Raw genomic sequence first — 57,671 nt, 5'->3', positions numbered from 1 at the left:
TTGTGGCCAATATTTCTTATCAGTTATTTAACACCTATAAACATCGTATATTGTTTATAGGTAGTAGTTTATTAGCTATTTTACTATTAATTGGTGGTCAGTTCTTAGTAGAACAAGTGTTTAAATGGAACACCACACTTAGCGTTGTTATTGAATTTACTGGCGGTGTGTATTTTGTTGGGAAATTATTAAGAGAAAGAAAGTAGGTGTCTAGAGATGCTTGTTCGTCAATTATCTAAAATGTTTGGAACTAAGCAAGTTGTTAAAGCGGTTGATGTTGAAATTTCTAAAGGGAAATTCACCGCCTTTATCGGTCCTAATGGTGCAGGTAAGAGTACGGTTTTGTCTATGATGAGTCGTTTGATTGAAAAAGATACTGGGGAAGTATTAATCGATCAACAAGAAATTAATGATTGGAACCAAACGGCCCTTGCTAAGAAAATTGCTATTTTAAGACAATCAAATATGATTAATTTGAAGTTGACGGTTAAGGAGTTAGTAGCGTTTGGTCGTTTCCCTTATTCTAAAGGTCGCCTAACAGAGGAAGATCAAGTCTTCATAGATAAAGCTATTGTCCAATTAGGTTTAGAAGATTTAGCTGATCGCTATATCGACACGCTTTCTGGCGGACAATTACAACGAGCGTTTATCGCAATGGTATTTGCACAAGACACAGAATATATTTTGCTAGATGAGCCACTTAATAATTTAGATATGAATTATGCCGTACAGATGATGAAAGTGTTACGTGATTTGGTTGATCATCATGGTAAAACAGTGATTATGGTATTACATGATATCAATTTTGCAGCAAGTTACGCTGATGAGATTATCGCAATGAAGGATGGCCGTATCTATTTGCACGATACAACAGAAAAAGTCATCCAAAAAGAAGTGTTAGATGATCTATACAATATGAATATTAGAGTTTGTGAACTAGAGGGTAAGCGTTTCTGTTTATATTTTAACGAATAATCACTTATTTTAAGGGGAGAATATAGAAAATGAAAAATACAGGAAAAATTTTATTTAGTTTATTAGTATTGGGGTTATTTTTAATTACCGGTTGTGGCAAAACGTCTACGCCAACAGAATCATCAAATAAAGAAGTTTCAACAGTTGTGGTAAAAACTGAGTTTGGTGATGTTGAAATCAATAAAAATCCAGAGAAAGTGGTTGTATTTGATATGGGATCATTAGATACGATCAACGCATTAGGGAAAAGCGATAAAGTAGTAGCTGTTCCAAACCAAAGCTTACCTGAATATTTAAAAGATGATTTTTCAAACGTAGACTCTGCAGGTGGTATTAAAGAGCCAGATATGGAAAAAATCAACGCTATCCAACCTGATTTAATCATCATCTCAGGACGCCAAGAAGATTTTCGTGAAGAATTAGAGAAAATTGCGCCAACGATTTATTTAGGAGTAGATGCTTCTAATATTTGGGAATCAACTAAGAATAATATTAATGCTCTAGCAAATATTTTTGGTGAAGAAGAAAAAGCAGACAAAGAGATAACTGCTTTAGAAACACGTATTAACGAAACAAAAGAAAAAGCCTCTGCATTAAATCAAAAAGCATTGGTAACATTAGTAAACGAAGGCGCTATTTCTGCTTACGGTAAAGGTTCTCGTTTTGGTATTGTACATGATGTGTTTGGCTTTAAAGCAGCTGATGAAAATATTGAAGCATCTACGCATGGACAACAAGTATCCTATGAATATATTTTAGAAACAAACCCGGATATTTTATTCGTTATTGACCGTACTAAAGTCGTGGGTGGAGATGAAACAAATAACAATATCTCTAAAAATGAGTTAGTAGCACAAACGAATGCTGCTAAAAATGACAAAATCATTTCACTAGCTTCTGACGTCTGGTATTTAGCAGGTGGTGGCATTGAATCAACTGGTTTAATGTTAGACGATGTTCAAGCAGCATTTAAATAATCTCACTACATAAATAAAAAACATTCTGTTATCATTAAGAGACAGAATGTTTTTTTATATAAAAGAAACGTAATGAACTAATTGTTAAATGATCGCTAAAGAAAATAGAGGGATGACAATGGAAACAGAATTATTATCAATAATAGAAAGACAACGCTTATACTATCAAGACGGGCGTATACGTTCCTATGAGGCTCGTATAGACGCTTTAAAGAGATTAAAAAAGATGATAAAGGATTTGGAACCGGAAATAATGAATGCCTTAAAACGTGATTTAGGTAAGCATCCAAGCGAGTCGTACTTAACGGAAATTGGGATTACCTATGAGAGTATTCATTACATGTTTAAACACTTACGTAAACTAATGAAACCTAAACGAGTAAAAACGCCTTTAACCCTTTTTCCTGCAACAAGTCACATTATAACCGAACCATTAGGAAATAGTTTGATTATGTCTGCCTTTAACTATCCTATTTTGCTATCGTTTGATCCTATTATTGGTGCTTTAGCAGGTGGAAATACTGCATTAGTAGCATTATCCGAATATACGCCCACGATTAACCAAGTCTTAATAGAAGGTGTCCGTCGTTATTTTGATCCGGGGTTGTTATCTTTTTTTGAAAGTAGTATTGAAGCGAATACGTTTGTTTTAACTCATCATTTTGACAAAATATTTTTTACCGGTAGCCCGAAAGTTGGAAGAATTGTTTATGAAGCTGCTAGTAAGCAATTAACACCTGTTACCTTAGAGTTAGGGGGAAAGAGTCCTGCAATCGTTACTCAGAATGCTAAGTTGTCACATGCAGCACGACGCATTGTCTGGGGGAAATTTATTAATACGGGACAAACCTGTGTCGCACCGGATTATTGTCTAGTCGATCGTCAATGTTTACCTGAGTTTATGGAACATGTAAAGGAAGCAATTCATGTTTTTTATGGAGATACTCCGATGACAAATCCTGATTACGGCAAAATCGTTAATCATTCAGCTTGGCAACGACTAAACAGTCTATTAAAAAATGATCAAGAGGCTATTGTTTATGGCGGACAGGTAGATGAGAATACTTTATCTATTGAACCAACGATTCTTTGTGTAGAGATGATGACATCTTCTAAGAGTATGGAAGAGGAGATTTTCGGCCCGATTTTACCGATTGTGCCGTATGATTCTTTAGATCAAGCTATCAAATTTGTTCAATCCTTTGAACAACCACTGGCTTTTTACCCGTTTACTGAAGACAAAAAAGAACAGCAATTGCTACTTAATACCTTATCTTATGGTGGTGCAACGGTTAATGACACAATTTTACATTTAGCCAATATTCATCTACCTTTTGGCGGAGTGGGAAATTCAGGTATCGGTCATTACCATGGACGTTATTCTTACGAAGCGTTTACGCATCAAAAAGCGGTCCTAAACCGACAAACTTGGCTAACCTTATCCGTAATGAATGCACCTTATTCAGAGATGAAAGATAGAATTATCAGAAAGTTATTAAAATAAACAAAAGCATGATAAGTTTTTCAAGAAAAACGTTTAAAAGCATTAAATCACTATTTAAGACTATAAAATGACGTAGATAACCAACATCTGTTGGTTATCTTTTGTTACTTGGAGCTAAAAAATTAAAATGAACAATAAAATAGATAAACGAATCATTAAAACAAAAGAAAAAATTAGATCCACCTGTTTCATCTTATTAAAAAAATACGACTGGCAGCAACTATCAATTGCTTATATTGCAAAAGAAGCAGGCGTTAATCGTTCAACGTTTTATGCGAATTTTGAAGATAAGCAGACACTTTTAGAGCAAACGTTATCATATGTTTATTTAAATACGCTTGAAAAAAGTGGCGTAGTTCTACCAAAGAGGATGTTGCCTTTTACCAGGAACTAATTGATGATATCGTGAAACTTCATCAGATTATCAAAGAAGAGTTCACCCTATCATATAATCAAATAAACAGTAGTTTGTCGCATTTGCTAATCCAAATAATTGAAACAGCTATTAAATCTAGGTCAAAGAACGGCAATATAACTACTAGTTTCATCAGTTGGGGAATATATGGTCTAGCCATTCAGCTACTACAGACGCCTGCACATTACGAAGACTCAGCGGTTATTAATGGTTTACTAGAACGCCTTTTGCTTATAAACAAAAATAGCAATGTCTAATTTAACTAGACATTGCTATTTTTTATAATGAATTTAATGCGTCCATTGTCGTATCGTTATCGATATGAATGTAAAGTGCGGTTGTTTGTCCGGCTGAAGAGTGACCGAGTTGCTGTGAGGTTAATAATAAATCTTTGGATGATTTAAATAAATTCGTGGCAAGTGTATGGCGTAACTTATGCGGAGAAACTTCCACTCTAAAAGCTTTAGAATACTTGGCTACCATCTTTTCAATAGCGTTACCACTCATTCTTGTGGACTGTCCTTTGTATGTAGTAATAAACAGAGCAGAGGTTTCATTAGTATTTGGATATCGTAAGGTTCTAACGCTAATATAGTTTGCTAAATAATCCATGCCAAAAGAAGCGATTCTTACAGAGTCTTTTTTATTACCTTTTCTTGTGACATAGCAGCGATTTTTTTCAAAGGAAACATCTTCTAAATTCAAATTAACAACTTCAGAAAGTCTCAAACCACTAGCAAGAATTAGTGCATTAATCGCAACATCGCGTTCTTTATCACGCTTAAAAAATTTTAGGGCTTGAGGAGATAGCGTATGCTGATAATCTTCTTCAATAAACGCTAAATAATCATGTGTTTCTTTACCTAAAAACAATTTTTCTTCGATAGCATCTGCACGTGCTTGTAATGTTTGCTGTTCTTTTACATTTTCAACGCCATTCATTGGATTGTGTGACAAATAGGGGCGTTCCTGTGCGTTATCATAACTAGTAGCTAAATAGTGGAACAATACTTTTAAAGCCGTTAAATGTCGCTTAATTGTCGGTTTAGACAACGTTCCTTTATAAGTGTCAGAAGGAGTGCCATATTTTTCTCGAGAAAGTAGGTGAGATTTATACAGATTCATTTTATAAGCGGTTAAACTTTCTAAAGAATCAGGGGATAAATCACTCAATATGTGCTCCGAAAGAGCCCAGTTGAAAAAAAGCCGATAATTTTTTAAGTATTCATTTATCGTGTGAGGAGAGAATTCTTGTGTTAGTTTGTGATGAACGAAATCTTTAAGGTAATCAGGTGCTTGATCAAGTTCGTTTTGCAGCATATTCATAACGTGTTCACGATTCAATTTTATCATTCCTTTCATGTATAGAGTAGGAGATAGTATCATTATATATGGTCTATACCAATTAATCAACCATAATATTCATATTATTTAATTTTTATTCATCTTTATTGAATATTATCATTTTCTGTAAAGATGAAAAGAGCTTTCAAACAGTCCTGTTTAATCATATAGATCATATGTAGTCGGCTGATATTTATGTAATCATATAAAATGATCGATGATTTTAACTTATGGATAATTAGTTATTATTATTCTATAAATAAAAACGATTTGATAAGAAATGCTAATAACTATTAGTTAAATATCACTTAGTTATGCAATTTCATATTAAGTTTTTATGAGGTTAATACGTTAATACTAATGTAATATCAATTGATTGATTTTTGAAAAATAGTTAATTGGTTAGTTACAAAATGGTATTAGATCAGTTAATACTAGCATTTAATTAACAGGATACATTTTTGATTAATTATTCAAAGTTAGTTGATTGAATGATACTGGCAAATAAATCGTTAAATAACTTAAGCCTTCAAACAGCTGCAAAAGTTTAATTTATTTAACGATTATATCAATAGTTAGTATTAACTTAATGATTATAGCTAGCATCTGTCTGTAGGATAACTCATTTTAACTACTTCTTATAATATATATTATGTAAACCTAGATAAAATAATTATTAACTCATCTTTAAAAAGTCTATCCATATACGTCCCCCACTCGTTTAGTCCTATCTATTAAGTATTCATGTAGATAAATGATTTTATATGAATTGTTTATAAAAATTTAAGTTAGCATTTGTTGATACAACGAATACTTATTGATAGTCAAATGAAATGTGATAAGTATGACTCAAAAAAATCATGACACTGATTGATTTTTTGGTTAGTTTTATACTAGTTTACATAATTTATTTATATACTATCTATTTCGTTCCAAAAAACCGCATGTTAGCTATTAACTTACATACGGTTTGATAATTGTTTTCATAAAATAGTCTTATGTGTTTTTTTGACCTTCTGCACACATATAAAGCAATGGACATTCACTACATTTTGGTTTTCTTGCTGTACAGTGATAGCGCCCGAAGAAAATTAATTGATGATGTGTTTTAGACCATCTATCTTTGGGTATTTTCTTCATTAATGTCTCTTCTACTTCATTAACAGTAGCCGATTGTTTCACAATTCTTAAACGTTTGGAGACTCTTTCAACGTGAGTATCCACTGCAATAGCAGGAACGCCAAAAGCTGTACTTACCACAACATTTGCCGTTTTTTTCCCAACGCCTGGTAAACTAACGAGCTCTTTTATAGTCTGTGGTACCTTACCATCAAACTCAGAGACTATTTTTTGACTACAACCTTTAATATGTTTGGCTTTGTTTCGATATAACCCAATTGTTTTAATTGTGTCTTCAATATCTGTTAAATCAGCTGTTGCTAGAGCTTCAGGAGTTGGAAATTTATTAAATAAAGCAGGTGTTACTTTATTAACTGAAACATCTGTTGTTTGTGCGCTAAGAATAACAGCGATTAAAAGTTCAAATGGATTTTTATGAACTAATTCGCATTCGGCATCTGGATACATATCGGCAATAATATCGATGGCTTCCATTGTTTTTGCTTTAGACAGCATAATATCCCCTACTTATCTTCATTTTCTAACCAATTAAATAAAGGTATTTTAGGTTTATTTTTCTCTTGTTCATTAATAAACGCTTGTTTATCTTGACTTCTTAATTGATTTTTTCGATGATTTAGCTCATTTAGTACTTGTGCTTTTGACCTCAGATTTTTTCTTTCCCAGCTTAGTAAAATTCTATCGATATATTTGATGTTATACACTTGGTTTAAGACGGCTTCTTTAAGGGCTAGTTCAATTATTTCTGGACTATAGTGATCATCAAATACCCAGTAGTTAATACTTTCTCTTTCGATACTAGAAAGACTTCGCCCAAATTCTTGTTCGAATACATGAAGTAAATGTCTTGTATCTATCTGTGTTTGTTCAACGAATGATTTTTGTTTTTGTGCATTAAGAATATCTTTTAACGCTTCGTAAACAACGGTCACATCATAATAATCAATCTGTTGTCCAGCCTCATTTTGTTGACTTTCTAGCTTAATAATGTGCTTGTTAATGAGTGTTTGAATCAAACTATACACTTCTTGAATAGAAAGGCCCATTGTTTCACCAATTATCTTCATGTCTGGGAAGGCTTTTCCTTCGTTAGCATTCATTAGTAACTGAAAATAGAGCATAACTTCTTCTTCATTAATACCCAGTGCTCGGTAATTTTTAAGGATTAAATTTGAAATAGTTGTACTACCTGCATTTAAAAACTTTTGTAACTCTAACATTCAATCACCCTTTTCTACGATAACCCTTGAATCATTTTTTGATACCATTTTACCATGTCGGCATAAAAGAAATTACCGCCATTTTTATATAAATAGCCACCATTATAAACAATGGCATGTGGCATCTTATAGGAGTAAGTTTCTAATTTATTATTTCCTAGTGTTGGTGCTAAGACTTCTTTTGAATAAGTTTCTGCTAATTCTAGAGAGTTTTTTCCACCATTTTCACTAACATAATAGATATAATTCAATCCAAAATTGTAGGCTTGAACACTTGTCCAAATATCGACGTGTTGTTCTTTACCTAGTTCAATTGCTTGCGCAAGAAAATTAATCCCTGCTTCAAGACTTTCTTGTTCACTTGAGATATTTCCTACTTTACCATATCTACTTTCGCTACTTTGCATTAAATCAGTTTTATTTCCTTTTGATTCCATTAATATAATGGCTTCTATTAACAATTGATAATCTTGGATGTTATTATTAGTGCTTATTCTTTCGACATCTTCTGACCATGTTAAAACTCGATCTACATGATGTTTCGCTTTTATTCCTAAAAATAGGCCACATGAAAGGATACTTAAAAGGAATAGTGTCATTATTTTTTTGCCCAAATGACGACGACGTTTCTTATTTTTTGTCATATGCCTCATTCCTTTTTATTGTTTGAACATTCATCATACTATAAATTGTTTCACTATGACAATTATTTTGAAGGACAGACAATAGACAAAAGGATGCGACATATGGTCACATCCTTTTGTGTCTATTAAAAGTCCATTAATGTTAAAATATCGTAACCTTTGATTTTTTCTCTTCCGTTTAAATCAGTTAATTCAACCAAGAATGCACATCCAGCTACAACGCCACCAAGTTTTTCAATTAACTCTATTGTTGCAGCGATGGTACCACCTGTTGCAAGTAGATCATCACAAATTAAGACGCGTTGCCCTGGTTTAATCGCATCTTTATGCAATGTTAAAGTTGCTTCACCGTATTCTAAACCATAATCCACTTCGATCGTTTCGCGAGGTAATTTCCCTTTTTTACGAGCAGGTGCAAAGCCAACGCCTAATTCATAGGCAACTGGACAACCAATAATAAAGCCACGAGCTTCTGGTCCAACAATCATGTCGATTTCTTTTTCTTTAGCATAATCAACAATTTGTTTTGTTGCTTCGCGATAAGCCTCTCCATCTCCCATAAGTGGTGAAATATCTCTAAAAATTACACCCTCTTTTGGATAATCAGGGATACTTGCGATATAATCTTTTAAATTCATTGTTTACATTTCCTCCTATTGAAACAGCCATTTCTCTAATTCTGCAATATTACTATAAAGTAAAAATTTCTCTGTCTTCATTTTTCGTTCACGACGTTGAAACACGTTACTTGCTGACAGTGGGGTAAAGTTCGTTTGTGTAACTTTACTCATCACTCCGTTCTCTATTGTAACAAATTTCAGGTCAAAAAGCACATTAATCATAAAAATTATTGTATGAAATTCTACATTTAAGAATTTTGCTAGATCGTGTAATTTATAACGAACATCAATTTCTTGCTTTGTCTGAACTAACTTAAATAATTTCCCAAAAGCTTCTCGTGATGGCATGCCATTTAAGTAGCACTGTTCTTTACTATATAAAAGCAAATAAACTCTTTCAACTTGAAGCGCTTGGACAACTTCAAGTAACTGTTGTTCTTCATCGGGGCAATCTAAAAATACGACTGATTGTGCTATGCCTGCGTAAGAAGATAACGATACTTGATTTGAAATCATCAGTAAATGTTCTTTAGGAATGTCTTTAAATTGATTTAAGTTTTTTCCATCGAACAAAACGTAAAACGTATTAGGTAATGTTAATAATTCTGGTAGAAGATGTAGTTTCTCTCTGTAATCAAAAACTTGTGTTTCATTAATACCATAATCTTTCAGCATTAATTGTACTTTTTTATTGCCATTCCATTCGTTAACTGCCAATTCACCCACAATGGCTAGTTCATTAGCACTTTCGACCTCCATTAATTGAGGTCCATATCCAAATCCAATCACATCTAATGTCGTAGTAGGTGTCTGGTATTGGAATTTCAAATGCTTTTGGTCAGTACCGATGGCTTTAGCACCTATAGATTTACCGTTTTCAAATAAGAAAATAGGAGAAGGATTATCTGTTCCAAAAGGTCCTAGCGCCTGAATCGTCTCAACAAAGGCCACATCAAGTTGATCAAGAGAAAGATAGTCTTCCACTTCTAGAGGTTGTCCTTTTGAAAAATCAATGTCTAGTTCAAGTATGCGTTGACGTAACTGTTCTTGAATAGAAGTTAACTTGTCTTGCTCAATCGTCATTCCTGCTGCCATATGATGGCCCCCAAATTTGACTAAATCATCATTAACTTCTGATAATAACTCATATAGATTGATTTGTTCAATACTTCGGCCAGAACCTTTCGCCATACCAGTTGCAGGGTTAATTGAAAGGATGATAGAAGGTTTATTAGTTTTTTGAACGACTTGACTAGCCACAATTCCTAGTACACCTTCGTTCCAACCTTCTTTTGCAATTAAATAAATCGGTTGTTCGCCCATCTGATCGACGATTGCTAATGCTTCTTGACTAATGCTTGCAACGATAGCTTGTCGTTCTTCGTTTTTCTTTTGAATAAAACTAGCTAGCTCTATTGCTTCTTCCTCATCAAATGTACTCATCAAGGCAACACCTGGCGTGGCATCTCCAATTCTTCCAATCGCATTTAAGCGTGGCCCTATGCCAAATCCAACTGATTCTGAGGTTAGGGATGACTTATCGATCTTTGCAATGTCCATTAAGGCGTTTAAGCCTATACGATCTGTTTGTTTCATAAGAGATAGGCCATGCTTTACAAGCGTACGATTTTCACCAGTCAACGAGACTAAATCTGCAATCGTACCAATGGCCACTAAGTCTAGCAATTCAACGGGTACTTCTTCAAGAAGAGCGGTTGCTACTTTAAAGGCAACGCCTACACCGGCTAGATCACCGAATGGATAGCTTCCCTTTGGATGTTTTGGATGAATTAAAGCGTACGGTTCGGGTAGCTCTTGTGGTAGTTCATGGTGATCGGTGACAATAACGTCTACGCCTCTAGACTTAGCATATTCAATTGCTTCATGACCCGTTACGCCATTATCAACCGTTACAATTAATTCAGCCCCTTCATTAATTAGCGTTTCATACACGGCAATGTTTGGTCCATAACCATGATCAAAACGATTAGGAAGAAAATAAGAGACATCTCCTCCAACTAATTCGATGGCTTCTTTCATTACTGTGGTACTCGTAATACCATCTGCATCATAATCACCATATATAACTATTTTTTGACCAGCTTCGATGGCTTCGTATAAACGACTCACTGCCTTATCCATGTCATACAATTTATAAGGATCATGCAACGAATCGAGCGTTGGATAAAAATACTCGGTTAATCCTTCTGCGCTTGTTATCTTTCGATTAGCTAATAATGGCGCTAGTTGTTCTGATAAACCATGCGCTTTTAGCCAATTAATTAATTCTTCTTGAATTGGTTCGTTTGAACGAATCCAATTAAATTTTGATTGCTTCACTTCAATCACTCCCAACTCAGTTATTATAGCAAATTAAGACGTAGAACGGAAAAATAATACAAAAAAACTGATACGCATTTATTCCGTATCAGTTTAATCCACTATCATTTATTGTATATCATTCAACTCATCAGAAACAGGCGTTACTTCATCGACAAGCGGTGATGTTAAACTTGCTACTTCTGCTTGCAGTTGTTGAATTTGTTTATTTTTTTCATTACTATCTGCAGCAAATTCTTTTTTTAATGCTACTAGTTCTTGTTCTTTTTCAGATAATTGTGCGTCGTACTCGATTCTTGATGCACTGACTTCTGTTGCAACACGATCATCAAGTGACGATTGAAGTTCATCTAAATCTTTTTGTAAAGCCTTGATATTATGGCGATGTTCAAAATTACTTGTTAACCACAGTAACATCGTCACTAAACCTCCTAAAATAAATGCCCCAAGAACAATATAAATTAGTGGTAGATGTAGCGATTTAAACCAAAAATCTAAACGAACATATCGTGTGTTCATAACTGAAAAAATGACAACCAATAAAATAACAATTGCAGCTACAATCCATTTCCACATTTTTTTCATGGTGATTTCCTCCCCAACTATTTCTTATTAAATAACGATACAGTTAGTATATCACTTAGCTTTGGAAATAGGCTAGACATTCTACTTGCAACTTCCATAATTTTAGGAGTGTTAAGTTCTCGTTTGTTTTTACCTATAAGATTTACAATTTTTTTACTTAATACTGATGGATCAATCGCCAGTTTGCCAATTGAATCAAGATAATTACCTGTTTCATCTGCAATATCAAAAAAATTCGTTTTTATAGGCCCTGGATTTATGGTTGTAACAATGACGCCTTTAGGTTTTAGCTCTAAACGAAGAGCATTAGAAAACCCAATGACTGCAAACTTAGTCGCTGAATAGACACTACTCTTAGGCGAGGCGATTTTACCTCCTTGTGAACCGATGTTAATAATATGACCTTGTTCTTGGGTCACCATATGATTGGCAATTTTTTTGGTTAAGTGCATTAACCCTAAGACATTAACTTGAAACATTTTTTCAGCAGTTTCCATCTCAAATGATAAAAATTCTCTAAATAAACCAAAACCAGCATTGTTAATTAGCACATCTATTTTTGTAAAACGTCTTATCATTCTATCTAATACTAACTCTGTCATTTCATAATCCGTAATATCCATCAAATAATACGTTGCTTCTTTACCAGATAGTTGTGTACATTGTTGTGTAATGGTAACTAACTTATCTTCACGACGAGCGCATAAAATAAGGATAGCCCCTTCTTTTGCTGCAGAATAAGCTAACTGTTCTCCTAAACCTGATGATGCTCCGGTAATTAGTACGGTTTTGCCTTCTAAGCGTCTAGCCATTTTGACGTTCCTCTTTGTCAAAAGGTATATCAATAATATCAAAGTCTTTTACAATCTTAGTATTTGGGAAGATAGCTCTAGCTTCTCTTTCCATATCATATACAGCTTTACCTAAATAGCGTGAACTAATATGGGTTAATAATAGTCGACCTACTCCTTGTTCCTTAGCAACAGTTGCCGCTTGAGTTGAGGTTGAATGATAATAGGCTCGAGCTTTTTGTGCTTCGGCATGGTTAAAGGTACTCTCGTGAACCAAGACATCCGCATTTTTTGCCAATTTTGCAACGTTAGGATGTGCTCTAGTATCACCTAATATAGTCACAATACGTCCTTTTTGATCGGGTCCAACAAACTCTTCTCCATTAATCTCACGCCCGTCCGGTAAGCTAACGATTTGACGATTTTTGATTTTCCCATAAATAGGGCCAGATGGAATATTTAATGCTTGTAATTTATCTACTAGTAATTCACCTTGATGATCGGCTTCTGTTACACGATAACCATAGCTCGAAATCTTGTGATCTAATGGTAGGCATTCCACAATAAATTGTTTATCTTTAAAGACAATGCCACCTTCTTCAATTTCGATGAACGCTAAAGGATAGGATAAGCGAGATTCGGATACTTTTAAACTTATTTCAACAAACGCTTTGATACCTTTAGGACCAACAATTGTCAGTGTTGTATCTCCTCCTTGAAACGAGCGACTGCTTAGTAATCCCGGCAACCCAAAAATATGGTCACCGTGTAAATGCGTAATAAATATCATTTCTATTTTTCCAGGTCGGATACTTGTGTTTAAAATTTGTTGCTGGGTTCCTTCACCACAATCAAACAACCAGACAGCATTACGTTCGTCAAATAACTTTAGTGCGATACCTGTTACATTGCGTTGTTTTGATGGAACACCTGCACCAGTTCCTAAAAATTCTAATTTCATTGTTAACTCCTATTCTTTAATTTGCCATAAAAAAGAGGTGAGGCAACGTGTGCCATCACCTCTAGATACTTATTTTTAATATCTTTATACGCGCCTAATTACTAGTCAACGAATTCAAAGACAAAGTCCATGATTCTAACTGAGTCGCCATCTTGGGCTCCTCGTTCACGTAACTCTTCATCAACACCCATACCACGCATTTGACGGGCAAAACGCATTGTACTTTCGTCACGTTCTAAGTTTGTCATTAAGAATAAACGTTCTAATTTCTCGCCAGAAAGTACCCACGTACCGTCTGGATCACGATCAACATCGAATTCTCGATGAGTCGCTGCGAATGAATAAACCACGTTTTCTTCTTGAATATCCTCTTCATCATATAATGGGAATTCCGGTGTAATTTCAATCATATCGGCAGTCTTAACTAATAAATCGTCGACCCCTTGTTTTGAAATACCAGAAATTGGGAAAACTAAAGGTAAGTCACCTTCAATATTTTCAGCTAATTTCTTTTTGAATTCTTCAAGATTTTCTTCAGAATCCGGCATGTCCATTTTATTGGCCACAATAATTTGTGGACGTTCTAACAGTCTTAAGTTATGTGATTCTAATTCATTATTAATTGTCACGTAATCTTCATATGGATCGCGACCTTCCATACCACTCATATCAATGACATGTAATAATACACGCGTACGTTCGATATGACGTAGGAATTGTGTTCCTAGTCCGATACCTTGTGAAGCACCTTCGATTAATCCTGGCAAGTCCGCCATAGCAAAACTACGACCGTCTTTTGTTGGGACCATCCCAATATTAGGCGCTAAGGTTGTAAAATGATAGCTTCCGATTTTTGGTTTAGCTTTAGAGACAATCGATAATAGCGTTGATTTACCAACAGATGGGAATCCTACTAACCCAACGTCTGCTAAAATTTTCAATTCTAAGTCTAAACGTAATTCTTCTCCTGGTTCACCATTTTCAGCAATTTCCGGAGCAGGATTTGAAGGTGTCGCAAAACGCATATTACCTCGTCCACCGCGACCACCTTTAGCTACGACGATACTATCACCGTGTTCTGTTAAATCTCCTAAAATTTTTCCAGTTTCTTGACTTCTAATAGTCGTACCTGGTGGGATTTTTACGATTAAGTCATCAGAACCGCGACCGTGCATCCCTTTACGCATGCCTTTTTCACCATTTTGCGCTCGGAAATGTTTGTTGAAACGAAAATCCATTAACGTACGTAAGCCTTCGTCAACAATAAATACGACATTTCCACCGCGACCGCCATCTCCACCATGTGGACCGCCATCGGGTACATATTTTTCTCTTCTAAAAGCAACCATTCCATCGCCACCGTCACCGGCTTTAACGTCGATCGTTACTTGATCTAAAAACATGGACATATATTTTGTCCTCCTACTCTTATTCAATCTTTGTCTATTCTATAGGTAAAAAGCTTTCTTGTCTATTTTTTTATTAATCTATTATGTAAAAAAACTATATAGTAAGACTTCTTCTTTATCATAACATTTTTAAGTCACTATTCTCAACTTAAACCACACAAAAAAACTTAGAAGTCTAAAGGACCTCTAAGTTTAGTCGTTATTTAGCTTCAATTAGTTTGAAACTTGACCAAGGTTTTAAAAATTCTAATAGGAATAATTCATCTTCAGAAATTTTACCAACCACATTGACACGGCCATCGTTTTTCATTTCTTTAAGCGCTATTTGAGTTTCACCTTTGTACTGTCCATACCCGACATTATCAATTAAGACATCACCACGAACCATGTCAACGGTATTATGGGCTGGAAATTCCTTGTCTTTGTAAATAACACGAGTCATTGTCGAACGCAACATGTAAGATGAGCGATCTCCTCGGTAGCTGTGAACATTGTCAAATAAACAAATACGTTCATTTTCGGTTATATCTTCTGCAGGCACTACTTTAATTGATGGGAATTCTGCATTGAATGCTTCTGCCATTGCTTTTAATTCTTCTTCTGAAGCATAGGCATTTCCAATCGTAATATCATCAATTAAACCTGTTAAGACTAAATGTTTCACTTGCGTTGCAATTTCTAAATCACGATGATCTTCTAGCGAACATAAACCATCTTGCGTTGGCCATGGACCAAATGTGGCAGCGTGCGAATTAACAAATGCCATAGTGTTAAGGTTATACTGTCTAAATTGTTCCGAACAATTAACAAAATGTTGATAATCTAAACCAGAATAGCGATGAGGATAAAAGTTATGTGACCCTAATAAATTAGATGTATTAGGTGAATAGCTCATAATATTATCAACATAGCTAGTACCACCACTCATATTAATTTCAATTTTAATGCCGTATGGGTTACGTGTCATACGGGCTTCTTCCGCACCTGTCATTCCAATATCTAGACGGACACCATCTGCGCCCATTTCATGGAAGAATGACAAATCGTCATATGAAATGCCTAATTGTTCAAACAAACCAGGGTTAATATCAACCATCACTTCAAAATCAAGTGAATTAGCATAATCTACGACTTTTTTAAAGTCTGCTAATACTTGATCTTTGTCACCGGTTATTTGTAATAGACTGGTGAACACACGTTTAAATCCATATTTATGTGCTAAATCTAAATAGTCTTTGTCTTTTTCAAATGTTGATCGTTCTGGATAAATTGAAATACCTAATTTTCCCATTGTAATATCCCCCTAGCTATTTTTGAATACGCTTTTATTATAGCAAGTTGTCTAGACCACGTCCACTAATTATAGGTAAAATAGGACTTTTTTTATTTTATTTCTCACTTGTGTCATAATTAGGTATAATCTTATTTATAATCTTTATCATCTTATTGAAAGTGAGTGAACTAATGTAATGAAAAAATTATTAATGCCCCTACTATTATCTTCCTCTTTATTATTATTGGGTGGATGTAGCTCGTCAAAAGAAAATACCGTTGAAAGTATTACAAATTCTACTGAAGTAACGATTGATTCATCAAATACTGAAGAATCAGTAGATTTCAGTAAAATGAGCTTCCCCCAATTATCTGAAGACGTTCAAGCCAATGAATATTTGGTGCAAATGAATACGTCTGAGGGAGCAATAAAAATTAGATTATTCCCTGAAGTTGTACCAAAAACAGTTGAAAATTTTGTGACACATGCGAAAAAAGGCTATTATGATGGTGTAACCTTCCACCGTGTGATCAACAACTTTATGATACAAGGTGGAGACCCTGAAGGAACCGGTGCTGGTGGTGAAAGTATTTGGGGAGAACCGTTTGAAGATGAATCAAATCGAGAATTATTCAATATTCGTGGCGCACTATCAATGGCAAATGCCGGTCCTGATACAAATGGCAGTCAATTTTTCATTGTCCAAAATAGTGACAATATGTCTGATGGATTATTAACGGATGAATATCCTCAACAAATAATTGATAAATATAAATCTGGTGGAACCCCTTATCTGGATTACACTTTCGAAGGATCTACTAGCAACCACACAGTCTTTGGTCAAGTGACTGAAGGTATGGATGTGGTAGACAAGATTGCTTCAGTTAAAACAGGTGCAAATGATAAACCAGAAAAAGATGTTGTTATCAAATCTATAGATATTTTACAAGAGCCTAAATAGTCCTTAAAAAGAGCTGTGACAAATTTTTGTCACAGCTCTTTTTAGTCAGTATTTTCTAATTGTTGCTTTAGCCATTTTCTAGCTTTTTCAACTTCGTTTTGTAGTAATTGATGGCCCGTTGTCCAAAACTGGGTGACGTTTGCCCCCTGATCTGCGAATAACGCTATGACTTGCTCGCTTTGGGTTACTGATACGATAGGATCTTTTACACCTAAAGAGGCAAAAATTGATACATCAGCTAAATTTGCTGTTCTTGTTTCCGTTGTTGGATACATTGGATGGAATAAAATAGCGCGATTTAACCGGTTACCGTGTTCCTTTAATAACAAATTAATCGCCATGTTAGCGCCATTTGAATAGCCAACTAATATAACGTCACTTAATTTGAATTGATACATACTAGCGGCTTCCTTTAAAAAATCAAGTAACTGCTCACCACGTTTTTCCAAATCACACCAATCAAAACTAGCATCTGGAAACCGTTTAAAAAAACGACGCATTCCGTTTTCTAATACCTCTCCTTGTAAACTTAATATTGACGCGTCAGAATTCAAATGCTCTGCTACTGGTATTAAATCTTCCATACTACCACCTGTTCCATGTAGCAATACAAAGACCGGTTGATGTTCTTCTCCTTGAATAAATCGATGTTCCATTTACAGACACCTCCTCACTTATTAATCAGGTCGTTTCAAACGAAAGACCTCAGCAACTTGTCCATAGTAATCACCTGCTAAGCGACTGACGGGAGACAATTGCTCTAAATTTATTTTTCCTTCTTCATAAATACGCTCATCAATTTGATAAGCTTGGACTTTTAATAAAAACAAATCCGCCGTTGGTATGCCATCGTTTTCAATGGGAATACAATCTAGTAAGGTTGTTTCAAAACGCATGTTGGCTTGTGAAATACTCGGCGTTTGAATCGTATGAGAGGCTACTGTAGTAAAGTTAGTCAAAGATAACTCACTCTCATTAGGCCCTAAATTAGCTGCTGTTTGATTGGCTTCTGCTACAATTTCTGTACCAACCAGATGAACCACTGCTTCTTTTTGAGCTAAAAGGTTCCTAGCCGTATCTTTTAACTGACCGTTTTTACGTTGAACCGAAACAGAGACAATCGGAGGATTAGCCGTTACAATATTAAAATAGCTAAAGGGTGCAATATTTAGCTCTTGTTGTTCATTAAGTGTACTAATTAGCGCAATAGGCCGTGGTACAATTGAACCAATCAGTAACTTATAATTATCACGTTCATTTAATTCACTAGGTGTTAATAATAATTTTTTAGTCATACCTTCAACTCCGGTAATTGTGCCATAATTTGCTCACGCAAGGATTCAAATTGACTAGGTAACATTAATGTCTCTCCTAAATGCTCAAGCGATTCATCAATTGTAAAACCTGGCGTTTCCGTTGCTAGTTCAAAAATAATATTACCAAATTCTTTCAAGTATATAGCTTTGAAATAACGCCGATCTTTAATTTCTGTTACGCCGTATTGAAGGGCCATTAATTTATCTTGCCAAAGCATTTGTTTGATATCATTTGGAACTGACCACGCGATATGATGGACTGTTCCCACACCAAAACGCCCTATGTTAAAGTTTGTTTTAGGTAACACAATTTCTTGCACGCTTTCTCCTCTAATGAATATTCGCGAAACGTCAGCTTCTTCATACGCATCACTCATTCCTAGATGTTTGGTTAGACTAGTCAATGTTTGCTGATAATCAGTTGAAAGTAATTCTACGCCATGAATATCCGTAATGGCTTCATTATCTGACGCTTCAGTGCTTTCTACCAAGCTTAAGCTTAAACCGTGAGGATCTGAAAAATGAAGTTGTGCACCAGAAAAAACAGGCTCGCGTGTAAAAGGAATTTGTAACTGTTTAAAGTTATCTTCCCAGCTTGTTAGACTGCCTTTAGGAATGCTAAAAGCGATCTTTCCAACTTGTCCACCACCTACACGACCAGCATAGGCATTTTGCCATGGAAAAAAGGTGATTACAGTGCCCATTTTTTCGTTGTCATTAGCAAAGTATAAATGATACGTTGATGGATCATCAAAATTGACGGTTTGTTTAATCAAACGTAAACCCAAAATATCTCGGTAAAAGTTTAAGTTTTCTTGGACATCTCCCACTATGGCAGATATATGATGAATTTTGTTAATACCTAGCATATTTAGTCCTCCCTTTTGGTATTGAATGGTCGAATTTCACTTTCAATATACGCACGTTGATTTTCTAAAAATGGTGGTAAAGAGAGATGTTCGCCTAATGTTTCATATGGTTCATCTCCCATGAAACCAGGTCCATCAGTTGATAATTCGATTAAAATATGTCCAATTCGTGCATATAACGCTTCAAAATAATAACGATCAACATGTCCTGAATTTGGAATCCCTAAACGTTGATACTTATCCAACCAAGCATACAACACCTCTTGGTCAGCTACTCGGAATGCGACATGATGGACTTCTCCATATCCTTGACGAGCTATTGGTGATTGTGTGTCGTGACGTAAAATCATCTGTGCACCATTACCACCTTCCCCGACTTCTAGTAAGACAACATCTTGTTCGTCAGTGACAATCGTAAAACCATATACACTCGTCATTATTTCTTTGAAACGCTCGAAATAAGCAACTGTTATCTCGATAGGTCCTAGTCCATAAATAGCATGCTTTAATGGAACAGGCCCTTTTTTCCAAGGTGTACCACCTATCACGCCTTGATTGTCCTCATCTGAAATCAATTGATAACGTTGTTGATCGTCATCTTCAAACGGTAAAACTTTTTTACCAAACAAATCACTAATACCTTCATGTCTCACGTTTAATGTATCAAAACGTTTGACCCAATAGTCTAACGATTCGTTTGTTGGCACACGGAAACTAGTTCTTGTAATGGCATTGGTTCCTCGAACACCGGGTGGGTTATTTGGAAAATCAAAAAACGTCATATCTGTTCCAGGTGATCCTTGATCGTCTGCATAAAAAGTATGGTAGGTGTAAATATCATCTTGATTGACAGTTTTTTTTACTAAACGCATCCCTAAAACTTCCGTAAAAAATTGATAGTTTTTAACGGCATCGCTTGTCATCGCAGTCACGTGATGAATTCCTTTTAATGATGTTTGTTTTGTCATAATCGTTCCTTCTTTCTTAATCTATGTTCGATTGATCAATTGTCTTATGTTGTCTGATTAACTTTAAGTAAAATACGTTGTAGTTGTTTCATTTCTTCTTCATTTAACGTTGAAAAAATTTGCTCGATAGTCTTCGCATGTTTAGGGAAGATATCCTGCATTAACCTTTCGCCTTCCTGTGTCAAATTAGCCAAATAAACTCGTCGATCATTAGAAGAAACACAGCGCTCGACTAAATGTTTGGCAACTAATTTATCTACCACATAGGTTGTAGAACTACTTGCGATAAGAATTTTGTCCCCTATTTTTTGAATAGGTTGTTCTCCTTTACTGTAAAGTAATTCTAATACCGCAAATTCGGTTAGATTTAAGCCATACTGTTTAACGTCTTGTCTTACAACATTCTCAATAGAATCTTTTGTTCTCATGATGGCAATAAAATTATGTAGTGCTCGCTCTGTTTGATTCATCTCATTCACCTCTATTATCTCTAATTCGAGATAATTATATCTCGTATAGTTATTAGTGACAATTTATATGCTTACAAAAAATAAGTTTTAATTCTTATTTGCTAACTTAATTTATTAAAATTAACGATAAATAGACACTAAATTTATTAAAATAATTTAAATAATCGTAAGAGTATTCACGTTTTCAGCATTTTTATGCTACACTTCAAATGATAGATTTTCCAAATAAGGAGAGAATACATATGAACACTAAAAAAATAGGTATTGATAAAATAAATTTCTTCACCCCTACGCTATATGTCGATATGATCGATCTGGCTCACGCTCGTGACACAGACCCTAATAAATATACAATTGGCATTGGTCAAGAAAAAATGGGAATTAACCCGATCACACAAGATGCGGTGTCTATGGGAGCTAATGCAGCCCTACCTATTATTTCTAAAGAAGATGCGTTACTAATTGATATGGTGATTTTTGCCACAGAATCAGGAACAGATTATTCTAAGTCTGGTGCGGTGTCTATTCACAAATTATTAGGTATTAATCCTTTTGCCCGTTGTATTGAGATGAAGCAAGCTTGCTACAGTGCAACAGCTGGTATAATGATGGCCAAGGACTATGTAACCTTACATCCTGGACGTAAGGTATTAGTAATTGGTTCAGACATTGCCCGTTATGGCTTAAATACACCTGGGGAAGTCACTCAAGGTGCTGGAGCAGTAGCGATGTTAATTGCCGAAGACCCTAGAATTTTTTCAATCAGAGATGAAACCGTTATGTATACGAGTGATATTTTTGACTTCTGGCGTCCTACTTATTCTGAGAATGCCATGGTAGATGGTAAATTTTCAAATGAAGCTTATATTAACTTTTTTGAAACAGTCCTTAAAGAATATCAATCACGTTATTCTCTTGATGTGGCATCTCTAGAAGCCTTATGTTTTCATTTGCCTTATTCAAAAATGGGAAAAAAAGCAATGGCTAATTTATTAGAAAATGTTTCAGAGACAACAAAAGAACGTTTTTTGACACATTACGAAGAAAGTATTATTTACACAAAAAACATTGGAAATATCTATACTGGCTCTTTATATTTAGGCTTAAATTCATTACTAGATAACGCGCCAAGCTTAAAAGCAGGACATACGATTGGGTGCTTTAGCTATGGCTCTGGGGCGGTTGGCGAATTCTTCTTACTTGATCTAGTTGATGGTTTTGATGAACATTTATTGACAGCCGAACATACTGGTTTACTTGCTGCACGTCAATTATTAACTGTTGCAGAATATGAAGAGGTGTTCTCTGAAAAATTACCGACGGATGGCTCAACAGCTAGCTTATCTAGTCGCTTTGATCATGCGCCAATTCAATTAGTCGAAGTAACTAATCATCAGCGTCATTATGACTTTGTTGGAGAATCAAAGGAGTAACATATATTATGGAAAAAGCATCCAGTATTTCTAAATTTTACCAAAAAAGTCGTGAAGAACGATTGGCTCTATTAACGGAAAGAGCCTTTTTATCTGAAGAAACAGCTAAGCTATTATTTAACGCTAAAGGTTTATCTGAAGAAGTAGCTAATCACTTAATTGAGAATCAAATTAGTCAATTCACCCTACCAATGGGAGTTGCGTTGAATTTCATTGTAGATGGCGAAGAATGTTTGATTCCAATGGTTACAGAAGAGCCATCTGTTATTGCAGCTTGTAGTAATGCAGCACGATTTACACGTGCCACTGGAGGATTTAAAACCTCTTTTCCTGAGCGTCTACAAACAGGACAAATGATTTTTTATAACTTAGAGGACTTTTCAGAGGGGAAACGATTAATTGAACAACGCATTGATGAAATCAAACAATTAGCGCAACTTGCTCACCCTTCCATTGTGGCTCGTGGAGGAGGATTAGTCGATCTTAAGGCTCATATTATTTATAACGAAAAAGATCAAGCTGAATATCTAACGGTGTACTTATTTGTAGATGTAAAAGAAGCCATGGGTGCCAATATCGTGAATACCATTTTAGAAGGTGTGACACCTGTTATACAAGAATGGCTACGCGCGGAGAAATTAATGAGTATTTTGAGCAATTATAATGACCGTGCATTAGTTAGTTCATCGTGTTCTATTCCTTTTAATCAGTTAGCCACTAAAGAATTGTCTGGTGACGTGGTTGCCGAAAAAATTGTAAAAGCGTCACATTATGCAAAATTAGATCCTTATCGCGCTGTTACGCATAATAAAGGGATGATGAATGGTATTGATGCTGTTGTTATGGCAACAGGCAACGATACAAGAGCCATAGAAGCAGGTATTCACGCCTATGCAGCAAAGGATGGTCGTTATCAAGGTTTGACGAATTGGTACATTGATTCTAAATCTAATTGTTTAATTGGTGAGTTAACCCTTCCTTTATTACTTGGTTCTTTAGGAGGCGCTATTAATGCTTTACCTCTAGCCAAAGCTTCGCAAGAATTATTGCAAACCCATGATGCTGAAATATTAGGCCGTATCATTTGCTCTGTCGGGTTAGCACAAAATTTTGCAGCAATTCGTGCATTGGTAACAGAAGGTATTCAAAAAGGCCATATGTCGTTACACGCTAGTGCGCTAGCTATTCATGCTGGAGCTGTAGGAGATGAAATTGAAGCTATCGCATCACAACTTCGTCTTTTAGAACGCATGAATCTTAAAACGGCTAGTGACTTATTAACTGTATATAGACAACAAAACTCGTAGTGATTTCACTATGAGTTTTTAAATATTCCTTAATAATACATCCTATTTGTTTATTTTCCTCAAAAATCACGTATGATAATCATGAATATAACGAAATTATCATGAAAATATCGTTGTAAACATTGAGAAAATAGCAGTTTTAAGCTAAAATATAAAGGTTGACTATGTAAATGGAGGAATAATATGAGCATTGGAATTGGAAATTCTCACGGAAAAATCATTTTGATGGGTGAACATTCAGTTGTATATGGAAAACCTGCTATTGCAATCCCCTTCCCTAGCGTGGGCATTATTGCGACAGTTACCCCTCACCCAGAAGAACTAATGATTTCTTGTGAATTTTATCAAGGCTTGGTTTCAGAAATGCCTGAATTACTTGAAAGCCTTCGTCATGTTATTACGATCTCTTTAGATTATTTAAATAAAAATGAAACATTATCCATTGGTATTCAAAGTACTATTCCTGCCGAGAGAGGTATGGGATCTAGTGCTGCTGTTGCCGTTGCAACCGTTCGTGGGATATTCGATTATTTTGAAGTCTCTCTAACAAATGAATTGTTACTAAGTATTGTCGGAGAATCTGAAAAAATTGCTCACGGTAACCCTAGCGGATTAGATGCGCTAATGACAAGTAGCACCACACCTTATTTTTTTGCGAAAAATCAATTTATGACACCTTTTTCTTTGAATCTAGACGCTTGCTTAATTGTAGCTGATACCGGTATTACTGGACAGACAAAAGCAGCCGTTGCCGAAATAGCGTCAAAACAACACCAGAAGGAAGTTAGTGAGATGATTAGCCGTCTTGGAGAACTCGCTGAAGCGTCAAAAATTTATATTACAAATAATCAGCCACTAGACCTAGGGAAAGCGATGATAGCCTCTCATCAGCTACTAGCGAAACTTAATGTTTCTAATGATTGCCTTGATCAACTTGTAAAAGTGGCGCTAAATAATGGTGCAATTGGGGCTAAATTAACTGGTGGTGGTCGAGGTGGTTGTATGATTGCCTTAGCAACTTCTAAACAAGAAGCTCAGCACATCCAAAAGGCACTAACTTCACATGGTGCAAAAAATACTTGGCTTTATCAGATGGGAGACTAATTTATATGAAACATTCACGCGTCACAGCACGCGCACATACAAATATTGCCTTAATTAAATATTGGGGAAAACGTGATACGACATTATTTTTACCAATGAATAGTTCGTTGTCACTTACATTAGATGAATTTTATACTGATACCACAGTCTCTTTTATTGACGGAGACCAGGATGTTTTTTTCTTAAATGGTGTAGAACAACCTCTAGAAGAATGTGTTAAAATTTCGAAGTTTATAGAATTATTCCGTACACAATCGTCTATTAAGTCTGCTGTTTTGGTAGAAAGTCATAATCATGTACCGACCGCAGCAGGGTTAGCATCATCAGCTTCAGCATTTGCTGCCCTGGGAACCGCCTTAAACGAATTATTTGTGTTAAGAATGGATAAACAAACACTTTCCACCTTTGTTCGTCAAGGTTCTGGTAGTGCGACTCGAAGTATATACGGTGGCTTTGTAGAGTGGCAAATGGGCATTGAAACTGATGGAAGTGATAGTTATGCTATCAAAGTAGATGATGCCGATTGGAATATTGCCATGCTAACTATTCCAGTTAATACACGCAAAAAAGAAATTTCCAGCCGTGAAGGAATGAAATTGACTGTTGAGACGTCTCCTTTTTATCCAGCATGGGTAGAACAAGCCGGACAAGATATTAAAGCAATCAAACAAGCTATTAATAATCAAGACTTTATTGCTTTAGGAGAACTTACAGAAGCTAACGGTATGAAGATGCATGGGACAATGCTGGGTGCAAATCCTCCATTTAGCTATTGGGAACCTCTAACCGTTAAAGTTTTACAAAGAATTCGTGAGATACGTGGACAAGGAATCCCTTGTTACTATACAATGGATGCTGGACCAAACGTTAAAGTTATCTGTCAAGCGGATAAAGCTGACGAAATAAAGAAACTATTAGATCAATCATTTCCCGATAACACAACCATTATTTCTGGTGTAGGTAAAGACGCTTACCTCTTGTCGGTCGAATAAGAAAGGAAGAATCACATGATAAAAGCTAGCGCACCTGGCAAACTATATATTGCCGGTGAATATGCCGTACTAGAACCTGGTCATCCCGCTATTTTAGTCGCGCTTAATCAATATATCACTGTAAAATTAACGCAAACGAATAATTTGGGGACGATTCGTTCAAGCTTAACGAATGGGTTCCCTATCCCTTGGACGCGTAAACAAGGAAAATTTTTCATGGACCAACGTGAAAATCCGTTTGCCTATGTCGTTGAAGCTGTAACGACAACAGAAAAATATTTATCTGAATTGAATAAACCACTACACTTCTTTAATTTAGAAATAGAAAGTGATTTAGATAACCACGATGGACGTAAATATGGTTTAGGCTCAAGTGGAGCGGTAACCGTTGCAACAATCAAGGCGTTATTAAAATTTTATCATGTGCCCTTCACTTCTGAAACCTTATATAAACTAGCAGCTATTACGCACTTAGCAATCAATAGTAACGGTTCATTTGGAGATTTAGCTGCAAGTTCTTTTGGCGGATGGATTGCTTACTCATGCTTTGACCGAGAATGGCTAATGAATAAGATTAGCGAGCACAGTTTATCCGAACTTTTAGAAATGGACTGGCCTTTATTAAATATCGAACCCTTACAAGTGCCTAATAACCTAGAATTATTAATTGGTTGGACGGGTACACCTGCTTCTACGACTCATTTGGTTGACTTAATTAACGATGAGAAAGCTGAAATTCGAGAGTGTTACACGCACTTTTTAGCAGAAAGCAAAACGGTTGTTGAAAAGATGTTAGAAGGATTTAAAGAGCAAGAGATTAAAACAATCCAAACCGGTATCAAACAAAATCGCCAATTACTACAACAACTAGGAAAAAGTAGTGGTATTCAGATTGAAACATCAACTCTTTTTGAAATGTGCGAAATTGCTGAAGAATACGGTGGCGCTGCAAAATCATCCGGTGCTGGTGGTGGCGATTGTGGCATTGTCATTATTGAAAAACGACCAACTTATACACCATTATTTACTGAATGGTTAGGAAAAAATATCACACCACTTCCGCTTTTGGTACATTATGATTACGTAAAACAAGTTTAATCAGAAAGGATGATTACCATGACACAACACACTAATCGTAAAGATGAACATGTAGAATTAGCAGAAGCTTTCTATCACGAACGTCGAGCTGATCATTTTGATGCGATTAAATTTGTTCATCATTCATTTCCAACAGTCAATAAGGAAAATGTTAGTCTAGCCACTCGGTTTGCTGATATGGATTTCCCTTTTCCTTTCTTTATTAATGGTATGACTGGTGGTAGCGATAAAACATATAAAATTAATCAAGATTTAGCAACTGTCGCTAGAGAAACAGGGCTTGCAATAGCTTCTGGATCGGTTAGTGCAGGCATTAAGCATCCTGAAACAGCTCCTAGTTTTGAAATTATTCGTCAAACAAATCCTAATGGTAAAATCTTTGCCAACTTAGGACCAGAACATCCGATTGAAAATTATCAAAGAGCCGTCGACATCCTGAAAGCTGACGCATTACAAATTCACGTTAATGCGCCACAAGAATTAGTAATGCCTGAAGGAGAACGTATATTTGACACATGGTTAAATAATATTGAAAAGACTGTTCAAACAATCGGCGTTCCTGTTATTGTAAAAGAAGTTGGCTTTGGTATGAGTAAAGAGACCATTCAACGTCTATCCCAAGCAGGCGTTAAAACAATTGATGTCAGTGGTAACGGTGGTACTAATTTCTTAAAAATAGAGAATGCACGACGTGAACACCAAGAGTTCGCATTTGCTGAAGATTGGGGACAGTCTACAGCTATTTCATTACTAGAAGGTTACGCTATTCATCAAGATATTAACCTCATTGCATCAGGGGTATCAGAAATCCTTATGATATTGTTAAATCTTTAGCCTTAGGTGCTAAAGCGGTTGGATTATCTGGCCACTTCTTACATTTGGTTTTAAATGAAGGGGTTGATGAGACGATTGCAGAGGTTGAACGTTGGAAAAATACCATTCAAACGTTAATGACACTTTTAAGTGCTGATACTGTTACAAGCTTAACTTCTTCAGACATCGTACTCATGGATCCACTAAAAACATGGTGTGAAGCTAGACAAATTGATTGGCAATCATTTGCTAATCGTTATCACTAAAAAACATGACATCCACTATGGATGTCATGTTTTTTAGTGGGTTAATAACCACTCATTTAATAACTTCTGATACTTTTTCGTTTCATCAGAAAATGGCATATGACGACTATGAGCGAATAACTCCCACTTAGCATCTGAGAGGTGATCATACATTGTTTTGTTAATCAAAGGCGTTGATAAGTCATCTACTCCACTTGTGATTAAGACCGGAACAGTAATCAACTTTAATTTCTCTGTATAATCAAAATCCTTTAAATTACCTTTTGGTGAAAATTCATTAGGTCCCCATGCTGTGATATACGCTTCTTTCCCTGAATGTTTGGGCCTTCTTAATGGCTCAGGTGATGTGTCATTGATGGGACCTGAAGCATGTGTTAACATGTATAAGTCTTCCGCTTTTTGATAAGCTTTTAATGTCTTAGGATCTGTTGGTTTCTCATTTAGTAAATACATTTGGTTCTCTTCCGTCATTAAGCGAATCATTCTTTCTTGCTCTTGTTTCCATAGATTGGCTGAAGACAAAGTGCTTGAAAAAATTGCACTTCTAACGCCTTCTGGTTTTTCATCAATAAGATATGCAATTACCAACATACCACCCCAAGATTGACCTAACAGATGAACATCATCAAGTTTCAAGTGTTGACGTAATGCAATAAGTTCTTCTTTCCATGTTGAAAGATTAAATAAATCTACTCGTCCCTTAGCAGGTGATTGGCCACAACCTATTTGGTCATACATAATTAATTGATGCCCCTCTTCAGCTAGTGAATCGAGTAATTCAAAATAATTATGGCTTGAACCTGGTCCCCCATGAATCAATATTAGCGGTGCTTTTCCTTCTCTTTTTTCTCCAATTATTCTGTAGTATGTTTTAAGACCTTTAAATGGCATAAACCCTTCTACAACTTTCATCTAATCCCTCCTACATGACATCTAGTACTGTATAGCTCTTTTTATCATAACGATTTCTACTTCTAGAAAACTCGATTGGACGTGAATTTTTTAAGTAAACAACTTGTTCTACTTCCAATACGGGATCTGTGATGGCACACTCTAAATATTGGTGGTCCAATTCATTAGATTTATCTGCATGGATATTACGATGGGCCCCAGCAAATTCTATCCCAATCTGCTCTAAATAAGAATAGATTGAGTGCGAAGCAATCTCTTTCGTTAACCCTGGTACTAGATCAACCGGCATCAAGGTATGTTCTAAAGCATAAGGCTCTTCATCAACGATTCTTAATCGAATAATTTCATAAACCGGATGATGTGATGAGATTTTTAACTTTTCCTGGGTCAGTTCATTAGGAAATGTCACATCAAATTTAATGACATTACTCTGTATTTCTTTTCCTTCTAATCCTTTTGTTAAACCAGAATAATCAGTTGCCAATGTGGCACTTCTTTCAGGTAACTGATTGTTTAAAACAGTTGTTCCTAAGCCTCGTTGACTATAGACAAGTCCTTCCATCATTAAGATATTAATGGCTTTTTTGATTGTCATACGACTAACGTTAAATTCTTCTACTAATTCAATTTGATTAGGAATTAAGGTGTTTTCAGGATATTCACCAGATAAAATACGTTTTCGGATAACATCAGCAATATATTCATATTTTGTCATTCTACTTCTCCCCCATTTTCATTCTCATGTATTATATCATAAACTAATTAAGTAAGCCTTTTCTTTCTCAATATAATTATAGCATCTTTTTGATTAATGTATAGTCATTTGTATTATATTGTGTTATCATTAAAACATAATAATTTTAGGAGGCGTTTTCATGGTGAAATATCAATTTCCCGATAATTTTTGGTGGGGTTCTGCTGCTAGTGGCCCACAAACAGAAGGTAAATTCGAAGGTGATGGTAAAGGACAAAACGTTATGGACTACTGGTATGACATTGAACCAGAAAAATTCTTTAACAATGTCGGTCCCGATAATGCGTCACGTTTTTATCAAACGTATAAAGAAGATATTCAATTAATGAAAGAAACCGGGCATAACTCGTACCGCCACTCTATCCAATGGAGTCGTTTGATTCCAAATGGGGTTGGTGAAGTCAATCAAGCCGCAGTTGACTATTACAATGATTTAATTAATGAAATGATAGCTAATGGCATTGAACCGTTTATGAACTTATATCATTTTGATATGCCGATGCCCTTCCAAGAAAAAGGTGGCTGGTTAAATCGTGAAACAGTTGAGGCGTATGTTGTTTACGCTCAGACTTGTTTTGAACTATTTGGAGACCGTGTAAAAAAATGGTTTACGCATAATGAGCCGATTGTTCCGGTTGAAGCAGGTTATCTTTACCAGTTCCATTATCCAAACGAAATCAACTTAAAACATGCCATTCAAGTAGGTTATCATGAAATGCTAGCGAGTGCGATGGCAGTTAAAGTTTATCATGAACTAAAATTAGACGGTCAAATCGGGATTATTTTGAATTTGACACCAAGTTATCCACGAGATGAGAATAATCCTGAAGATGTGAAGGCTTCTATCATTGCCGATGCCATGTTCAATCGTTCATTCTTAGACCCTTCTGTTAAAGGGACATTCCCTACCGAACTAGTCGACATCGTCAAAGAACTTGACATGATGCCTGAGATTAAAGAGGGTGATTTGGAGATTATTCAACACAACACCATCGACTTACTAGGGATTAATTATTATCAACCACGTCGTGTCAAAGCAAAAGAAACACCTATTAACCATGAACATGGTCCAATGCCTGAAGACTACTTTGATAATTACGAAATGCCTGGACGTAAAATGAACCCACACCGAGGTTGGGAAATTTATGAAAAAGGGATTTATGATATTTTAACAAATGTCAGAGAAAACTATGGTAATATTCCATGTTTTATTTCAGAAAATGGAATGGGTGTTGAGGGCGAAGAAAAATTCCGTAATGCTGAGGGTATCATTGAAGATGATTATAGAATTGAATTTGTTTCAGAACACTTGAAATACGTTCATCAAGCTATTGAAGAAGGTACTAACTGTTTAGGCTATCATATGTGGACTTGTATGGATAATTGGTCATGGACTAATGCTTATAAGAACAGATATGGTTTTATCTCTGTTAATTTAGATAAAAACTGGGAACGCTCAATTAAAAACAGCGGTCGTTGGTTTAAACAAGTCTCTGATAATAATGGATTCTAAAAAAATAAGAGGTGCACTTGAATGTGCTCCTCTTATTTTTTATTAAAAGTTAAGTTCAAATCCCCAAACAAATTTTAAAAAGTAACCCAGTAAGATAGCACATGAAAAACTGACTAAATTACCTAATAAATAGTAATCGCCATATGATTTATCTTCGAATTGTTTAAAGCGTGCTAACATTTTAAAACAAGCAAAAATAGCTACTGCAATCAAATTATTGGCAAAACAACACATCATAATAATACTTCGTTCAAATCCACCAATCCATAAACCTGACTTTGTAGGAAATTCTTCAACTGTAAACACTCGATTTGTCGTCACTCGTTCAACTTCAGAAATATTTCCTAATGAACGAGTTTCTTCAATCTCAACTTTTTCCACTATTTCTCTATCAGGTTCAAAATAACCTAAAATTAATTTATTTAAATTCCCAATAACAAAAATACTTAATAATACAACGATAATCGTTAATAATACTTGAGAACTAAATTCTAATGATAAAATACCACTTAACAGCATGTCCAATTGTTGGAAAATATGGAAATTTTCTTTAAAGACAAAACTTATAGCACCTACAATAATCGTCATATGCGTAAGTTGATCCAATAAGAAAATACATACTTGATAGATCATTTCTAAATGAAGATCTTCTTCTTTTTCATCAATCAAATCAATCACATGTTCTTTCCCTATATCGACTATCCAATGAACAAAACAAATCAACAAGATAACATAGACTAATTTTAAAACAATGTCTGATGTAACTTCTGGTAAATATAATAAATAAGCCACCCCTAAAACAATATAAACACAAAAATGGATAAAAATATGCCCTGCCATCTGTTTATTTGTTAATTTCAGTTGGTTTTTTTGAAACGGAAAATCTGCTAATAAATGACCAATTATAAATGCTAATACAAGATTACCCATGACTTCTCCCCCATCATTATTCAACCATATACTTAATATAGTTAACATAATAATATTATGTTAACTATATTAAGCATTACATGAATAGATATATAACACTTTATATATATATCAAATTATACAACATTACTAAAAACAGTGTCTATTTTTTGAATTTAATCATAACCACCCGTCAAACGGGTGGTTTGCACTGAGGCTATAAGCCTCTACTACTAGCCAGCGTCTCAAGGCGCTGGCTTTTCACTTTGTTCAAGCCACATTGGTTTTGCCACTTTCGCCACCTCTTCAGAGGTGTGTGTATCACTTTCTAACCCTTAAAAGGGTCATTATATTCTCGGGTTGTCAATTTATCTATCACCATATCGTGTTTTTCTTGCTCTTGAATATATTTTTTTATGGTGGCTTCATTTAAACCTACTGTACTTACATAATATCCTTCTGACCAAAAGTGTCGATTTCCAAATTTATATTTTAAATTTGCGTGCTTATCAAACATCATTAAGGCACTTTTCCCTTTTAAATATCCCATAAATTGTGACACGCTAAGTTTTGGTGGAATACTTACCAAGATATGAACATGATCTGGCATCAAATGTCCTTCAATTATTTCTACTCCTTTATAGCTGCATAATCTCCGAAAGATTTCAATTAAGCTTTCTCGATATTGATTATAAATGATTTTTCTTCTATACTTTGGAGTAAAGACAATATGATATTTACACATCCATTTTGTGTGAGATAAACTATTTGTTTTATTTGCCAATCTAATCTCTTCCTTTCATTTTCAATATGGCCTGAACACCTATATTGTAATGTAAAAGAAGAGATTTTTTGTATAACCGTTTGCCATTCCACCCGCATAGCAGGTGGTTTTTTGTTTCGCACGCTACGCGAGCTCAACTGGGTCTAAAGACATAAAAAAACAGACCTGATAGTTCAGATCTGTTAATCATCCATTATTTATTATTTTTTGGGACTTTTATAAATGCTAATAATATTAAAGCAATAATAGTTAATACAAAGGTCACTGTATAGGCTGTATGAATACCGAATAATAGTGATGTTTGCTGTGTCACATCAATGTGATTGCTTGCATATGTTGCACTCGCATTTGACATAATCGTAATTAAGACTGCTGTCCCAATCGAACCGGCTACTTGTCGAATGGTATTATACATGGCATTCCCATGACTTAATAAGTTTTCTGGTAGTGAGTTCATTGCTTCTGTTTGAATAGGCATGGATACCATCGCTATCCCAATGTTTCTAATCATTTGACATATTGCAATCACTACAAGACTTGCATCTGGTTTGAAAAACATAAACGGTAACGTTCCAATTGCTAAGACACTCAACCCAATATTACTCAATAATTTATATCCGTATTTATCAAATAGATTACCTGTAATTGGCGATAAAATGGCCATTGATAAAGCTCCAGGTAATAAGACCATTCCAGATTTTAGAGGCATAACCCCTTTAACATTTTGTAAGAATAAAGGTAACAATAGCATACCACCATATAATCCCATAATGATGAAGAAGTTGGCAATCGTTGATAGTCTAAACATTTTTTGTTTAAAGACATTTAAATTCAACACAGGTTCTTTAATTTTTAATTGCATTCTTACAAATAAAATTAAAATAATAACACCAGCTAAAATATAACCTGCAACATTTAAACTTAACCAAGAGTTACCACCAGCATTACTAAATCCTAATAGTAATGAACCCAATCCTAATGAAGATAAAATAATACTTGGCTTATGAAGGCTAATATTTTTTTGCTCACCAACATTAGGTAAAAAGACTGCTGCTAATAGAATATTTAAAATAACTAATGGGAATATTAAATAGAATAAATATCTCCATGAAAATGATTGGACAATCCAACCTGATAGCGTAGGCCCAATAGCTGGAGCGAAGTTCATGGCTAATCCAATGAATCCCATGGCAGTCCCACGGTGCTCCATTGGATATATACGCATCACAATGACCGTTAATAAGGGACCAACAATTCCTCCCCCACTAGCTTGTAACATTCTTCCAATAATTAACATCGTAAAATTATCAGAAATTCCACAGATTAACGTCCCTAAGGCAAATATCGTCATAATGGTTAAATATAGATTTCTTGTTTTAAAACGATCAATTAAATAAGCTGTCGTTGGAACCATGATCCCGTTAATTAATAAATAGCCATTTGTTAACCATTGACCTTGAGTGGCATCAATCCCAAAGTCGTTCATAATGCTTGGTAACGCAACATTCATTAATGTTTGATTTAAAAATGCAATAAACGTACCAAACAACAAGACCGTCAACGTTAAGGATGTTGATTTTTTCTTCATATACTTCTTCCCTTCTATTCGAATCAATTATACTAATAAACAAATTAATTCGGTACCTAACTATCATATCATAAGAAAAGGGTATTTTTCAAAAAAAAAATCTTAGCAGGAAAATCTGCCAAGATTTTTTTATTTAATACTTATTTGTGTTGTTTTAGCGAATTCTTCATAGGCTAACTCATTATCTTTAATAACAATATTATACAAAATATGTAAGATAAAAATAAGTGCATATCCAGCAATAATAAAGACCGTATATAACGCAATATCTAATTGCTCATCCGGAACTGTGCCAGTTGCTTCTAGAGCGTTTCCTAATAAAATGATAATAATATAGCAGTTAACACCAAATAACGCTTGTCTAATCATTAATGACCTGCGAGTGATTCTACTACCATCTTCATTCACCATTTTTATCCACGTAATTTTTTTGGCAATTGTTTGGCCGTCAAAAATATAGGCGGGCACAATATAATAGTAAAGGATAAAGACTAGAATACCTGAAAAGTAACTAGAATGACCTTTAAAAAATAACATTTCAACTATTGATAGAAGCACACTAAATAATATCCAGTCAGTTATAAATGTCACTGTACGTTTCACATAGGTCACTTTTTTTGCGTTGGTTTTGATTTTATTTTGCAACGTATCGTGACGTGGGAATAATCTGCTGATTAATGGGGTTAAATAATACCCTATTATGCCTCCTAATGTGTTCAAAAACAAATCATCTACATCGAATAATCGATAACTCCTTGGGTAATAACCATATAACCCCGTCAATTGTGTCAATTCAAAAAATAAAGAAAAGCAGAACGATAATAATACAGTTGTTTTTAAACTTTTCTTAAATATATAGCGCATGTAAGTACCAAATGGAATCGTCAAAAATATATTAAAGACTGGTTGAATAACAACAGATTCTTTTAATGCTGGTAAGTAAGTTGACGGATTTTTGATATCAAGACTTGTGTGTTTGATAAATTCCATTACTACTTGAAATGGTTTAATATTGTATCTTGGTATGGTCAACTTTGCGACTTCATCACGATCTGGTAATGGTAAAATCACTAGAAAATACGCTGTGATCATATATAAAATAAAACTATAGATGACTAATGCATTCCATCTTAAAAAAGTGCCATTTCTATAGTACTGAAATAAAAAAATCGGCAAACTTAATACAATGGCTATAATCGGAAATGCCAAAATAGCCATTTTAATTGGCTCCAAATAACTTCCCATAATAATCCCCCTAATAATAAAAATAAAAACATCCCCTTACTACGTTACCTAATTTTTTGCTTGGATGCAATAACAAACTAAAAAATAATTTTATTACCTTTCACTTTTAATAGATATATGCCAAACAGATAGAAATTATCCCAGAATAAATAACATCCCTTAATCAAGAGAAATTTCCAAATGTAAGCCCTCTTTTTGGCTATTTTATTTGCTTAATGATATAAATAAAGTATAAAAAGATGAGGGAGTGTCATAAAAATGAATATTGAAGATTTATTAAAAACAGTGTTTAACTTAATGAATGAAGGAAAAGCTGAGGAAGCCCAAACACAGGTCGAAGAAAACCGCTCTGAATTTGGTGATATTTTCGGACAACTAACTGACTTATTTGCTCAAAAAAATGAAACAGCTGATCACGATATTTTTGGTAATTTAACAGACCTATTTAGTGAAAAAGCTGATGTTACACAATCTAATGTCTCAACAGATAGTTCAGTAGATATTTTTGGCTCATTAAAAGACTTATTGGGTGGTGGCGCTGCGTCAGCTCAGAATAGCGATTTACCAGAAATGCCTGAAATTCCATCAAGTTTACAAAATAGTGGTGAAGAAGCTAGTGGTTCAGGTGACTTCTTATCAGAAATATTGAAAAAAATGTTAACAAAATAATGCCAACTAAACAGCGAATTTTCGCTGTTTTTTATATACAAAAAAAGAGAAAGCCAAGCTTTCTCTTAATCTAAAATATTTAAACGAATCTTTTTAGGGCCATTGGTTCTTACTGAATAAACAATCGTACGAATTGCTTTTGCAACACGACCTTGTTTGCCGATAATTCGACCGATATCATCTGAATGTACCTTCAAATTATATTCCATAAACTCATCTGACTCTTCAATCGTTAATGAGATATCTTCAGGATGACTGACTAACGGACGAATGATGGTTAATACCAACTCTTTCACATCTGTCATAATTTACGCCACCTTATTTTTTCTCGAATTTAGCTTCGTGATGTTTTTTCATAACGCCTTCTTTAGAAAGGATGTTACGAACTGTATCTGAAGGTTGTGCACCTTTTGATAACCAATCTAAAACTAAGTCTTCTTTGATTGTTACTTCAGCAGGGTTTTTAGTTGGAGCGTAAGTTCCTACTACCTCGATGAAACGTCCATCACGTGGAGAACGAGAATCTGCTACTACAATACGATAAAATGGGTTTCTTTTAGAACCCATACGTTTTAAACGAATTTTAACTGCCATTATTATGTCACCTCCATCAATTTATTACATTGGATAGTTTAGCACTAAAAAAAGAGCTTGTAAAGTGTTTTTTCTTTACAGGCTCTTTTTTTTGTCTTAGTGTTTATCTTTTAAAACGATATTTTTATATAAAACAACCGTAAAGAGATAATAGATAACATAAACTACTGCAAATAATACAAACGGTAACCATAAATTTGCATAGGGATCTGTTAATAAATCTTTAAACATTTGTAAACCAAATAACACATGCGCCGTTCCAAGTAAACCAGGGACGATGAAAAGAACGCCAATTTCTTGTACCATGGATTTAATTAACAAACTCTTACGTACCCCCATTTTATTTAACATTTCATATCTCACTTTATCAGCGTGTGCGCCAGATAAAATTTTGAACATCAAGCAGCTTGCAAGCATTGCTAAGAAGGCAACACCTAAGAAGGCACCCATAAACATGAAGCCACTCATCATGCCGCTCATCATACTATAAAGGTTATATTTACTAGAAGTATTAAATGATTCTACGTCTGAACGTTCTACCTCTAAATTGTTAATAGCTTTTAATTGTGAAAGTCCGTCTTTAAAACTAGATAGACGAACGACATGTTTATCTAATACCGGGGCATCTACTTGATCAAAATCTGCCTGAGATAAGACATGATAAACAGGATTAACCGTGAAACTCTTATAAGGATTATCTAAATTTTCAAAAGCATTCATCAACAGATTATCACTTACGTTATCATAAGTGTATACACCACCCTGTTCAATATTCGTGTAGGGCACCCATGTGACAGCAGAAGAATCATTCAACTGAATGGTATGATTATCGACTTTACTTTCGTCAACTAACATTGGATGTGCTTTTAATTCGTCATATAAGTAATAGGTATTATCTCCAACTTCCTTAATATGGTAAATCACTTTTTCATCTACACCCGGTAGACTATTAATCTCTTTTATTAATTCTGGCGTTGGATTATTACTTACTACATCATAAGGATAAAAATTAACCGAGGATTCCTTTTCATTATTGAAACCAAATCCAACCGTAATAGCACCTAAAGATAAAGCCAGCATCATAGTAATCATTGCTAATACTCGACTGATACTATTCGCCTTAAAACTTAATTGCGATAGAGTAAAAATACGTAATTTTTTCTGTGCAACATTTGAATTTTTTAACAAGTTAACTGCTAATGGGAAAAGAGCTTGATAAAAGGCAAACGTTCCAAAAGTGATTGTTAACATTGCAATCACTAATCCCATTTGACCTATTTTCGCAAGGTTCATAATTACCCAATAACCAATGCCCAATAAGATCACGGATAATAACGTTAACCCAATAATTTTAAATTTATTAGGGCGATATTTTTCGCTTGTCCCTTCTTCATTTAACAATTGCAATAATTTGGTCTTAGAGAATTTAGAATTATTTACAATAGCTGTAAAGATAAACAAAATAGTAAAGAATACAATTGTTAGTAAAATAGCTTTAATAGAAAAAGCTGAATAGGCGTTCGTTTTTAATTCAAGCATTTTCATTAATACACGACTCATAATGGCAGCAAAACCTGCACCTACAAAAATACCAATTAGTAACGCTAAACCACCTATTGATAGTGTTTCAATCGTCATCATTTGTTTGATTTTGCTCTTTTTAGCACCAAACATCATGTACATACCGTATTCTTTTTTACGCATCGATAATAAAAATGAATTGGCATAAAAAATATAGACAATCGTCAATAATCCCAACATAACAGAACCGATTTGGAAAATAAACCCTACAATAGATACAGTTGGAATCGCTTCTTGTAGAAATGTTGTATTCAACGATAATGTTTGAAACATATAAAATATGGCAACTGAAACAACTAGTCCCATCATTAAGACCGCATAATCTTGCCATCTTTTCTTCACATTAATCAGTGCTAATTTCCATGTCATGATACCTACACCTGACTTTCTGCTGAAAAGTCAACGTGTGATAAAATAGATAAAATATCTTCATAAAACGCTTGTTGACTTCCTTGTTTCTCAATTTCTTTAAAAATTTCACCATCTCTGATGAATAAGATTCGTTTACAATAACTTGCACTCATCGGATCATGCGTTACCATTAAGATGGTCGTCTTATCTTGTTCGTTTAAATCACGAAGTGCTTCTAAAAGGTTTTTCGCATTTTTTGAATCTAAGGCACCTGTAGGCTCGTCTCCAAGAAGAAGTTCTGGTTGATGAATTAATGCTCTAGCAGCAGCTACTCGTTGTTTTTGACCACCGGAAACTTCAGTTGGATAATTATCTAATATGTGTCCAATGTTTAAACGATCTGCAATTTTTTCCACTTGTGTTTGAATTTTTTTAGCGGATAAACCTTGTAAAGATAATGGTAGACCAATATTTTGTCTCATCGTTAAATTTTCTAGCAAATTGAAATCTTGGAAAATAAACCCAATTTTTTCTGCACGGAAATCTGTTAATTGATTTTCGTTTAATTTCACAATGTTTTGCCCAGCTATATTAATCGTACCGTTAGTGGGCGTATCTAAAGCTGAAATCATGTTTAATAAGGTTGTTTTACCTGATCCGGATGGGCCCATAATTCCTACAAATTCCCCTTCGTGCACATCAAATGATATATCAGCCAACGCTTGATATTGCTTCTCATTAGCCTTCCCGTATATTTTTTGTAAGTGATTAATTTCTACGACTTTATTTGTCATCGTTTTTCCCCCTGCTATTTTTCTGATAACCTAATCATACCGCTAGTTTTTTGCTCTGCCATCAGTCTTAAGCCCCACATTTTTCTCGGCTTATAGTTCTAAAAAGTGTTTATTTGTTGTTTTCTTATCGGAGATTGATAATAATCTTGTTCTTTTCTATCGTTTTTAGCCATCTGATAAATTTGACCCGCTCTTATATCTAAACGAAGAAGGGATTCATTTTTTTTATTTATATTGGTGATGATTGGTATTTCACAAGATTTTTTACGTTCTTTAATTAGTTGTTGCCCTACGTCGTTAAAACCAAGAATTCTGACATAAGGCTGTTTTCTTGCTTCTGTTATTTCCTCTTCATTGACATTAAGTAATAGATAGGTACATAGTCGTTGAATTCTTGTCCAAGTAAAACGTTTAGTTTTCACTTGGGAAACAAACTCAGCAAAGCTTGTTGCCTGACGTACTGCTTCTTTTAGTCGATACTCTATTCCTTGGGTTACCTGGTACAGTCTCGCTAGTTGATCAGTTGATAGAACAGTTAATTGATATTTTAATAACGGCCATAAATTTTCCCATGATACTAATGTTTCTGTACGCAATATGTCATAAGTATTATTGGGTAACACATGCTTAATTCCACTCAACTCTCCGTCTAATGTTAGCTTACGAATAGCTGTCCCACTAGCAAATGATTGTTCGTTAATGGATGTATCATTATGACTGGATTGATATCTAGTAATAGGTATAAGTGTCATTGGCTTAGTATACTTAATATTTTCTTTGGCATAAGACATTCCTAATATATGATTAGGCGATGAAAAATCTAAACACATCTCTGGGAAAAGTTGTCGATAGACGTCCGTCATTTGCTGCGGATAGCTCATCCCATTATTTTGAATTGCTTTAAAGGCTCGGTTAATGGCAGACTCATTTTCCAATTGAAATTGAGCGAATGCATGATAGTCCATCAATCCTTCATAATCTGTACCGAAAGATAACGCCTCGACCCCTAACGCATGCAATAATTTAATCCCACCTTCAGCAAAATAATCCGCTGCTTGAACCGCATATGCAAAGGGCAACTCGACAACTAAATCTGCCCCATATTCAAGAGCTAGTGCCGCTCGTTGCCATTTATCAATAATGGCTGGTTCTCCTCTTTGCAAAAAATTCCCACTCATTACGACAATAATTGCCTCAGCCTTCGAGTATTGTCTTGCTTGTTTAATTTGATATTCATGACCGTTATGAAACGGATTATATTCTGCAATAATGCCACAACTCTTCATAATAACCTCTCTTTATTTCTTAATAGTCTAAGTTTACCATATCTTGATACAAACAAAAAAAGGATAAACTAAGTTATCCTTTTCAAATGATCATCTTAATCATTTAATGATTCAATGTACTTATAAACTTCTTGACCGGCAATACTACCATCGCCAACTGCTGTGGTGATCTGACGTAAGACTGTTTTTCTAACGTCACCAATTGCATAAATACCTGGCATTGTTGTTTCCATTTTTTCGTTAGTTATAACCCAACCTTCTTCATCTGTAATGCCTAGATTACTAAAATGTTCAGTGATTGGTACTAACCCTACATAAATAAAGACACCATCAACTTCTAATGTCGACGTTTCACCCGTTTGTGTATCAACTAATTGTAAGGCATTTACTTTATTATCATCACCTTGAATTGTCTCTACTGTTTTATTCCAGATAAAGTCCATTTTTTCATTTTTAAATGCACGATCTTGCAAAATCTTTTGAGCGCGCAATTCGTCACGTCGATGAATAACGGTTACTTTAGACGCCATCTGTGTTAAATAAGCTCCTTCTTCAACCGCTGAGTCACCACCACCGATAACTGCTAAGTGTTGGTTACGGAAAAATGCACCATCACATACGGCACAATACGACACACCGCGTCCAGCAAACTCATCTTCACCAGGTGTTCCTAATTTTCTATGTTCAGCACCTGTCGCAATAATAACTGTTTTCGTTTCATAACGATTATCGTCCGTTACCACCGTTTTATGTGTATCATTTACTTCAATTCCTGTAACATAACCATACGCGTGTTCCGCTCCAAAGTTATTCGAATCTTGATACATTTTTTCTGATAATTCTGGACCACTAATCATGCCCATACCAGGATAATTTTCAACCTCTGCAGTGTTTTGCATTTGACCACCATAAATACCTCGTTCTAATACTAAAACCTTTAAATCAGCTCTAGATGCATAAAGAGCTGCGGTCATACCGCCAGGGCCTGAGCCAATAATAACTACATCATACATATTGTCTTCCACTTCCTTCTCATTTTTCCTCCCTTTACTTTACTCATTTGCATACATTTTGTCCACCCTTTTGTTTTTCATAAAAAAACAAATTCTTAATTGACTTTAACAAGCGGTAGTCTAAAATAAAAGTAATGAATAAAAAGGAGGTCTGTATGTTAGGTTATCTATCGCCGACTCATAGTGATAAAAAATTACTATTATTAAGTTGGCCTATTCTTGTAGAATTATTTTTACGTGTTATTATTGGAAACATCAATGTGTTCATGATTTCAGGTTATTCTGAACCGGCAGTCGCGGCCGTCAGTTCATCGAATCAGTTAATCAATTTAACTGTTTTTATTTATGGCTTTGTTACAGTTGGGACACAAATCATCATTGCGCAATTAATTGGAGCAAAAGAGCATCATAAAATTAATAAAGTCATTCAAACAGGATTGTTTGGTGCATTTATTATGGGGATCTTAATTAGTTTAACTTTTATTTTCTTTTCTAAACAGTTATTATCCTTTATGAATTTACCTACTGACATTGTCGAAATTGGGCAAGGTTACTTACAATTTTTTGGAGGTAGTTTGATTGTATCAGCATTGACTGCTGTGGTTATTGCTGTTCTTAGAAGTCATGGACAGACAAAACCAGCCTTAATTATCCCACTTGTTTCCACTATTTTAGCAGTAATAGGTAACTACCTAGCATTGTTTAGTCCTTTTGGTTTTCCTCATCTTGGAGTTAATGGCCTTGGCCTATCAAGTGCGATTGCTAATACTATAGGGTTAATTATTTCATTTTATTTATTGAATTCATGCATTGGTTATAATGTGGCAAAACATAATCCGTTTAATATTTCAAAGAAATATTTAGGAACTATATTTAAATTAGGCTTACCCTCTTCAGGCGAATCTCTATCTTATCAAGCTTCCCAAATTGTGGTAACCATTATAGTAGCTACTTTAGGTCCTACCTATTTAATTGCCAAATCCTATGTACAAACAATTACTCAATTTGTCTACATTACAGCTAACGCGATTGCTCAAGGAAACCAAATCATGGTTGGACGATTTGTGGGTGCTAAAGAATACGAGCATGCTTTTAATCGTGCGAAACGTAGCGCGGTACTTGGAACGCTTATTACGATTTTATTATCCTTTATAGTCTACCTATTTGCAGAACCTTTTATGAGTATCTTTACTAGTAATCAAGAGATTATTGAAATCTCTAAGGTCATATTATTAATTGATATCGCATTAGAAACAGGGCGTTCTGTTAATATGATATTAGTTAGTGCCTTAAATGCCGCAGGAGATGTTAAATTCCCACTTATTTGTAGTCTAATTGCGCTATGGGTAATTAGTTTACCTTTTTCGTATCTTTTAGCCATTGTCGTTAAATGGGGCTTAGTCGGCGTCTGGTTAGCCTATACAATAGATGAAGGATTACGATCTATCGCAATGATCAAAAGGTGGCATTCAGGACATTGGCGGAATAAAAATGTCGTATCATAATAAAAAAACGAAGAGAGATTTTTCTCCCTTCGTTTTTTTTATTTTTTACGATATTTTGTCAAATCAATTGCAACCGCTACTGCAATAATGATCCCTTTAATAACTTGTTGCCACATTGGACTAACGGCAATAAATTGTAAACCGTACTGAATAACAGTGAAGATTAACACCCCACTCACAATACCGCCAACTTTACCAACACCACCATTAAGCGATACGCCACCAACCACACAAGCAGCAATTGCATCTAACTCATAACCATTACCATAGTTGTTTGTCGCACCAGCTGTACGTGCAGCTTCTAAAACACCACCTACTCCGTAAAGAACAGATGCTAGCATAAAAATACCCATGATTGTTTTAAAGACGTTAACTCCAGAGACAATCGCCGCTTCACGATTTCCACCAATGGCATAAACATTTTTTCCGAAAACTGTCTTATTTAAAATAAACCAAATCAATAGAATAAATCCAATGGCTATTGGGACTAAGATTGAAATCCCTGGGAAACCACCAATTTGAAGAATTTTTGTTTGACCTAGTGCAACAAAATCTTCACGAATACCACCAATGGGCTGAGATTTATTAGGCTCCATGTCAAAATATAAAGACGTAATTCCATAAACAATTACTTGTGTCGCTAATGTCGCAATAAATGGATGCATTTCAAATTTAGCGACTAAAAACCCATTTAAAACCCCAAATATTCCGCAGGCTATAATAGCTAAAATAATTGGTAAAACAATCGGTAAGACTGGTAAATCTGGGAAAAATTTATTGGTGTAATCCGGATTTTGTAGCATTGAAGTAGACACTACGGCAGCTAATCCGACCATTCTCCCTGCTGAAAGGTCTGTTCCTGCAATTAAAAGCGTAAAACAAATACCTAAAGCTACAATAACTTTTGTCGAAGACATCGTCAATATATCAAGTAATACACCTAACTGCATAAATCTTGGTTGAATAGCCATAATAACGAGTACCAAAATTAATAGAGCTAGTAAAATAGCATTATTTAAGATAAACGTTCTTATTGTTTCTTGAGAAATAATTACTGGTTTATCTTTACTTTTTCTAGATAGTAATTGTTTAATCCCATAAATAAGTGCCCCAACACCGACCAATCCAATATATAATGCCATATCATAAAAAATTGCCGGATCTAATGTATACCATAAAATTACCGACAAAATGGTAATAACAGCACCAACTAAGATAAATGATTTTGCAAATTTAGCACGCGAAATCACTTTTTCTCGGTCTTGCTTAGTTAAAATCTGATTTTCCATTCTAATTCGTCCTCTCTGTCACTACTTAATCTTCAAATTTAGTTGCTAAATTCATAACAGCTACTGAATCGGCCTCTTCTGCATTTAAAATACCTTTCACGCGACCTTCAGCCATTACCATTACTCTATCCGACATTCCTAATAATTCAGGCATCTCAGAAGAAATCATAATGATAGATTTTCCTTGTTCAACCAATTTTTGCATAATTGTATAAATTTCATATTTCGCCCCAACATCTATCCCACGAGTAGGTTCGTCAAGAATCAAGACATCTGGTTCAGTTAATAACCATCTAGCCAACAATACTTTCTGCTGATTCCCTCCAGATAAATTTTGAATCAACTCATCCAGATTTGGCGTTTTTGTTCGTAATTCCTCATTTGTTTTACTCGCTGCATTGAATCGTTTAGATTCATTTAATACACCGTTATTTGCGTATTTTTTTTGATCAACAATCACTGTATTATCTAGAACTGATAAGATACCAAAAATACCGGTTGCTCGACGTTCTTCGGTTAGCAAAGCAAATTTATGTTTGATAGCATCTCGTGGCGTTGAAATATTGATTTCCTTACCATCTTTAACTATGATTCCACTTTCAATTGAACGTAGTCCAAATATTGCTTCCACTAACTCCGTCCGTTGTGCCCCAACGAGTCCACCTATTCCTAAAATTTCTCCACGTTTTAATTCAAAATTGATATCTTTAAATGATTTTTTATCACTTGCAGTAAAATCTTTCACTTCAATAATATTTTCAGATTGTGGGATGGAATGTCTTTCAGGAAATAGATTCGTCATATCTCTTCCCACCATTTTATTAATGATTAAATCTGTAGTTAACTCTTTAGCATCCCAAGTTCCTATTTTGTTGCCATCTCTCATAATGGTTACTTCATCTGATATCTTCAAAATCTCTTCCATTTTATGAGAAATATAAATGATAGCACATCCTTTTGCTTGTAAACGTTTGATAATTTCAAATAAATGCTTGGTTTCATTCTCTGTTAGCGACGACGTTGGTTCGTCCATAATAATGATTTTTGAATTGTAACTAACCGCTTTAGCAATTTCAACTAGTTGTAAACTAGACGGTGATAAATCTCCTGCTAACGTTTCCGGATGGATATTTAGATCAACATCTTTAAATAATTCTTCCGTTCTTCTTGCCATTTCTTTATGATCGATAGCGATTCCTTTTTTAGGAAAACGCCCTAACCAAATGTTTTCCATTACAGGTCTGAAACGAATAGGATGCAATTCTTGATGAATCATTGAAATACCTAAATCAAGGGCTTGCTTTGAAGACATAATCTTTTGTGTCTTGCCTTCTATTTTGATTTCACCCGCATCCTCATGATAAATACCAAACAAGCATTTCATCAAGGTGGATTTACCTGCACCATTTTCTCCCATAAGTGCATGCACACTACCAGCTTTAACTTTTAGTGTCACATTGTCTAATGCCTTAACTCCTGGGAATTCTTTTGTAATCTGATTCATTTCTAACAAATATTCAGACATTTTTACACCTCACCATAATAAAGCAAAGAAGAGGAAAGCCCTCTTCTTTGACTCTTATTTCATATATTCTTCGTAATTATCAACTGTTACTTTAACGTAATCAATCCAAACATATTTATCATCTGTAACAGGATAGCCAATTGCTTCTTCATTTACTTCTTTACCCTCAACTGCAGCTTTTGCTACGTTAATTGTTGCTTTACCTTGATTTTCAGCATCATTTAATACAGTCCCTAATAACGAACCATCTTTCATTGCTTGTAACGCTGGTGCGGTTGCATCAACCCCTACTACTGGAATGTATTTTGAAGCATCGCCTTTATTGTAACCTTCAGCTTTTAGTGCTTCTACAGCGCCTAACGCCATATCATCATTATTGGCAATGATTGCTTCAATTTTGTCTAAACCTTGACCAGTAATGAAAGATTTCATTAAGTCAGTTGCTTTTGCTTTATCCCACATTGCGGTATCTGCTGCTAATTTTTCTGCTTCATATCCTGCATCTTCAATTGCTTTGATAGAATATTCACTTCTCAATGTTGCATCTTGATGGCCTGGCTCACCTTGTAACATAACATATTGGATTTTACCATCGCCATTTTTATCAGCCTCTTTATGCTCATTGAAGTAGTCAACAATAATTTCTCCTGACAGAGTTCCTGATTGTTCAGCTTTTGCTCCTACATACCATACTTTGTCATAAGAATTCATGATATCTTCTTCCGGTTCACGATTTAAAAACACAATTGGTAACTCTTTAGCTTTAGCTTTTTCTACGATGGGACCTGCTGCTGTTCTATCTACAGCATTAATAGCTAATGCGTTTACCCCTTTTGTAATGAAAGTATCGACTTGTTCATTTTGTGTTGGTTGTTTATTTTGTGAGTCCACTAATTCTAATGTAACACCTTGATTTTCTGCTTCTGCAGACATTGCAGTTCTAACACCTGTCATAAAGGTATCGTCAAACTTATAGATTGCCGATCCAACCATGATTTCAGAGCCTTTGCCAGCATCTCCACTCTCTGAGCTACTACTTTCTCTGGCTCCACATCCTACAAGACCTCCTAAAACTCCTGTTACGATTAACGCACTAGTTAGCATTTTGTGTTGTTTCATTTCATAACCTCCATCCTTTTGATAGTTATATTATAGTATGAAAACGTATACATTTATAACGGAATAAATTCACTAAATTCTTGAATTTTATTAAGAAAAAAACTCTGAACTTAAAAAATTCAGAGTTTTTTCTTTGTATTTTTATATGGCACTAAGTAATACCTATCTTTTTTATGATTAATAATAGTATCTGATGCAAGTCGACGTGCTAATGAAATGATTTTTTTTGACTGAGATATTTGATCATTAATGATTGTATCATACAAGATTGATTCATTACTAAGTTGTAAGGCTTCTTCTATTCCATCAATTCCGACTATGTAAGGTAGATCTTCTTCTACATAATAACTATCCACTAGTGCTTTTCTTGCACCCAGTGCCATGGCATCATTATTAGATATAATCAGTTCAATATTAAGGCGTTTTCTTGCTACTTCTAACATTTTTATATAAGAACTATTATATGACCAATCAGCCATTTCTCGTGTGATATTTTCTAACGATAACTCCTTAGATATAGTTTGTAGCGCATACTTCGTTCGTAAAATAGCGTCTTGATGAAGCACTTCTCCTTCTAAAAGGCAATATTGGATAATCCCATCGTGATTTTTATCAAGACGTGACGGATAATGATGATTAAAGTTAAGTACCAATTCTCCTTGCATCATGCCTGCTTTCTTTGGATCTGAACCTACATAGTAAAGTTTATCCCATCTCGTAAGATCTTCATTCACTGGCTCTCTATTAAAAAAAACTATTGGAATATCCGCTGATTTCGCCCGATCAATAATTAGGGAGGCAGCTGTCCTGTCTACTAAATTAATACATAAAGCATCGTATTTATCTGAAATTAATGAATCGATTATATCATTTTGATACAATTGGCTATTTTTAGAATCAAAAAATTGAAAATCATACGTAACGTCAGAGTCCTCTTCCATCAATTTATCAATCTCTTCTTCCATTGATTGTCTCATACTACTAATAAAATTATCATCCTGCCTATATAATAATATCCCGATTTTTAATGTTTTGTTACGGTTCTTTGCTTCATTTGATAAGTGATATAACCATCCAGCAAGTACTATAAAAATAATAAATATGGCTAGGAAATAACCAAGTAATTTTTTTTTCATTTCAATCCTCTCTTATAATTTGATTGTTAGCACGGACTATTTAATGTCTGGCTCATTAATGGAGTATTTATATTGATTGGCTTCTTCTTTCCAATTCTTCAACAGAATATATTGGCATGTTAATAGTAATAGTAGTTCCTTCTTCTAGTTCGCTTTCAATAGTAACCTCTACTTCTTCGCCATAACAAAGCTTCAATCTTTCATAAACATTACGAAATCCAACACTGGATCCCTTACTTGATATAGGTAGCTTACCATTCAACAAATTATCTACTTGCTCTTCACTCATTCCAACACCATCATCCTTTATGAGTACGGAGAGTTTATTATCTTTTTTTGTCACACTAATCGTAATAACACATTCCTCAAATGCTGGTTCAATCCCATGATAGATAGCATTTTCCACTAAAGGTTGCATAATTAACTTAATACAAGCAGCTTCCGTTACATTAGACTCAATATTAATATCATAACGAAACATGTCTTTATAACGAATCGACTGAATTTTTAGATAATTCTCAACGTGAGATATTTCTTGAGCTAGTGTAATGATATCTTTCCCTTTATTTAAGCTAATTCTAAATAGCTTAGCCAACGATGTAATCATGGTGATGGCCTCACTATATTTATTTGATTCTATCATCCAAACAATAGAATCTAATGTGTTATATAAAAAATGAGGATTGATTTGTGCTTGTAAAACAGCCATTTCGGACTGTCGTTTCTTCTTTTCGTTCTCAACAGATTCTTCCATCAAACGTTGTAGGTTGACTGTCATTGAATTCAAAGCTGTTGACAAGTGCCGAATCTCACTCGTACCATTTAATTCAAAATCAATCTCCCCGCTATTATTTTCAATTTTTTCGACCGATTGTTCTAATTGTTCAATTGGCTTTGTCACTAATTTAGATAATATATAATTAATTAAGAATAACAATAAAATACTCACACCACAAAACAACCAAATAAATTGATTTTTATAAAAGGGAAGTTGTGTTGGTAGTTGAGAAATCCCTATTAATTGCCAACCAGTATAACCTAATTTTTTCTTAATAACGACCCGTTCATCATCATTTATTGTTTCTGTTTGTGTTCCTTCTGGATAATGAATAATTGTTTCTAAATTTTCATGATAACGTGCATCACTAATTAATTTTTCTTTAGGATGATAAATGATTTCACTCTTATCATCCATGAGAAATAAATAGCCAGAATTACCTAAATCAACATTTTTACAAATCTGTTCGATACGTGATAAATCCATATTAATTAGCAATATACCTTGTTTCGTTAAATGGTTGTCTCTGTAAATAACCGCTTGACTTAAAGAAAATACCCAAGGAAATTCAGCTTCTTGATTATCAAACAGGTTTTCGACATAAGGTCTGGTGAAGTGACTATTTTCAACACTCGTAATCGCTTTATAAAACCACGGTTGACTAACGACGTCATAATTGGCATTTATTTTATTACCATTTGTAGACATCACTAATTCACCCTTAGAATCAAAGAGCGAAATAGACGTAATATAGTCTTGATTCAACAATTTTTGCTTATTAAACTCCGCTTTAATTCTGTCATAATCCGAAGTTACATCCCATTTATTAATTGTTTCTCCATATAAAGTGTTCGTAATATTCATCGTACTATGAAAATAACTATCTAAATGTTTACCCACTTGACTTACCACCTGAAGCTGTGTGTAGGCAAGTGATTTTTCACTTTCTTTATTCATTCTATTTTGATAAAAAATAGCAAGAAATAACACAAAAATAACCGCTACACTTGTAAAACAAATAGAAATAATGACTTGTAAGGTGCTTTTTTCATAGAATTTATTTAACATTTTTTTCATTAGTTAGCATCATCCTGTTAGTTGTCAAAGTTTGTCGATATTGTTTAGGTGATATACCATATTTTTTCTTGAAAACATAACCAAAATAATTTGGGTCGGAGTAGCCAATCTTTTCAGCAATTATGTAGTTCTTGTCGTTCGTTTTTTCCAAATAGTAACGTGCCTTTGATAAACGTATTTCCGTCAAATAGGAAATAAAACTTTGTCCCATCTCTCTTTTAAATAATGTTGAAAAATACGTAGAACTTAAATATAATTTTTTACTAATTAATTCGACCGTTAAATCAGGATTGTCAAATTCTCTATTAATATAGTCTAATGAATCGTCTATAATATTTTTACGTGTTTTTTCATTGTTGTGAAGAATCATTTCATTTATGTTTTTACACAAACCAATGAGCCATGATTCAATGATATGTTTAGGGTGTTTACTTAATATCTCCGTAATATTGGGAACTGTATCACCAAATAACTCATCATTTTTTATCTTATATAGATTAGCTGTTTTTATTATAGAATTAAAAATATCGATAATATATAGGTGGTACGATTTAATACTGAATTTCTTTTCTTCAATTTCGTTAAAAATATCATGTATAATTGTTTCTATTTCGATAGCCGTGCCTTTTTTTATTAAAGTTATTAATTTAGAATCTTCTTCAATCGACAAATAGCTAATATCCAATCGATCCTTAACATCTCCCATAAACGTAACGAAATTATTTTCTAAATCCAACATCGTACTATATTGAACAGCTGTAATAGCTTGGTGAGTAGCTTGCGACAGCTTGCTTAAGCGATTGGTTAAAAAACTTACGCCACCAAAGACATACGCGTCAGATAGCTTTGTAGACTGTTTACATAATGCATTTAAATCAATCATTAATTGATTGATTTCTTGTTCATCCTCTATCTCTATGATATAAAATAAATCTTTACCAATTAATAGAGAATGAATACTATAACGCTGAATCAGCCATTCATCAAAAATATTTTTAATAGCATACACCAGCAAATCCTGATGATTACTCTTTATTTCAGTCTTAGATAACAAGTGATTGGATTTATCCACACGCAAAGAAAAAACACAATAGGATTGCTCTTGATTAAAACCAATCAATTTTGAAAAAGTTGCCATTTGGTTTTCTTCAATAGCCCCTTGCATACAAGAAATTAGAAAATTATCGTAAATAATAGATTCACTAGAAGCTAGTTGATTTTTTAATGATAGACTTTCTTTTTTCTCTTTCCATTCACTGTCCATTTTCTGTTTAAGATTGACAAGAACATTTACAAATTCATTAGAAGAAATTGGCTTTAATACATATGAAAAAACACTCAATGAAATAGCTTGTTGAGCATATTCAAAATCATCAAATCCTGAACATACAATAAACTTTGTTAATGGGGAAATTTGACTGGCTTTATTAATAAACTCTAGCCCAGACATAAACGGCATTTTTATATCTGTTATAATGACGTCTGGTTTTAAACGTTCAACTAATTCTAATGCTTCCAATCCATTTTCTGCTGTTGTTAACAATTCAAAACCACACTGATTCCAGGGGATTTGTCGAGACATTCCATCACGAATTTCTTGTTCATCATCTACTAATAATATGGAATATTTATAAGACATGTGCTTCTCTCCTTTTCTTCCTCTCACTACTATAAAGCGTTTTCAAACATATTTCAACAAAAAAAGGAAATCAACTATTGTCAATTTCCTTTTTAGTAAATAATAAATCAAAGCTTATAAAGAGCTATCTCAAGACTATTCACCCTTTTGTTGCAGCTGATACATGTCAAAATATAAACCACCATGAGCAATCAACTCATCATGCGTCCCTTGCTCAACAATACGTCCTTTATCCAAGACTAAGATCAAATTTGCATCTTTAATTGTTGATAGACGATGGGCAATGGCAATCGTTGTACGTCCTTTTCGCATGCGTTTTAAACCTTCTTGAATCAAGCCTTCTGTTTCTGTATCAATATTGGCTGTCGCTTCATCAAGTACTAATATTTTAGGATCCGCCACGATTGTTCTTGCAAAAGAAAGTAACTGACGTTGACCACTTGAATAGCTTGCACCACGTTCAATAACTTTTGAATCATAACCATCTGGTAGTGATTCAATAAATTTATCTGCCTGAACAAATTTAGCTGCTTCGATAATTTCTTCATCTGTAATGGATTGATCTAGTAATCGAATATTACTTTTAATATCCCCATAAAACATAAAGGCTTCTTGTAAAACTAAGCCCAATTTATCACGTAATTCTTCCATAGGGAAATCACGAATATCACGATCATCAATTAATATTTCTCCATCATAGAATTCATAAAATCGCATTAAAACGTTAATGATAGAACTTTTCCCACTCCCAGTATGACCAACTAGCGCGACTGTTTCACCAGGGTTTGCGACAAAACTAATGTTTTTCAGCACTTGATGCTCGCCATCATATGCAAAACTAACATTACGAAATTCAACTTTCCCTTCAACAATTTTCGCATCGGCCTGTTCGTTTTGTTGAGGTGCCACTTCATCATGATCCATAATTTTCAAAATACGACTACTTGCTACTATCCCGTCTTGAAAAACACTCAAATAGTCCATCATGTTAATCATCGGTTGGAAAAATGTTTGAACATATGTAATAAACGCATAAATCATTCCAATATCTATTAAACGATTTAACGATAAATTACCAAAATAATACAGAACTAGAGCAGTCGAAGTAGCGACTAATAAATTGATAACTGGTGCTAGTAAGAGCGAATTAGTGCGTATCATTGACGTTTTTGTTTGTAAATAATCATCGTTAATCGCTTCAAACTCTTCTTCTAAACGTTTTTCTTGCCTAAATTGCTGGATAATAGACATGCCGGAAATCGATTCATTTAATTTTGTATTTAATTGGCTAAGCTTTTCACGCATTTGACGATAGACACGTGAACTAAATTTTTGGTAATACCAGACAATAATTAATAATAATGGAATAAACCAAATGATTTTAAGTGTTAAAGCAGGACTTAATAACCACATTGCAATTACACCGGTAATCATGCCAAAGACACCCGTTAAAACACTCTGAAAAACAAACCAGAAATCTACTAACGTTTCTGTATCATTTGTTACTCGTGAGACAATTGAGCCTGCAGGTGTTTGATCAAAATAACGCATACCTAGTGATTGAACTTTATTATAGAGTGCCAAACGAATACTTTGCGATGTTTTAACCGAACCTTTTAAGTATAAACTATATTGGAAAAACCAAATAATTGCCTTTACTATAACTGTGGCAAAATAAAGCATAGCAAAAAAGAAAAAGATATTTAACGAAGTATTTCCTAACTCTAAATAATTGTCGATAAATTGTTGGATAATTCTTGGTAAAACCATATTAACTGCCGCTAAAACTAACGACAAAATAATAGAAGGAATAAACAAATGCCAATATGGCTTAGTATAGCCAATCATACGTTTAACTACATGGATTTGTTCCTTTGTTGACATGGATTTTGTCCACTCTGATTGATGTTCAGACATTAAGCAACCCCTCCTTCTATTTTTGCTTCTAATTGTTGACGTTCATACATATCCTCATACCAACCATTTAGTGCTTCTAATTGTTCATGGTTGCCTCGCTCGCTAATAGTTCCTTCATCAATGACTAATATTTCCTGAGCATGCATCACGCTACTTAATCGATGTGCTGCAATGATCGTCGTTTTATTTTGGCGAGTCGTTTTCAGATTAGACAAAATACTTTCTTCAGTCTTCGCATCAACGGCTGACAATGAATCATCTAAAATCAATAATTCTGGATTTAATAGTAATGCTCGAGCAATTGATATTCTTTGTTTTTGACCACCAGACAGTGACACGCCACGTTCGCCTACCATTGTGTCGTAACCATCCGGAAATCCTAATATATCTTCATGGATAGCAGTCAACCTTGCAACTTCTTCTACCTCTTCTTGGGTAGCTTCTGGTTTTGCAAACCTAATATTATCACGAACCGTCATCGAAAATAAAAAATTATCTTGGGGTACATAACCAATTGATGATAATAACGCATCTAAAGAATAATCTTCTAATCGGTGATTACCCCAATTAATGACACCATCAAAATGATCAAATTCACGTAATAACAACTTGAGAATCGTCGTTTTACCAGCACCTGTTTTTCCAACTAAGCCTAACGTTTGGCCTTCTTTTAATAAGAAATGCACATTATGAAGACTTTGCTTTTCATCCCCTTCGTAGGTGAATGATGTTAAATCAAATGCCAAGTCTCCAGCAGCCGGCGTATTAATAGCATGTGTTTGTTCAGCTATTTGAGACGTTTCTTGCAATAGTTCCTGAATACGATCGTAGCTTGCACTTCCTCTTTCAAGGACATTGAACAAACGACCGATCGCAAACATTGGCCAAACTAACATGGAAATATAAGCAAACATTGAGACCATGTCACCGACTTTAATTATCCCTTTAGAAACAAAATAACCCCCAACAGATAATGTTAAGACGTAAGATAATCCAATTATAATAGTAATTAATGGATCAAATAACGAATCAATGAAGTTTACACGATTTTGTTTTGTGATCGCATGGTCAATTTTTTCTGAAAATTCTTGTATATCTTCAGACTCCTGTCCAAATGTTTTGATTACTTTGACACCAGTAATACTTTCTTGTGTTTTGTCATTGATAATAGAGAACGCTTCTTGTGATTCTTTAAAAGCATCATGCATTTTGGAACCCAACACACGTGACATCACACCTAATAATGGTAACGGAATTAAGACAATTAAGGTTAATCGCCAATCAATAAATAAACACATGGCAATAATGGTAATACCACCATTCAATAATGAATCAACTAAGGTTAATACACCTGCACCTGCAACATTTTGAATCGCGTTTAAGTCATTAGTTGCATGAGCCATTAAGTCACCTGTGCGATATTTTTGGAAAAAGACTTGGTCCATCGATGTAAAATGATGAAACAGGCGTTTTCTTAGTGTTTTTTCCAACCTAGCAGCACTCCCCCAAATGTTAGTACGCCAGATAAAACGTAAAATATACTGACAAATACCTCCAACAAACACAATTCCTACATACAGCCATAACTTTTCTTTCGTTAAGGTCTTTGCATTGACTTCGTTTACAACTAATCCAATAATTCTTGGGGTTAAAATTTGTAATAATGCCACAATAATTAATGATAAAACACCCCAAAAATAAGCTTTTTTCTCTTGTTTAAAGAACCAGCCTAACTTTTTAAAAATTTGCATCTTGCACCTCCTGATAATGCCATTCGTAATCGATGATTGGAATGGCTGATAATAAACATAAAAAGCGAGCACTTCTTCACAAGCGCTCGCTTTTTCGCATACGAATTGATTCTATCAAATCCTATTTTTTCTTCTGATTTTGATTTTTCATTGAAGCCATCATTTGACGGATTTTCTTTTCAGAAGGTTTTTGCCCCATTTGTGCCATTAAAGAGCGTAATAACTCTTCGTTGACGGGTGGATTTTTTTGTAAGTAATCTTCCATATATTTCTTTGCGATGAAGAAGCCGCCGACTAAACCAGCTAATAACGCTATAATAGCAATTAAAATTACCCATCCTGTACCCATTTAAATCGCCCCTTTCATCTATAATTTTTTCTTTCTCTCAACTATCAATTCTACTAAAAGAAAGACGTTTTGAAAAGGTTATTTTACTTTTTTAGTAAAATTTTGTTATTTTTGGATATCTTCCAATAAATTTGGGTTAAATTTTTGTTCTTTAAACATCTCAATTTCATGTTTATAAGGAGCTTTTGCTGTTTTTTTATCTTCTCCAACATAAGGCGTTTCTAATATTTTAGGTAAATCTTTTAATGCCTCATGATGCACAATACGATTAAGTGCTTCAAATCCAATTTCTCCAAATCCAATATTAGCATGGCGGTCTTTACCGGCCCCTCTAATATTTTTTGAATCATTGACATGAATGACTTTTAATCGATCTAATCCGATGATTTTATCAAATTCTGTTAACACAGCATCGAAGTCTGTCACATCATAGCCAGCATCATGTATGTGACACGTATCTAATGTTACTGATAACTTTTCATTTAATTCGACCCCTTCAATAATGCGAGCAAGTTCTTCAAAAGATCGACCAATTTCTGTTCCTTTACCGGCCATTGTTTCTAATGCAATTTGTGGTACTTGTTCTTTTGTCAGTACTTCGTTTAACCCTTTGATGATTTGGTTAATCCCTGCATCCACTCCAGCTCCGACATGAGCTCCGGGGTGCATAGTGATTTGAGTGCCTCCCAATGCTTGAGCACGCATGATTTCATCTTTTAAAAATTGAACAGCAAATGGAAAGTTTTCAGGCTTGGTTGTGTTGCCTAAATTAATAATATAGGGTGCATGTACCACCATATGGCTTAATCCAGCCTCTTTCATCATTAATTGTCCTTTTTCAATATTCATTTCTTCAACTGCTTTACGACGCGTATTTTGGGGTGCCCCAGTATATATCATAAATGTACTTGCGTTATAACTTGCTGCCTCTTGTGCAGCGCCTAATAGCATTGCTTTACCGCTCATACTTACGTGTGATCCTATTAACATTCGTTTCATTCCTCCTAAACTTATCTTCTTATTTATTGTATGTTTTTTCTAGTCAGATAACAATCTAATTGCTTAATATTCTTTTTTTGATACAAGGGCTAACAACTGAATCAAAAATTTTCCGATAAAGAAATTAATTGCCGCAGTGATTAAAATGGTGACGACTAACATGGGTAGTCCCATTTTAAAAATGATAAGTAACTCTGGCAACTGAAACATTTCGCCTATGATATAAACACTCAACACATACACACCCCCACTGACTAGCGTGCTAACAAAAAAGAGTAAGCCCTTATTAAACCTATTATTACTTGCCAATCCTTGACTAATTAATTGATAGATAGCTAAGCAAACAAATGCTGACACTAAACGATCTGCAAACGATGGCAATAAGAACAAGGGATTTCCTCCCGCTAGTAACGACATAGCCATCGTCAAAATGCTTGCCACCACTACTTGCTTGCTCGTTGGATGGATGATCACACATAGAAAAAGGAATACTAACGCAAAGTCAGGGCGAATAACGCCTAACAAATTTGGTGTTACCAAGGTTAATACTTGTCCTAACACGATAAAAATAGGGGTTAATGCTAAAATGTTGGTTTGTTTTGTTGTTTTCATTATGGTTTCCTCGCTTATAATTTTTTATGAATCACGATGCGAGTACTTTCTAACAACAAAAAAAGCATAGATTTCTCTATGCTTTAGGTAGTTTAGGCACAGATACATGTTTTAGAAAGTACTCTAAAATTGTATCTATGGTTTCAGTTCAGAAGCCATACATACAATAGTATCTTTGCCAGTTAAA

Annotated in this window: 53 protein-coding genes and 1 pseudogene (1 of these 54 running past the window's edge); 15 read left to right on the top strand and 39 right to left on the bottom strand. The window is 34.5% G+C overall.

The annotated features are described in order from the left end of the window. The 5 genes from fitB to E4Z98_RS04885 all read left to right on the top strand — a co-directional run. Window positions 1-206, top strand: partial view of an iron chelate uptake ABC transporter family permease subunit FitB gene (fitB, locus tag E4Z98_RS04905; protein ID WP_135254710.1) — the end only. The gene continues 754 nt to the left of window position 1, outside the view; the window shows 206 of its 960 coding nt (coding positions 755-960); the start codon falls outside the window, past its left edge; the stop codon is at window positions 204-206. A 10-nt stretch (window positions 207-216) separates the two neighbouring features. Then, complete coding sequence (locus E4Z98_RS04900) at window positions 217-975, top strand: iron ABC transporter ATP-binding protein (protein WP_135254711.1); 759 nt, start codon at window positions 217-219, stop codon at window positions 973-975. Between the two features lie 29 nt (window positions 976-1,004). Beyond that, complete coding sequence (locus tag E4Z98_RS04895) at window positions 1,005-1,952, top strand: siderophore ABC transporter substrate-binding protein (protein WP_135254712.1); 948 nt, start codon at window positions 1,005-1,007, stop codon at window positions 1,950-1,952. Window positions 1,953-2,070: 118 nt separating this feature from the next. After that, window positions 2,071-3,456 carry an aldehyde dehydrogenase family protein gene (locus E4Z98_RS04890; protein WP_167790932.1) on the top strand — a complete coding sequence of 462 codons (1,386 nt, stop codon included), beginning with the start codon at window positions 2,071-2,073 and terminating at the stop codon, window positions 3,454-3,456. Window positions 3,457-3,583: 127 nt separating this feature from the next. Further along, a complete protein-coding gene (locus E4Z98_RS04885; RefSeq protein WP_135254714.1) occupies window positions 3,584-3,850 on the top strand; it encodes a TetR/AcrR family transcriptional regulator in 267 nt (88 codons plus the stop codon). 300 nt (window positions 3,851-4,150) lie between these two features. Here the strand turns inward: E4Z98_RS04885 and xerS are convergent, their stop codons facing one another. The 11 genes from xerS to E4Z98_RS04830 all read right to left on the bottom strand — a co-directional run bounded on the left by xerS (window position 4,151) and on the right by E4Z98_RS04830 (window position 16,216). Beyond that, window positions 4,151-5,215: a tyrosine recombinase XerS gene (xerS, locus tag E4Z98_RS04880; RefSeq protein WP_280529214.1), complete on the bottom strand. Its 1,065-nt coding sequence runs from the start codon at window positions 5,213-5,215 to the stop codon at window positions 4,151-4,153. 996 nt (window positions 5,216-6,211) lie between these two features. Continuing rightward, a complete protein-coding gene (gene nth, locus E4Z98_RS04875; RefSeq protein ID WP_135254715.1) occupies window positions 6,212-6,850 on the bottom strand; it encodes an endonuclease III in 639 nt (212 codons plus the stop codon). Between the two features lie 8 nt (window positions 6,851-6,858). Further along, window positions 6,859-7,575, bottom strand: a complete 717-nt coding sequence (locus E4Z98_RS04870; RefSeq protein WP_135254716.1) for a DnaD domain-containing protein — start codon at window positions 7,573-7,575, stop codon at window positions 6,859-6,861. A gap of 14 nt (window positions 7,576-7,589) precedes the next feature. Next, window positions 7,590-8,219 (bottom strand): lysozyme family protein, encoded by a 630-nt coding sequence (locus E4Z98_RS04865; RefSeq protein WP_135254717.1) that lies wholly within the window; start codon window positions 8,217-8,219, stop codon window positions 7,590-7,592. 125 nt (window positions 8,220-8,344) lie between these two features. Further along, window positions 8,345-8,857, bottom strand: a complete 513-nt coding sequence (locus E4Z98_RS04860; RefSeq protein ID WP_135254718.1) for an adenine phosphoribosyltransferase — start codon at window positions 8,855-8,857, stop codon at window positions 8,345-8,347. A gap of 15 nt (window positions 8,858-8,872) precedes the next feature. Further along, window positions 8,873-11,179, bottom strand: a complete 2,307-nt coding sequence (recJ, locus tag E4Z98_RS04855; RefSeq protein WP_167790933.1) for a single-stranded-DNA-specific exonuclease RecJ — start codon at window positions 11,177-11,179, stop codon at window positions 8,873-8,875. A 108-nt stretch (window positions 11,180-11,287) separates the two neighbouring features. Further along, window positions 11,288-11,764: a LapA family protein gene (locus E4Z98_RS04850; protein WP_135254719.1), complete on the bottom strand. Its 477-nt coding sequence runs from the start codon at window positions 11,762-11,764 to the stop codon at window positions 11,288-11,290. A gap of 17 nt (window positions 11,765-11,781) precedes the next feature. Continuing rightward, the gene (locus E4Z98_RS04845) at window positions 11,782-12,576 is read right to left on the bottom strand and encodes an SDR family NAD(P)-dependent oxidoreductase (RefSeq protein WP_135254720.1); all 795 of its coding nucleotides are present in this window, start codon (window positions 12,574-12,576) and stop codon (window positions 11,782-11,784) included. Next, window positions 12,569-13,516, bottom strand: coding sequence for a ribonuclease Z (gene rnz / locus E4Z98_RS04840; protein WP_135254721.1), 948 nt, complete (start codon window positions 13,514-13,516; stop codon window positions 12,569-12,571). The genes E4Z98_RS04845 and rnz overlap by 8 nt, the downstream gene beginning before the upstream one ends. A gap of 101 nt (window positions 13,517-13,617) precedes the next feature. Then, window positions 13,618-14,925, bottom strand: a complete 1,308-nt coding sequence (gene obgE / locus E4Z98_RS04835) for a GTPase ObgE (protein WP_167790934.1) — start codon at window positions 14,923-14,925, stop codon at window positions 13,618-13,620. Between the two features lie 199 nt (window positions 14,926-15,124). Beyond that, the gene (locus E4Z98_RS04830; protein ID WP_135254722.1) at window positions 15,125-16,216 is read right to left on the bottom strand and encodes a DUF871 domain-containing protein; all 1,092 of its coding nucleotides are present in this window, start codon (window positions 16,214-16,216) and stop codon (window positions 15,125-15,127) included. A 178-nt stretch (window positions 16,217-16,394) separates the two neighbouring features. On the opposite strand from E4Z98_RS04830, the gene E4Z98_RS04825 reads away from it, so the two are divergent. Beyond that, window positions 16,395-17,159, top strand: coding sequence for a peptidylprolyl isomerase (locus E4Z98_RS04825; RefSeq protein WP_135254723.1), 765 nt, complete (start codon window positions 16,395-16,397; stop codon window positions 17,157-17,159). A 41-nt stretch (window positions 17,160-17,200) separates the two neighbouring features. On the opposite strand, the gene E4Z98_RS04820 is transcribed toward E4Z98_RS04825, so the two are convergent. Genes E4Z98_RS04820 through E4Z98_RS04800 form a run of 5 tightly spaced genes read right to left on the bottom strand, consistent with a single transcriptional unit; the run spans window position 17,201 to window position 20,782 of the window. Then, a complete protein-coding gene (locus E4Z98_RS04820; protein ID WP_135254724.1) occupies window positions 17,201-17,815 on the bottom strand; it encodes an alpha/beta hydrolase in 615 nt (204 codons plus the stop codon). A gap of 21 nt (window positions 17,816-17,836) precedes the next feature. After that, window positions 17,837-18,454 carry a flavin reductase family protein gene (locus E4Z98_RS04815; protein ID WP_135254725.1) on the bottom strand — a complete coding sequence of 206 codons (618 nt, stop codon included), beginning with the start codon at window positions 18,452-18,454 and terminating at the stop codon, window positions 17,837-17,839. Next, complete coding sequence (locus E4Z98_RS04810) at window positions 18,451-19,344, bottom strand: VOC family protein (RefSeq protein ID WP_135254726.1); 894 nt, start codon at window positions 19,342-19,344, stop codon at window positions 18,451-18,453. Before E4Z98_RS04810 ends, E4Z98_RS04815 begins: the two co-directional genes overlap by 4 nt. Before the next feature lie 2 nt (window positions 19,345-19,346). Next, window positions 19,347-20,312 carry a ring-cleaving dioxygenase gene (locus tag E4Z98_RS04805; RefSeq protein WP_135254727.1) on the bottom strand — a complete coding sequence of 322 codons (966 nt, stop codon included), beginning with the start codon at window positions 20,310-20,312 and terminating at the stop codon, window positions 19,347-19,349. Between the two features lie 44 nt (window positions 20,313-20,356). Then, window positions 20,357-20,782 carry a MarR family winged helix-turn-helix transcriptional regulator gene (locus E4Z98_RS04800; protein ID WP_135254728.1) on the bottom strand — a complete coding sequence of 142 codons (426 nt, stop codon included), beginning with the start codon at window positions 20,780-20,782 and terminating at the stop codon, window positions 20,357-20,359. 242 nt (window positions 20,783-21,024) lie between these two features. On the opposite strand from E4Z98_RS04800, the gene E4Z98_RS04795 reads away from it, so the two are divergent. From E4Z98_RS04795 to fni, 6 genes and pseudogenes are all read left to right on the top strand, one after another. After that, window positions 21,025-22,215, top strand: a complete 1,191-nt coding sequence (locus E4Z98_RS04795) for a hydroxymethylglutaryl-CoA synthase (RefSeq protein ID WP_135254729.1) — start codon at window positions 21,025-21,027, stop codon at window positions 22,213-22,215. Between the two features lie 8 nt (window positions 22,216-22,223). Beyond that, on the top strand, window positions 22,224-23,522 hold the full coding sequence (locus tag E4Z98_RS04790; RefSeq protein WP_135254730.1) for a hydroxymethylglutaryl-CoA reductase, degradative: 1,299 nt from the start codon (window positions 22,224-22,226) through the stop codon (window positions 23,520-23,522). Between the two features lie 183 nt (window positions 23,523-23,705). Then, window positions 23,706-24,626: a mevalonate kinase gene (mvk, locus tag E4Z98_RS04785; RefSeq protein WP_135254731.1), complete on the top strand. Its 921-nt coding sequence runs from the start codon at window positions 23,706-23,708 to the stop codon at window positions 24,624-24,626. Between the two features lie 5 nt (window positions 24,627-24,631). Beyond that, window positions 24,632-25,618: a diphosphomevalonate decarboxylase gene (gene mvaD / locus E4Z98_RS04780; RefSeq protein WP_135254732.1), complete on the top strand. Its 987-nt coding sequence runs from the start codon at window positions 24,632-24,634 to the stop codon at window positions 25,616-25,618. Between the two features lie 15 nt (window positions 25,619-25,633). Continuing rightward, on the top strand, window positions 25,634-26,716 hold the full coding sequence (locus E4Z98_RS04775) for a phosphomevalonate kinase (RefSeq protein WP_135254733.1): 1,083 nt from the start codon (window positions 25,634-25,636) through the stop codon (window positions 26,714-26,716). Window positions 26,717-26,734: 18 nt separating this feature from the next. Next, window positions 26,735-27,795, top strand: a pseudogene (gene fni, locus E4Z98_RS04770) (type 2 isopentenyl-diphosphate Delta-isomerase). A gap of 33 nt (window positions 27,796-27,828) precedes the next feature. Here fni and pepI read toward each other — a convergent pair. Together pepI and E4Z98_RS04760 are read right to left on the bottom strand one after the other, a co-directional pair. Beyond that, entirely contained in the window at window positions 27,829-28,707 is an 879-nt protein-coding gene (pepI, locus tag E4Z98_RS04765; RefSeq protein WP_135254735.1) for a proline iminopeptidase, read from the bottom strand. Between the two features lie 10 nt (window positions 28,708-28,717). Beyond that, window positions 28,718-29,422 carry a GntR family transcriptional regulator gene (locus tag E4Z98_RS04760; RefSeq protein ID WP_135254736.1) on the bottom strand — a complete coding sequence of 235 codons (705 nt, stop codon included), beginning with the start codon at window positions 29,420-29,422 and terminating at the stop codon, window positions 28,718-28,720. A 160-nt stretch (window positions 29,423-29,582) separates the two neighbouring features. On the opposite strand from E4Z98_RS04760, the gene E4Z98_RS04755 reads away from it, so the two are divergent. Continuing rightward, the gene (locus tag E4Z98_RS04755) at window positions 29,583-30,974 is read left to right on the top strand and encodes a glycoside hydrolase family 1 protein (protein WP_135254737.1); all 1,392 of its coding nucleotides are present in this window, start codon (window positions 29,583-29,585) and stop codon (window positions 30,972-30,974) included. Window positions 30,975-31,016: 42 nt separating this feature from the next. Here E4Z98_RS04755 and E4Z98_RS04750 read toward each other — a convergent pair whose 3' ends face one another. From E4Z98_RS04750 to E4Z98_RS04735, 4 genes are all read right to left on the bottom strand, one after another. Continuing rightward, on the bottom strand, window positions 31,017-31,904 hold the full coding sequence (locus E4Z98_RS04750) for a DUF3307 domain-containing protein (RefSeq protein ID WP_167790935.1): 888 nt from the start codon (window positions 31,902-31,904) through the stop codon (window positions 31,017-31,019). Window positions 31,905-32,211: 307 nt separating this feature from the next. Next, window positions 32,212-32,628: an IS200/IS605 family transposase gene (gene tnpA, locus E4Z98_RS04745; protein ID WP_241856745.1), complete on the bottom strand. Its 417-nt coding sequence runs from the start codon at window positions 32,626-32,628 to the stop codon at window positions 32,212-32,214. Window positions 32,629-32,860: 232 nt separating this feature from the next. After that, window positions 32,861-34,255: an MDR family MFS transporter gene (locus E4Z98_RS04740; protein WP_135254740.1), complete on the bottom strand. Its 1,395-nt coding sequence runs from the start codon at window positions 34,253-34,255 to the stop codon at window positions 32,861-32,863. A gap of 129 nt (window positions 34,256-34,384) precedes the next feature. Continuing rightward, entirely contained in the window at window positions 34,385-35,500 is a 1,116-nt protein-coding gene (locus E4Z98_RS04735; RefSeq protein WP_135254741.1) for a VanZ family protein, read from the bottom strand. 258 nt (window positions 35,501-35,758) lie between these two features. Between E4Z98_RS04735 and E4Z98_RS04730 the strand changes: the two genes are divergently transcribed. Next, window positions 35,759-36,169 (top strand): hypothetical protein, encoded by a 411-nt coding sequence (locus tag E4Z98_RS04730; protein WP_135254742.1) that lies wholly within the window; start codon window positions 35,759-35,761, stop codon window positions 36,167-36,169. A gap of 65 nt (window positions 36,170-36,234) precedes the next feature. Here the strand turns inward: E4Z98_RS04730 and E4Z98_RS04725 are convergent, their stop codons facing one another. From E4Z98_RS04725 to trxB, 6 genes are all read right to left on the bottom strand, one after another. Next, window positions 36,235-36,474, bottom strand: a complete 240-nt coding sequence (locus tag E4Z98_RS04725) for a KH domain-containing protein (protein ID WP_167790936.1) — start codon at window positions 36,472-36,474, stop codon at window positions 36,235-36,237. A gap of 13 nt (window positions 36,475-36,487) precedes the next feature. Continuing rightward, window positions 36,488-36,763, bottom strand: coding sequence for a 30S ribosomal protein S16 (gene rpsP, locus E4Z98_RS04720; protein ID WP_135254743.1), 276 nt, complete (start codon window positions 36,761-36,763; stop codon window positions 36,488-36,490). Window positions 36,764-36,859: 96 nt separating this feature from the next. Further along, a complete protein-coding gene (locus E4Z98_RS04715; protein ID WP_135254744.1) occupies window positions 36,860-38,713 on the bottom strand; it encodes an FtsX-like permease family protein in 1,854 nt (617 codons plus the stop codon). Between the two features lie 5 nt (window positions 38,714-38,718). Continuing rightward, window positions 38,719-39,489, bottom strand: coding sequence for an ABC transporter ATP-binding protein (locus E4Z98_RS04710; RefSeq protein ID WP_135254745.1), 771 nt, complete (start codon window positions 39,487-39,489; stop codon window positions 38,719-38,721). Between the two features lie 98 nt (window positions 39,490-39,587). After that, window positions 39,588-40,775 carry a nucleotidyltransferase gene (locus tag E4Z98_RS04705; protein WP_135254746.1) on the bottom strand — a complete coding sequence of 396 codons (1,188 nt, stop codon included), beginning with the start codon at window positions 40,773-40,775 and terminating at the stop codon, window positions 39,588-39,590. Window positions 40,776-40,870: 95 nt separating this feature from the next. After that, on the bottom strand, window positions 40,871-41,788 hold the full coding sequence (gene trxB, locus E4Z98_RS04700; RefSeq protein WP_135254747.1) for a thioredoxin-disulfide reductase: 918 nt from the start codon (window positions 41,786-41,788) through the stop codon (window positions 40,871-40,873). Window positions 41,789-41,922: 134 nt separating this feature from the next. On the opposite strand from trxB, the gene E4Z98_RS04695 reads away from it, so the two are divergent. Next, window positions 41,923-43,293 carry an MATE family efflux transporter gene (locus E4Z98_RS04695; RefSeq protein WP_135254748.1) on the top strand — a complete coding sequence of 457 codons (1,371 nt, stop codon included), beginning with the start codon at window positions 41,923-41,925 and terminating at the stop codon, window positions 43,291-43,293. A 38-nt stretch (window positions 43,294-43,331) separates the two neighbouring features. Here the strand turns inward: E4Z98_RS04695 and mglC are convergent, their stop codons facing one another. The 11 genes from mglC to E4Z98_RS04640 form a co-directional block, all read right to left on the bottom strand. Next, a complete protein-coding gene (mglC, locus tag E4Z98_RS04690; protein ID WP_135254749.1) occupies window positions 43,332-44,582 on the bottom strand; it encodes a galactose/methyl galactoside ABC transporter permease MglC in 1,251 nt (416 codons plus the stop codon). A gap of 25 nt (window positions 44,583-44,607) precedes the next feature. Beyond that, window positions 44,608-46,107 (bottom strand): sugar ABC transporter ATP-binding protein, encoded by a 1,500-nt coding sequence (locus tag E4Z98_RS04685; RefSeq protein ID WP_135254750.1) that lies wholly within the window; start codon window positions 46,105-46,107, stop codon window positions 44,608-44,610. A gap of 54 nt (window positions 46,108-46,161) precedes the next feature. Further along, the gene (locus E4Z98_RS04680; protein WP_135254751.1) at window positions 46,162-47,226 is read right to left on the bottom strand and encodes a galactose ABC transporter substrate-binding protein; all 1,065 of its coding nucleotides are present in this window, start codon (window positions 47,224-47,226) and stop codon (window positions 46,162-46,164) included. Between the two features lie 119 nt (window positions 47,227-47,345). Next, entirely contained in the window at window positions 47,346-48,362 is a 1,017-nt protein-coding gene (locus E4Z98_RS04675) for a galactose ABC transporter substrate-binding protein (protein ID WP_135254752.1), read from the bottom strand. A gap of 67 nt (window positions 48,363-48,429) precedes the next feature. After that, a complete protein-coding gene (locus tag E4Z98_RS04670; RefSeq protein WP_135254753.1) occupies window positions 48,430-50,217 on the bottom strand; it encodes a sensor histidine kinase in 1,788 nt (595 codons plus the stop codon). Then, window positions 50,198-51,856 carry a response regulator transcription factor gene (locus tag E4Z98_RS04665; protein WP_135254754.1) on the bottom strand — a complete coding sequence of 553 codons (1,659 nt, stop codon included), beginning with the start codon at window positions 51,854-51,856 and terminating at the stop codon, window positions 50,198-50,200. The genes E4Z98_RS04670 and E4Z98_RS04665 overlap by 20 nt, the downstream gene beginning before the upstream one ends. Window positions 51,857-51,991: 135 nt before the next feature. Continuing rightward, window positions 51,992-53,773 carry an ABC transporter ATP-binding protein gene (locus tag E4Z98_RS04660; protein WP_135254755.1) on the bottom strand — a complete coding sequence of 594 codons (1,782 nt, stop codon included), beginning with the start codon at window positions 53,771-53,773 and terminating at the stop codon, window positions 51,992-51,994. Beyond that, window positions 53,773-55,524: an ABC transporter ATP-binding protein gene (locus E4Z98_RS04655; RefSeq protein ID WP_135254756.1), complete on the bottom strand. Its 1,752-nt coding sequence runs from the start codon at window positions 55,522-55,524 to the stop codon at window positions 53,773-53,775. Before E4Z98_RS04655 ends, E4Z98_RS04660 begins: the two co-directional genes overlap by 1 nt. A 121-nt stretch (window positions 55,525-55,645) precedes the next feature. Further along, window positions 55,646-55,873 (bottom strand): YneF family protein, encoded by a 228-nt coding sequence (locus E4Z98_RS04650; protein WP_135254757.1) that lies wholly within the window; start codon window positions 55,871-55,873, stop codon window positions 55,646-55,648. Between the two features lie 105 nt (window positions 55,874-55,978). Next, window positions 55,979-56,863 carry a deoxyribonuclease IV gene (locus tag E4Z98_RS04645; RefSeq protein WP_135254758.1) on the bottom strand — a complete coding sequence of 295 codons (885 nt, stop codon included), beginning with the start codon at window positions 56,861-56,863 and terminating at the stop codon, window positions 55,979-55,981. Between the two features lie 72 nt (window positions 56,864-56,935). Further along, window positions 56,936-57,484, bottom strand: a complete 549-nt coding sequence (locus E4Z98_RS04640; RefSeq protein ID WP_135254759.1) for a tryptophan transporter — start codon at window positions 57,482-57,484, stop codon at window positions 56,936-56,938. Window positions 57,485-57,671 lie beyond the last annotated feature (187 nt).

This window comes from Vagococcus xieshaowenii (assembly GCF_004792515.1).
GTDB classification, from domain to species: Bacteria; Bacillota; Bacilli; order Lactobacillales; family Vagococcaceae; genus Vagococcus_A; species Vagococcus_A xieshaowenii.
The sequence above is the reverse complement of the archived record's forward strand: the minus strand, read 5'-3'. Positions and strand labels throughout refer to the sequence as shown.

Bases quoted from the DNA above. Each gene is read 5' to 3' on its own strand.
- E4Z98_RS04900 (WP_135254711.1), top strand. From the start codon at position 217: ATGCTTGTTCGTCAATTATCTAAAATGTTTGGAACTAAGCAAGTTGTT.
- E4Z98_RS04895 (WP_135254712.1), top strand. From the start codon at position 1,005: ATGAAAAATACAGGAAAAATTTTATTTAGTTTATTAGTATTGGGGTTA.
- E4Z98_RS04890 (WP_167790932.1), top strand. From the start codon at position 2,071: ATGGAAACAGAATTATTATCAATAATAGAAAGACAACGCTTATACTAT.
- E4Z98_RS04885 (WP_135254714.1), top strand. From the start codon at position 3,584: ATGAACAATAAAATAGATAAACGAATCATTAAAACAAAAGAAAAAATT.
- nth (WP_135254715.1), bottom strand. From the start codon at position 6,850: ATGCTGTCTAAAGCAAAAACAATGGAAGCCATCGATATTATTGCCGAT.
- E4Z98_RS04870 (WP_135254716.1), bottom strand. From the start codon at position 7,575: ATGTTAGAGTTACAAAAGTTTTTAAATGCAGGTAGTACAACTATTTCA.
- E4Z98_RS04865 (WP_135254717.1), bottom strand. From the start codon at position 8,219: ATGACAAAAAATAAGAAACGTCGTCGTCATTTGGGCAAAAAAATAATG.
- E4Z98_RS04860 (WP_135254718.1), bottom strand. From the start codon at position 8,857: ATGAATTTAAAAGATTATATCGCAAGTATCCCTGATTATCCAAAAGAG.
- E4Z98_RS04850 (WP_135254719.1), bottom strand. From the start codon at position 11,764: ATGAAAAAAATGTGGAAATGGATTGTAGCTGCAATTGTTATTTTATTG.
- E4Z98_RS04845 (WP_135254720.1), bottom strand. From the start codon at position 12,576: ATGGCTAGACGCTTAGAAGGCAAAACCGTACTAATTACCGGAGCATCA.
- rnz (WP_135254721.1), bottom strand. From the start codon at position 13,516: ATGAAATTAGAATTTTTAGGAACTGGTGCAGGTGTTCCATCAAAACAA.
- obgE (WP_167790934.1), bottom strand. From the start codon at position 14,925: ATGTCCATGTTTTTAGATCAAGTAACGATCGACGTTAAAGCCGGTGAC.
- E4Z98_RS04830 (WP_135254722.1), bottom strand. From the start codon at position 16,216: ATGGGAAAATTAGGTATTTCAATTTATCCAGAACGATCAACATTTGAA.
- E4Z98_RS04825 (WP_135254723.1), top strand. From the start codon at position 16,395: ATGAAAAAATTATTAATGCCCCTACTATTATCTTCCTCTTTATTATTA.
- E4Z98_RS04820 (WP_135254724.1), bottom strand. From the start codon at position 17,815: ATGGAACATCGATTTATTCAAGGAGAAGAACATCAACCGGTCTTTGTA.
- E4Z98_RS04815 (WP_135254725.1), bottom strand. From the start codon at position 18,454: ATGACTAAAAAATTATTATTAACACCTAGTGAATTAAATGAACGTGAT.
- E4Z98_RS04810 (WP_135254726.1), bottom strand. From the start codon at position 19,344: ATGCTAGGTATTAACAAAATTCATCATATATCTGCCATAGTGGGAGAT.
- E4Z98_RS04805 (WP_135254727.1), bottom strand. From the start codon at position 20,312: ATGACAAAACAAACATCATTAAAAGGAATTCATCACGTGACTGCGATG.
- E4Z98_RS04800 (WP_135254728.1), bottom strand. From the start codon at position 20,782: ATGAATCAAACAGAGCGAGCACTACATAATTTTATTGCCATCATGAGA.
- E4Z98_RS04795 (WP_135254729.1), top strand. From the start codon at position 21,025: ATGAACACTAAAAAAATAGGTATTGATAAAATAAATTTCTTCACCCCT.
- E4Z98_RS04790 (WP_135254730.1), top strand. From the start codon at position 22,224: ATGGAAAAAGCATCCAGTATTTCTAAATTTTACCAAAAAAGTCGTGAA.
- mvk (WP_135254731.1), top strand. From the start codon at position 23,706: ATGAGCATTGGAATTGGAAATTCTCACGGAAAAATCATTTTGATGGGT.
- mvaD (WP_135254732.1), top strand. From the start codon at position 24,632: ATGAAACATTCACGCGTCACAGCACGCGCACATACAAATATTGCCTTA.
- E4Z98_RS04775 (WP_135254733.1), top strand. From the start codon at position 25,634: ATGATAAAAGCTAGCGCACCTGGCAAACTATATATTGCCGGTGAATAT.
- pepI (WP_135254735.1), bottom strand. From the start codon at position 28,707: ATGAAAGTTGTAGAAGGGTTTATGCCATTTAAAGGTCTTAAAACATAC.
- E4Z98_RS04760 (WP_135254736.1), bottom strand. From the start codon at position 29,422: ATGACAAAATATGAATATATTGCTGATGTTATCCGAAAACGTATTTTA.
- E4Z98_RS04755 (WP_135254737.1), top strand. From the start codon at position 29,583: ATGGTGAAATATCAATTTCCCGATAATTTTTGGTGGGGTTCTGCTGCT.
- E4Z98_RS04750 (WP_167790935.1), bottom strand. From the start codon at position 31,904: ATGGGTAATCTTGTATTAGCATTTATAATTGGTCATTTATTAGCAGAT.
- tnpA (WP_241856745.1), bottom strand. From the start codon at position 32,628: ATGTGTAAATATCATATTGTCTTTACTCCAAAGTATAGAAGAAAAATC.
- E4Z98_RS04740 (WP_135254740.1), bottom strand. From the start codon at position 34,255: ATGAAGAAAAAATCAACATCCTTAACGTTGACGGTCTTGTTGTTTGGT.
- E4Z98_RS04735 (WP_135254741.1), bottom strand. From the start codon at position 35,500: ATGGGAAGTTATTTGGAGCCAATTAAAATGGCTATTTTGGCATTTCCG.
- E4Z98_RS04730 (WP_135254742.1), top strand. From the start codon at position 35,759: ATGAATATTGAAGATTTATTAAAAACAGTGTTTAACTTAATGAATGAA.
- E4Z98_RS04725 (WP_167790936.1), bottom strand. From the start codon at position 36,474: ATGACAGATGTGAAAGAGTTGGTATTAACCATCATTCGTCCGTTAGTC.
- rpsP (WP_135254743.1), bottom strand. From the start codon at position 36,763: ATGGCAGTTAAAATTCGTTTAAAACGTATGGGTTCTAAAAGAAACCCA.
- E4Z98_RS04715 (WP_135254744.1), bottom strand. From the start codon at position 38,713: ATGACATGGAAATTAGCACTGATTAATGTGAAGAAAAGATGGCAAGAT.
- E4Z98_RS04710 (WP_135254745.1), bottom strand. From the start codon at position 39,489: ATGACAAATAAAGTCGTAGAAATTAATCACTTACAAAAAATATACGGG.
- E4Z98_RS04705 (WP_135254746.1), bottom strand. From the start codon at position 40,775: ATGAAGAGTTGTGGCATTATTGCAGAATATAATCCGTTTCATAACGGT.
- trxB (WP_135254747.1), bottom strand. From the start codon at position 41,788: ATGTATGATGTAGTTATTATTGGCTCAGGCCCTGGCGGTATGACCGCA.
- E4Z98_RS04695 (WP_135254748.1), top strand. From the start codon at position 41,923: ATGAATAAAAAGGAGGTCTGTATGTTAGGTTATCTATCGCCGACTCAT.
- mglC (WP_135254749.1), bottom strand. From the start codon at position 44,582: ATGGAAAATCAGATTTTAACTAAGCAAGACCGAGAAAAAGTGATTTCG.
- E4Z98_RS04685 (WP_135254750.1), bottom strand. From the start codon at position 46,107: ATGTCTGAATATTTGTTAGAAATGAATCAGATTACAAAAGAATTCCCA.
- E4Z98_RS04680 (WP_135254751.1), bottom strand. From the start codon at position 47,226: ATGAAACAACACAAAATGCTAACTAGTGCGTTAATCGTAACAGGAGTT.
- E4Z98_RS04675 (WP_135254752.1), bottom strand. From the start codon at position 48,362: ATGAAAAAAAAATTACTTGGTTATTTCCTAGCCATATTTATTATTTTT.
- E4Z98_RS04670 (WP_135254753.1), bottom strand. From the start codon at position 50,217: ATGAAAAAAATGTTAAATAAATTCTATGAAAAAAGCACCTTACAAGTC.
- E4Z98_RS04665 (WP_135254754.1), bottom strand. From the start codon at position 51,856: ATGTCTTATAAATATTCCATATTATTAGTAGATGATGAACAAGAAATT.
- E4Z98_RS04660 (WP_135254755.1), bottom strand. From the start codon at position 53,773: ATGTCTGAACATCAATCAGAGTGGACAAAATCCATGTCAACAAAGGAA.
- E4Z98_RS04655 (WP_135254756.1), bottom strand. From the start codon at position 55,524: ATGCAAATTTTTAAAAAGTTAGGCTGGTTCTTTAAACAAGAGAAAAAA.
- E4Z98_RS04650 (WP_135254757.1), bottom strand. From the start codon at position 55,873: ATGGGTACAGGATGGGTAATTTTAATTGCTATTATAGCGTTATTAGCT.
- E4Z98_RS04645 (WP_135254758.1), bottom strand. From the start codon at position 56,863: ATGTTAATAGGATCACACGTAAGTATGAGCGGTAAAGCAATGCTATTA.
- E4Z98_RS04640 (WP_135254759.1), bottom strand. From the start codon at position 57,484: ATGAAAACAACAAAACAAACCAACATTTTAGCATTAACCCCTATTTTT.